Genomic DNA, 56625 nt, shown 5'->3' on the forward strand with positions numbered 1-56625 from the left:
GGACATAGCGCAGCTTCAGGGCCAGCCGGTCGGCGAGCCAGGCCGCGAAAGGGATCCCGGCCGTCTCGGCGCCGGCGATCGCGTCGAGACTGCCCGGCGGGAAGGCCGCGCCGGCATAGCGGGCGGCGAGATCGCTGACTGCCTGGCGCAATTGCGGATCGCCGAGCAGCAGGCGGACATCGACATAGACGGGGCTCGCCCAGCCGGCGGCCAGGATGAAAGGCTGCTGGCGGCTGACATGGATGGCGCCGGCCCTGAACAGGAGCTCTGCGACCTCGCGGCCGGTCTCGCTTGCCGTCGTCATCCCCTCACCTCTCCGAGCGCCCAGGGCAATTCCTCGCCGCCGCGGAAGACGACGACATCCTCCTCGCCGACCGCGACGACGGCTGCGACCCGGCACGGCCGCTTCTCCAGCGTGATCGTGCCCTCGTTCAGCGGCAGGCCGTAGAAGCGCGCCCCGTTCTCGGAGGCGAAGGCCTCGAAATGGGGAAGCGCGCCCTCCTCTTCGAAGACCTGGACATAGGTCTGCAAGGCGGTGGCGCCGCCGAAGACCCCGGCCGAGCAGCATTCGCCCTGCTTGGCGCTGCGCAGATGCGGGGCGGTGTCGGTGCCGATGAAGAAATTGCCGTCGCCGGAAGTGACCGCCTCGCGCAGAGCAATGCGATGGCGCTCGCGCTTGGCGACCGGCAGGCAATAGAGATGCGGCCGCAAACCGCCCTGGAAGATCGAGGTGCGGTTGATGATCAGGTGATGCGGCGTGATCGTTCCCGCCGCCCGGCCGGCATGGGCCCGCACCAGCTCGACCGTCTCGGCGGTGGTGACGTGCTCGACCACGACTTTCAGACCCTGATGCCGCTTCAGGAGCGGCAGCATCTCCTGCTCCATGAACACCGCCTCGCGGTCGAAGATGTCGACCGCCGGATCGGTCGCCTCGCCATGGACGAGGACCGGCATGCCGATCTTTTCCATCCGCTCCAGAACCGGCGCGAGCTTCAGGATATCGGTGACGCCGTGATGGGCATTGGTGGTGGCGCCCGCCGGGTAGAGCTTGGCGGCGGCCCAGACGCCCTCCTTGAAACCGTGCTCGATCTCGTCCGGCGCGGTCGTGTCGGTCAGATAGCAGGTCATCAGCGCGGTGAAATCGGAGCCGTCCGGCCGCGCCTGGAGGATGCGCTCACGGTAGGCCCTGGCGGCATCGACGCTGGTCACCGGCGGTACCAGGTTCGGCATGATGATACCGCGCCTGAACTGGGCGGCGGTGAAGGGGAACACCGCCTTTAGCATCGCGCCGTCGCGCAGATGCACGTGCCAGTCGTCCGGACGGCGGATCGTCAGCGTCGGCGCCACAGCGGCGGCCTCGCGCGGCACGGTGTCGAACAAGGCTGAAACGCTCATCGCACGGCCTCCCTGATGGCGTCCCGCATCACCGCGATACCGGCGAGGAAATCCTCGATCTCCATCGCCTCGTGCGGATTATGCGAACCGTTCTGGTTGCGCACGAAGATCATTGCGCTGGGGATGCCGGCATTGGCGAAGACCGCCGCATCATGGCCCGCGCCGCTTGGAATGTCCTCGTCGGGCAGGCCGAGATTGCGGGCGGCGGTCTTGAGCCGCGCGATCCAGCCCGCATCCATCACGGCGGGGGCGGATTCGAGCCGGCGGTCGACGTGGAATTCCACCCCCCTCTCCTCACCGACCAGGCCGCATTCCGAGAGGAACAGGTCGTAGAAGGCTTCGAGGGTCTCGCGGCTCTGGCTACGCACTTCGAAGGAGAAGCGCACTGTGCCGGGAATGCGCGCGATGGCGTGCTCCTGCGGATCGGTGCCGAGCACGCCGGCGGTGACGACCACGTCGCGGCCGCGCTCCAGCAGCGTGCGCCAGTGCCGGTCGAGATGAGTGATCAATTCGGCGGTGGCGAAGACCGCATCGCGCCGAAGCCAGCGCGGCACCGCGCCGGAATGGCCGGCCTCGCCGAGGCATTCGACCTCGCGATGACGGATATTGCCGCGAATGCCGGTGACGATGCCAATTGGCAGATCCCGGGCGACGAGGACCGGCCCCTGCTCGATATGCAGTTCGACCCAGGCCGCGACGGCCGCGGGATCGAGCAGCGACTCGCCCTTCTCGACGCGGGCCATGTCGATGCCCACAGCGCGCATGCATTCCGCCAGGGTCTGCCCACTCGCATGATCGCGCACCGCAAGGTCGGCGGCCGAGAGTTTCCCGAACAGGGCGCTGGAGCCCATATAGGCCTTGCCGAAACGGGCGCTCTCCTCGCCGCGCAGCCCGTAGACCTTGATCGTCCGGCGCGGGACGAAGCCCTCTTCCTTGAAGCGGGCGAGGATGGCGAGCCCGGCGATGACGCCGGCGGCGCCGTCGAAATTGCCGCCTTGCGGTACGGAATCAAGATGAGAGCCGCAGGCGAGGAAGGGCAATTCGGGCTCCCTTCCCTCCAGCGTGACGACGAGATTGGCGCCGGCGTCCCGCTCCGTCGTGAGGCCGAGTTCGCGCGCCTTCGCCTCGACCAGGTCGAGCGCCAGCGACTCGCGTTCGCTATAGGCTTCGCGGGTGATGCCGATGCCGTCGCCCGTCGCCTCGCGCAGGGTGTCGAACAGGGCCTCGGCGAGGGCGCGGTCGCCCTCGTCGCCGCTGAACACGTTGCGCATCTCGGCAGGTCGCGCGGTCACGGCACCGGGTCCAGCCAAGCGAGGTCGGGCTCGTCGGTCTCCTCGATCACGACACCGCGGATCAATTCGGCGACGCGCGGAATCTCGCGGCGCCGGCAGAAGGCCTCGAGCCCGTCGATGATCGTCGTCATCGCCGCCGGCTGCAGGAAGGTCGCGGTGCCGACCTGCACGGCGCTGGCGCCGGCGAGCATGTATTCGACCGCGTCCTCGGCGGTGGAGATGCCGCCGCAGCCGATCACCGGGATCTTCACCGCCTTGGCGCATTGGAAGACCTGGCGCAGGACGATCGGCTTGATCGCCGGGCCGGAGAGCCCGCCCATGATGTTGCCGAGGCAGGGCTTGAAGGTCTTCAGGTCGATCGCCATCGACAGGATGGTGTTGGCAACGACGACGGCGTCCGCCCCGGCCGCCTCGGCGGCGCGCGCGACCTCGGGCACGTCGCCGGTATTGGGCGTGAGCTTGACCCAGAGTGGCAGCGTCGTCGCCCTGCGCAGCTCGCGCGTCACCTTCTCGGTGGACTCGGCCCGCATCGCGAAGGCCTTGCCGTCCTCCTCGATGTTCGGACAGGAGATATTGGCCTCGATCGCGGCGATGCCGGGGACCGAGAGCTCCGCCGCGAGACTGGCGAAGCCTTCCGCCGTCGGCGCCGAGATCGAGACGACCAGCGGCGTGTCGTAGGCCGCATAGTGCGGCATGGTCTTCTCGATGAAATAGGGCACGCCCTTGGACGGAATGCCGATGGCGTTGATCAGCCCGCCCGGCCGCTCGACCACGCGCGGCAGCGGATTGCCGGCGCGCAATTCGCGCGTGATCGTCTTGGTGACGAAGGCGCCCAGCCGGTTGAAGTCCATCACCTTCTCCAGCCCTTCGGCGAAGGTGCCGGAGGCCGGCATGACCGGATTGCGCAGGGTGAGCCCGCCGATGCCGACGGAGAGGTCGACATCGGCCGCGGCACGCATGCCGGCATTGATCGCAGCATTCATGGCAGCGCCTCCATCAGGTCGAAGACCGGACCGTCCCAGCAGACGCGCCGGTTGACGATCTCGCCATTGACGTTGAAGTCGCGCACGCAGCAGTAGCAAAGGCCGATTCCGCAGGCCATCTGCTGCTCCATCGCGACCTGGCCGGGCAGTCCGAACTCGCGCGCCAGGCGCTGCTGCACCCGCATCAGCCGGCTCGAGCCGCAGGTGAAGAAGGCGTCGCAGCGGCCCTCGGCGATATGGCGACGCAGGATGCGCTCGACATTGGCGGGGCCGCTGGTCTGCTCGGAATCGGTGACGGCGATGACATCGGCACCGTGACGATGGAAGAGCTCGACCGAGACGAGCAGCCCGGGCCGCCTTGCGCTGAAGACCGCAGTGACCTGCGTGCCGTTGGCCTTCGCGGCCTTGGCGAGCGGGGCGAGCGTCGCCAGTCCCGCCCCGCGCCCGACGGCGACGATGTGGCGCCAATTCGGATCCAGCGTGAAGCCGACGCCAAGCGGCCCCATGATGTCGAGCCGGTCGCCGGGCCGCAGCGTGTCGAGCCCGCGCGTGCCGGCGCCGGTCACCTTGTAGAGGAACTCGACCTGGCGCCTGTCGGGATCGGCCCCGTAGAGGCTCATCGGCCGGCGCAGGAAGGGCTGCTCGCCAGCCGGCTGCGGGCAGAGCAGCTGGAAGAACTGCCCCGGCTGGGCCCTGGCGGCCTCCTCGCTGCAGTTCGCCACGAGGTGCCGGTACTCGGCATTGACCGCCTCGTTGCGGACGACCTCGGCGAGCTCCGCGACGACGCTCGCCTTCCACGGCGCGGGTGAGCAGGTGCCGCCGCCGATGGCCGCGACCGGCGGCTCGGCCATTAGAGACTGATCGCGTTGGATCGACATGACGATGCCCTCGCGCTCACGCGAGCTCGGCGCCGCGCCGCTCGGGGATCAGCAGCCACATGGCGAAGATGTCGAGGACATAGAGGGTTGCGAGCAGCGCGATGGCGGTCTGGAAGCCATAGGCTGCCGCGATCGTCCCGACCACGACCGGGCCGAAGCCGCCGACGCCGCGGCCGATGTTGAACAGGACGTTCTGAGCGGTGGCGCGGGCCGCCGTCGGGAAGAGCTCGCTGATCAGTGCACCATAGCCGCCGAGCATGCCGTTGACGAAGAAGCCCATCACCGCGCCGGCGACCAGGAGCTGCATCGGGTCGGTCAGCCGGGAATAGACGATGACCATCACGGCAGCCCCGAGCATGTAGCCGAAGAAGGCCGGGCGACGGCCGATGCGGTCGGCGATATGGCCGAAGGCGTAGATGCCGAGCGCCATGCCGGCGATGGTCACCGCCGTCCAGACCGCCGACTGCGTCAGGGCGAAGCCGAACCGCGCCGCGAGGTAGTTCGGCAGCCAGATCATCACGCCGTAATAGCCGAAGTTCTGGACCGAGCAGAGGACGACCATGCCGAGGCTGAGCTTGGTGGTCTCCCAGTCCTTGACCAGCAGGCGCAGCGCCGATTCCTTCGGCCGATCCTTGGAGCGGGCGACGAAGACCTCCGGCTCGTGCAGCGAATGGCGGATGAAATAGGCGGCAAGCGCCGGCAGGATGCCGATGGCGAACATGCCGCGCCAGCCGATCGCCGGCAGCAGGATCGGGGTGGCGATCGCCGCGGCGAGCACGCCGACCTGCCAGCCGAGGCCGACATAGGAGGAGGCACGCGCCCGCTTCGAGGCCGGCCAGGCCTCGGCGACCAGCGCCATGCCGATGCCGAATTCGCCGCCGAGGCCGAGGCCGGCGATGGTGCGGTAGAGCAGCAGATCCCAATAGCCCTGCGCCAGTGCGCACATCCCGGTGAACACGGCGAAGAGGACGATGGTCCAGGTCAGGACGCGGACGCGGCCGATGCGGTCCGACAGCATGCCGAAACCGATGCCGCCGAGCACGGCGCCGACCAGCGTCGCCGTGACCAGCGAGGCGGCCTGGGCCTGGCTCAATTGCAGGTCGGCCGAAATCGCCCTGAGCATGAAGCCGAGGATCAGCAGGTCGAAGCCATCCATCGCATAGCCGATGGCGGCGCCCCACAGCGCCTTGCGGGCCTTGCTGTCGACCGCTGTCGGAGAGGATATGGCGATGGAGCCGCTCATGGCGGCCTGATTGTCACTCACGGCGAATTCCCCTGTTCTGCTTTTCTTTGCGATGCGTGCCGAAACGCCAAAGCACCAGCGCGCGCTTGCGCGCGCGGCTCCCGGCCGGCCTGATATCGTCGGAGTTTGGGCGCTCGCCCGCGTTCTCAGGACGCTTGCCGCGCCGCTTGGCAGCCAAGGCGCAGGGCTCGGCCGCGAGAAATTCGCCAAAGCGCCGGAAGGCCCGACGCAATCGCGCGATCACTCTATGTCACGCAATAATCTCAATTGCAATACCAAATCTCAATTTTGCGACAAGCGAAGCTAACCCCTTCCTGCGGCAGCTTTCCGGAATGGCCGGACAACCGAGACACCGAGTCCGTCAGACCAGTTCCGAGGACGGCTTTCGCGTCGGCGGCTGCATGATTCCCGAACGGTCGAGAACAGCGCGCAGGACCGCTCCCGCCTCGCTGCCTTTGAGGGCGCGGTGCCAGAGATCATTGGCGATCTCTTCGTAGAGGCGCACCGGCTCCTCGTCCGCGGTCAGCATGGCGATACCGGAGCGGATATTCGGCAGTTCGCCGCCTAACCGGAATGGGCTGAGCCCCAGCAGCGTCTTCTCCGCGGTGCGGAACAACTGGAAGGTGATGTTCGGCAATGTCTCCTCGATCAGGCCGATCTGCACGCCCATCGGCTCGCTCTCGATCAGGCCGATCAGGTGTTCGACCTCCACGCGTGCCGCCAGACGGCGCCGGGCCAGCTCGGCTGCCGGCAGATTGAAGCGGCCGACGACGCCCAGCTTGAGCCAGCGTTCGATCTCGAGGACATTGACGAAGTTGACGACGCTCAATCGGCGGCGCTTGCGCGCTTTCTTGCGCTCATCGAGGATCGCGATGATCGCATCGATCTCTGCCGTGGCCTGCTCGCGTGCGATGTGGGACGGAAGCGCCTCTACCAGGGTCTGCCGCAGAGAGACGGAGTAGCTGTCCGAGGTCAGCAGGTACGACAGCGGCGGGAAATGCGCGACGACCTGGTCCGCCTGCTCCTCGATCTGGCGCATGCGTTCGAAATAGCTGACCGGGCTGGAATAATACTCCACCCCTGCCCCGAGCAGGGAGGCGACGGTCGTTTCAAGCAGCGTTGCCAGCCGCTCCAGGGTTTCGATCTTGACGACGCCTCCGCCTTCGATCCGGTAGACCGCGGCCCGGGAAATGCCGAGGCGTTCGGCCACGTCTTCAGCCTGAAGCCCCCGCCCCAAACGGTAGGCCTTCAGCCGCTCACCGATTTCATTGAACCGGATAGCCATCAAGCCAACCCCATGTGACGCATCATCTGAATCTCAGATTTTAGAAAATCTAGTCGATCTTGGACATGATGCGAAGCGTGATCGGCGGTCTTCACCTCCTGTACACAGCGCCTCCTCCATCCTGTTCCGACTTGGGAACAATTCTGGGTGTCGGGACCGTTGCCTTATCCGGAAATGGTCAGCGTCATGCCGTCAAACGCCACTGCGATATTGTCCGCCAAGCGACTGGCAAGGCTGGCATAATCCAGATCGACATGGAGATTGGTCAGGATCGCGCGCCGTGGTTTCAATTCGGCGATCGCGGCGAGCGATTGCGCCAGATGGAAATGGCTGGGATGCGGTGTCTCGCGCAGGCAGTCGAGAATGAGGACATCGAGGCCGGCCATGGCTTCCTTCGCCGCCGGCGGGATCAGGCTGACATCCGGCAGATAGGCCAGGGAGCCGAAACGGAAGCCGAGCGCCTCGTAGTTCGGCCCGTGCTCGACCCGGAACGGCAGCGCCTCGATCGGCCCGCCAGCGCCGTCGATGGTCTGGCTGCGACCCGCGGCGATCTGATCGAGATCGAGGATCGGCGGGTAATAGCTGCCGGCCGGCGTCTCGAAGAGATAGCCGAAGCGCGAGCGCAGCGAGGCTTGCGTCGTCGTATCGGCATAGACCCGGATGCGCTGGCGCATATGCAGGACGAGCGCGCGCAGATCGTCGATGCCGTGGGTGTGGTCGGCATGGTCATGCGTCATCAGCACGCCGTCGAGCGCCTCCACCTCGGCGGACAGAAGCTGCTCGCGCAGGTCCGGAGAGGTATCGACCAGAACCCGCGTCGTGCCGTTGGGGCCGGATCGCGTTACCAGAAGCGAGCAGCGCCGCCGGCGGTTCTTCGGATTGCTCGGGTCGCAGGCGCCCCAGCCCGAGCCCGGCCGTGGCACGCCACCCGAGGAACCGCAGCCGAGGATCGTGACCGTCAGCGTCATGGCGCGGGTCAGGCGACCTGCGCGACCGGCGCGGCGTGGTCCATCTTCCAGTAGCAGCGCCGGGCGTTCTCGGTGGTGATCCGCGCGGCCTCGTCGAAGGGCACGCCGATCGCATCCGCCAGAACCTTTGCCGTTTCAACGACATAGGCCGGTTCGTTGCGCTTTCCTCTGAACGGGATGGGGGCGAGATAGGGCGCATCCGTCTCGACCAGCAGGCGCTCGCGCGGCACCATCCGCGCGATGCGGCGCAGGTTCTCCGAGGTCTTGAAAGTCAGGATGCCGGAGAAGGAGACGTAGAAGCCGAGTTCGACACCCGCCATGGCGAGTGCCTCGCCAGCGGTGAAGCAGTGCAGGATGGCGGGGAAGGCGCCCTTCCCGGTTTCTTCCCGCAGGATCGCGATCATGTCGTCATCCGCCTCGCGCGCGTGGATGACGAGCGGCAGCTGCGTCATCCGGGCGGCGGCGATGTGGGTGCGCAGCCCCTGTGCCTGCGCGTAGCGCGGGCTGGAATCGTAATGATAGTCGAGTCCCGCCTCGCCGATCGCGACGCAGCGTGGATGGCGCGACAGCTCCGCCAGCCGCTCGGCCGTGACGTCGAGTTCCTCATGCGCCTGATGCGGATGCGTCCCGACCGAGAACCAGACCGAGGGGAAGCGCTCGGCGATCGCGGCATAATCCGCGAAACGCGCGACACGGGTCGAGATCGTGACCATCCGACCAACGCCGGCCGCTTCGGCCCGCGCGATATAGGCCGGCAGCTCGGCGGCGAAGTCCGGAAAGTCGAGATGGCAATGCGTGTCGATCAGCATCACGCCGCCTGACCATCCTCGGGTTCGACATAGCGCGGGAAAACCGCGCTTGGCGCCGGCAGCGGCGAACCGCTGATGAGACGGCCGGCCTCGCCGAGCGCCGCGAAGCTACGCGCCTCTGCGGACACGCCGAGCAGATCGAGCAGCTTGCCCGCCGCCACCGGCATCACCGGCTGCACCAGGATCGCGACCTGCCGGATCACCTCGATCGTGACGTAGAGCACGGTGTCGCGGCGCGCCGGATCGGTCTTGGTCAGGCGCCAGGGCTCGTTGCCGGCGAAGTAGCGGTTCGCCTCCGCGACGACCGCCCAGATATCGGCCAGCAGGTTATGCAAAGCATAGTCGAGCATCGCGGTACGCGCCTTGGCGAGCGCGACGTCGGCCATGGCGAGCATGGCTTCGTCGGCTTGCGTCAGCGTTCCGCGCGGCGGCACCCTGCCCTCGCAGTTCTTGGCGATCATCGACAGCGAACGCTGCGCCAGATTGCCGAGATCATTGGCGAGATCGGCATTGATGCGACCGATGATGGCCTCGTGACTGTAGTTGCCGTCCTGGCCGAACGAGACCTCGCGCAGGAAGAAATAGCGCAGCTGATCGACGCCATAGGTCGCGGCCAGGTCGAAGGGATCGACCACGTTGCCGAGCGACTTCGACATCTTGGTGCCCTTGTTCAGCAGGAAGCCATGGCCGAAGACACGCTTCGGCAGCGGCAGCCCCGCCGACATCAGGAAGGCCGGCCAATAGACTGTATGGAAGCGCACGATGTCCTTACCGATGATGTGGACATCGGCTGGCCAGTAATGCGCGCGCGGGCTTTCCGGATCGGGGAAGCCCGTGCCGGTCAGGTAGTTGTTGAGCGCGTCGACCCAGACATACATCACGTGCTTCGGATCGCCCGGCACGGTCAGGCCCCAGTCGAAGGTCGTGCGGCTGATCGAGAGGTCCTCGAGCCCGCCCTTCACGAAGGAGACGATCTCGTTCCTGCGGGTCTCCGGCGAGATGAAGTCAGGAACCTCGTCGTAGAGCTTCAGCAGCGCGTCCTGATACTTGGCAAGGCGGAAGAAATAGCTCTCCTCCTCGACCCACTCGACCGGCGTCCCCTGCCCTCCGACGCGCGTGCCGTCGGGATGGAGGGTGGTCTCCTCCTCGCCGTAGAAGGCCTCGTCGCGCACCGAATACCAGCCGGAATATTTGGCGAGATAGATGTCGCCATTGGCCTCCATCCGCCGCCAGAGCTCGTCGGTCGAGACCTTGTGGTCGGGGTCGGTCGTGCGGATGAAGCGATCGAAGGAGCAGCCGAGGCGCTGCTCCATCTCCTGGAAGCGCGCCGCGATCTTGTCGACGAACTCCTTCGCCGACAGGCCGTTCTGGGCCGCCGTGCGCTGAACCTTCTGGCCGTGCTCGTCCGTGCCGGTCATGGCGAAGACGTCGAAGCCGTCGAGCCGCTTGAAGCGCGCGATCGCGTCCGCCGCCACCATCTCATAGGCGTGGCCGATATGCGGCGGCCCGTTGGTGTAGTGAATCGCGGTCGTCAGGTAGAATTTCGGGGCGGTTGCCATCGTCTGTCCGAGAGCTTCGCTTCACGCTGCGCGCGAGCGGGAAACCGCAGCCGACAGATCATGAAACATCGTCATCACCAGCGGTCGACGGTCGAGATTGTAGGTCTCGACTTCTCGCGCCTGCTGTCCCAGCTTTTCCCATACCTCCGCAAGCGGTGCAAGGCGCGCCGGTTGCGCTGCAGCATGCGCGTGGAGATGGTCGGAGATCCAGCCCTGCACCGTCTCGATCATTACCGCGAAATCGCGCTCGCCGGCCTTGCCGGCGACATCCTCGGCCAGCGCCAGCAGTGCCGAGGTGTCGACATGCGGCAATGCGTCGAGCCGCGCCCTCACCGCTTCGACCAGAGCGAGCGTCTCGGGATCGACATAGGTCAGCGCCCGCCGCACCGAGCCTTCGGCGAGGCTCGCGGCGCGGCGCAAGGCCGAACCGTCGAACGGCGCGTCCATGCGCTCCAGCGCCAGACGGCCAGCCTCGACCACGCCGGGCTCATCGAGCGGGGCAAAGGTCAGAAGACGACAGCGCGAGCGGATCGTCGGCAGCATCCGGCCCGGAGCATGGGCGACGATCAGGAACAGGGCCTGCGGCGGCGGCTCCTCCAGCAGTTTCAGCAGCGCGTTGGCGGCGGAGCGCTCCATATCCTCGGCTGAATCGACGATGCAGACGCGCCAGCCACCCTCGGCGGCGCTCGCGCCGAAGCGGTCGATCACCCGCCTGACCGCGTCGACCGGGATATTGCTGGTGTAGCTCTTGCCGTCCGGCTTCGGCAGCCGCCGCAGCACGTGCAGATCAGGATGCGACTGCGCCATGATGCGCCGCGAGGCGGGGTCGCTTTCGGGCATGGCGAGATCGGTTTTCTGCGCCGCTCGCGTCCGCGGATTGCCGGCCGCGAGCATGAAGCGCGCCGCGCGATAGGCGAAGCTCGCCTTGCCGATGCCTTCCGGTCCACCGAGCAGCCAGGCGTGATGCATCCGGCCCGATGTGATGGCGTCGAGGAAAGCTCGTTCCTGCGCCTCGTGGCCGATCAGGCTCAGCGTCTCGCGCGGATGGGGCGCGATCGGTAGCCGGTCGGGTTCGTCGCTGGTCTCTCGCATCAGGCTTCCGGTCTGATCTGCAGGCGCTCGCTCACCGCCTTCCACGCCGCTTCGGCGAGTTCTCCGGGCGGCAGCGTCGCATCGAGCACGACGCAGCGCCGCGGCTCCCGGGCGGCAATGTCGCGATAGGCTTGGCGCAGATTACGGTGGAAGGCCAGCGTTTCGCCCTCGAAGCGATCGACCGCCTCCCCGGGTCGGCGACGTTTTGCGGCACGGGCGAGGCCGATTTCGGGATCGAGATCGAGAATCAGAGTGAGATCCGGCATCAGCCCGGCGATGGTGACGGCTTCGAGCTCTGCCACCAGAGCCGGATCGATCTTGCCCAGCACGCCCTGATAGACCCGCGTGGAATCGATGAAGCGATCGCAGATCACCCATTCGCCCCCATCGAGCGCGGGGCGGATCAGGCTGTCGATATGGTCGATCCGAGCGGCCGAGAACATCAGGGCCTCCGCGAAGGCGCCATAATCCTTGGCCTGCCCGGCCAGGATCATCTCGCGAATGGCCTCGGCCTTGGGCGAGCCGCCGGGCTCGCGCGTCGTGCGGGCCGTGAAGCCGGCCTCGCCGAGCCGCGCCACCAGCGCGCGCGCCAGCGTCGACTTGCCGGCGCCCTCCCCGCCTTCGAGGGTGATGAAACGTCCCTTGCCCATGTCGATCCGCTCAGCTCCGGCCCAGCGCCTTGCGGACCCAGCCGGTCGTCGCCTCGAACAGCGCATCGAGCGCGCGGCTGTGCAGCGGGCCGGCCTGCACGGTTTCGGCCGCGTAGAGGGGCACGTCCAGAGTCTTGATATCGCCGCGCGTCACGATGAGACGGGCAACTTCCGCCCCCTCCTGCACCGGAACCGCCAGCGGGCCCCGATAGACGATGCGCGCGGCCAGGCGCTCGGTGCTGCCCCGGGGCAGGAGCAGGCTGACGGCGCCCTTGCTGCGCAGCGCGACGCGCCCCTTCTCGCCGCCATAGACGCTCGCCTCGCCGACGGTCTCGCCATTGGCGAAGAGCTGGCGCCGCTCGAAAGCGCGAAAGCCCCATTCCAGCAGCTTGCGAGCCTCGCTCGCCCGGTCCCGGGCCGTCTTGAGGCCGTTGACGACGACGACCAGGCGCTGGCCGTTCTGGACCGCGGAGCCGACGAGGCCATAGCCGGATTCATCGATATTCCCGGTCTTCAGCCCGTCGGCGCCGATATCCATCGTCAGCAGCGGGTTGCGATTCTGCTGCCTGATCTTGTTCCAGGTGAATTCCCGCTGGCCGAAGATCTTGTAGAGTTCCGGATAGGTCTTGATGATGTGGTCGGCGAGCAAGGCAAGCTCGCGCGCCGTCACCCGCTGTTGCGGGTCAGCCATCCCGGTCGCATTCCGAAACACCGACTTTGTCAGGCCCAGCCCCCTGATCCGCTCGGTCATGATTCGGCCGAATGTCGCTTCATCCCCGGCGATCGCCTCGGCGAGGGCGATCGAAGCGTCATTGCCTGACTGAACGATGATGCCCTGCAAAATGTCGGAGAGCTTGATGCGGCTGTTGACGATGGCGAACATCGCCGAACCGCCCGAGGGCGCGCCACCCTTGCGCCAGGCGTTCTCGGAGATGCCGATCTCGCTGTCGAGCGACAAGCGGCCGGCGCTGATATCCTGAAAGGCGACCAGCACAGTCGCCAGCTTGGCCATGCTGGCCGGTACCATCAGCTCGTCGGCCGATTTCTCGTAAAGAACGGCGCCGGTATCCGAATCGAGCAAGACAGCAAAAGTCGCCTGCGACTGAAAGCTCTGCGCGTGGGCCGCAGCGGCAACCCCCAGCACGCTGAGGAGCACAAACAGGCCAACGACCAGCCGCCGGACCGGCGGCAAGGCCGCGGCATTCAGGCTCGGACGACAAAAGGCGCTCATGCCTCGATGTGAAGCAGAGCGCCCGGCATCAGGTCAAGGCAATTGGCGTCAGTTGCGTGTTGGCGGCAGCACGGCCTGGAAAGCAAGCCTGTTGACCGACTGGCTCTTGGCGAGCCCCTTCTCGGGCGCGTTCAGCAGGCTCGCGGAACTTCCGCGCGGCGGCGGCAAGGTCGAGCGCGGCGTCGCCGGAACCGCAATGGGCTTTCCGGCGTTGGCGATGGTATCGAGATCGAAAGGCCGGCTCGGCGGCAGCGGGGCGGCACGGACCGGCGTGGCTTCAGGAGCCGCGGGACCGGTCGAGGCAAGTGTCGCCATGATGGGCGACGAGGGCGAGATCGTGCGCGTCACCGGGGGAGCGTAGGCCTGGGCGACAGGCTGGCTGACCACGGGCTCCGGCTCGACCGCCGGGGCGGGAGCGTCGATATCGGCGCTGCGCGTGCGCGTTGTGGCGACCGACTCGGCGCTGGCGATCATCGTCCGTGCGCTGGTGCCCGGGATCGGGGCCTGGCTGCCGTCGGTGCGGAGCGTGGCGAGCAGGAGATTGTCGTCGGACCCGGCAAGCGAAGCCTGGCCGAGATACTCCATCTTGATGCGGGCCGTGCCGAGGTGGCGGAAAGCGAGCGCATCGGCGGTTTTCTGCGACACGTCCATCAGGCGGTTGCCGTGATAGGGGCCGCGGTCGTTGACGCGCACGATGATCGAGCGGTTGTTCAAAAGGTTGGTGACACGCGCATAGGCCGGCAGTGGCATGGTGGGGTGCGCGGCCGAGACGCTGTTGCGGTCATAGACCTCGCCATTGGCCGTCCGCCGGCCGTGGAAGGCCTCGCCATACCAGGACGCCATGCCGACGGCCGTGTAGCCCATCGGCTTTTCGTAGGGCACGTAGCGTTTGCCGGCTACCGAATAGGCCTTGCCGACGAGCTGGCGACCGCCTCCCTTCGGCACCTCCTCGCCTTCCGCGACGACGCGCGGGCTGGCGGGGCCGTATTTCGACTGCGGGAAGGCGCCGATTTCCTTGGAGCGGCGGCCGGCGGTCTGGTTGCCCGCGCAGTTGGCGACGAACAGACCGGCCAGAACGACGCAGCCGAGGCGCGCGATGGACGAGGCGGAAGAAGACGCTGGAGGCGATCCGGTCGCGCTGGAGGAGAGCTCCTGGGCCGAAAAGCTGGCGTCTCGCATCATTCTGCTCATTCCGCTTTCTGCGCCAAAAAACCACAGCTTCGCCCAAGCTGCATGCGCAGCTTGACCGAGTTTTCGGCCAATTCCTTTAAGGGATCGTTAAACAGCGAAATGCCTGCGTCGAGGCTCCGCCGAACAGGACGTCCCTGCCTTTGAGCGGGCACAAAAGTGTCGGAAAGGCGGCGCCTGTCAAGCCAACCGGCAGGGTTTCGCCATTTTTTCCACCGGGCGTGACCTTATCGCCACGGCCGCCCGCTGAGGCCGAGCGCCTCATTTTCAGTCGGGATTTATTAGTCGTTTCATTGCGCAACAGCGCTCCAAATCTCACAGACCCCTTGCAAATCGGCCGCCCCGATTGCATTGAACCACGGCCGGAAGGGTGGCCGAGTGGTTTAAGGCAGCGGTCTTGAAAACCGCCGTGGGTGCAAGCCCACCGTGGGTTCGAATCCCACCCCTTCCGCCAGAAATCCTGTGGTGAGATTGGTTCATTTCCCAACGCTCACCCCGAGGGGCGAGGCTGTTGGGATTGTGCGATCCGCCAACCGCCACTTTCGATTCGTGGCTCTCAACTGACCTCGCAAGTGCCATCCGGCCGTGGCTTGTCGGCTTCGCGTGCAAGGCAACCGGCCTGGGCGAAGTCATTTTAAGAGCGCGTGCGAGCCAAATCTCGCATGGGGCCGATGGAAGGCCGACCAGCTGCATCCTCGCTGGAATTCGCTGCCGGTCATGCTACGTGAACCACGGCAAGTTTTGCCGCGGCTCAGGCCCTGCTCTCGAATCAAGCGGGCGAGTTCGCGGCCTACGAGGATCTGATCGATGCTGGTGGATGACTTCCGTTCGGATACAGTCACGCGTCCTGACCAGGGCATGCGTGCTGCCATGGCAGCGGCTGAGGTTGGCGACGCAGTCTACGACGACTGCCCGACCACCAAGCGCCTGGAAGCCATGGCCGCCGAGCGGCTGGGAAAGGAAGCCGCCCTCTTCTTTCCCACCGGCACGCAAGCAAACCTGGCCGGGCTGATGGCCCATTGCGGCCGCGGCGACGAATACCTCGTCGGCCAGATGGCTCACACCTATCGGCTGGAGGGTGGCGGCGCGGCAGTCTTGGGCTCGATCCAGCCGCAGCCCTTGCCCAATGAGCCGGATGGGACGATCGCGCTGGAAGCCATTGCGAACGCGATCAAGCCGAGCGACTTCCACTTCGCGGTCACGCGGTTGCTCGCGCTGGAAAACACGTTCAACGGACTGGTTCTGCCTGACGCATATCTCCAGGCTGCCACTCAGCTCGCCCGCTCTCGCGGGCTTGCAACGCATCTGGACGGTGCCCGGTTGATGAACGCGGCATCGGCGAGCGGCCGGGATGCGGCCTGGATTGCGGCGCAGTTCGACACCGTTTCCATGTGCCTCTCCAAGGGGCTGGGAGCGCCGGTCGGGTCCGTCCTCGTCGGCCCGAAGGAGTTCATTGAGAAGGCTCGCCGCATCAGGAAAATGCTGGGCGGTGGCATGCGCCAGACCGGCGTGCTCGCCGCGGCTGCCATCTACGCATTGGAGCACAACGTCACGCGACTCAGCGAAGATCATCAGCGCGCCGCAGATCTCGCGAAGGTGCTGGCGCGTTTTCCCGAGCTCGGCGCGGGACCGCCCCGCACGAACATGGTGTTCATGACGCCCAAGGAGCTCGATACCAGCGCCTTCGCCACGTTTCTGCGCAGCCGCGGTATCGGTGTCAGCGGGCGATACGGGACGCTGCGCTGGGTTACCCATCTGGACGTAGGAGGCGAATCCGTAGAGCGCGTTGCTGAGGCCTGCGAGGCCTTCTTTGATAAGCAGAAGTCGCCCGCCGAATTGAAGGCGCATGCCTGAGACGCAGAAGCTGACATCCGCCTGGCGCCTGACACTGGACATCGCCAGACAGGCGCCCCAGCGAACAGACCTCTCCTTCTCAGGCTTGGCCGGCAGCGTCCGGCCAGTCCGGAGTGCGGGCGCCCCCTGCCCTCATGGCCCGGCCGGCAGGAAAAAGAAGGTCAGGCCAAGCACGACATAAACCGTGAGCAACTGAACCCCCTTCAGCCAATCGGATCGTCCATCGCCCGCGACCTGGCCGGTGATGAGCACGGCGAGAAACACGGTCAGGACGAGCCCCCCTTGAAACGCCAGATCCATTGGCCGGGGACCGACGACGAGGCTTAAGAGCACCAACACCGGCGCCACGAACAGCGCGACCTGCACGCTCGATCCGATGGCGATCGAGAGCGAAAGGTCCATGCGGTTCTTGAGCGCCACGGTAATTGCCGTTGCATGCTCGGCGGCATTGCCCAGCACTGCGACGACAAAGACGCCGATGAAAGCGTTGCTGAGGCCAAATGCATGGGCCGTCGGCTCGATCGCACCGACAAGGATCTCGCTGACCCAGGCGATCGCTGCAGTGGTTCCGACAAGCACCAAGACGGACCGCCCCATCGACACCGGTGCGGCGTGCGGCACTCCTTCCTCCGGCGCGTAGGAACCCGCAAAGAGTGCGGGATGGGTCACCAGCGTAAACAGGAGGAAGAGCAGGTAGACGAGCAGGAGCAGCACGGAAATCGCAACGCTCAGCGGGCCTATGCCGCCAACCGCGCCGGTCCCCGGCGCGATTTGGTAGGCGGCTGGGAGGGACAAGGCGATCGCGGCAAGGGTGAGCATCGTCGCCTGGGAGCGTGCGCCCGCATGGCTGTAATGCTGCTCAGGATAGCGCAGCCCGCCGGCCAGCATGGCGGCGCCGAGTACGAGCAGCATGTTTCCGACGATGGAGCCGACGATCGAGGCCTTCACCACATCATGGAGACCGGCGCGCAGAGCGGCGAACGCAATGATGAGTTCGGCAGCATTGCCGAAAGTCGCATTCAACAGCCCCCCAACTCCTTCGCCCAGGCGTTCGGCCAATTGCTCGGTGGCGCGTCCCATCCAGGCGGAGAGAGGCAAGATGGCCAGTGAGCAAGCAAGAAAGATAAGGAGATGGCGCTCCGGAGTGAGGTGCTCCAGGGCAATAGCGATTGGAGTAAAAATCAGCAGCCAATTCAACATGGCAGGCCACCGTGATATTATTATTTTTAATGACGTTTCAGTAATTGTAATTCACGTGTTTTTGATAAATTCACGCTCATTCGGGTATTTTCTTAAATACATGCTTACGGCTGATTCAATTGTTGGAAAGAATGAATTCTCTCCAATTTTTGAAAGTAGGCCAAATCTTCTCAATTTGTCCTTGACTGGATCTTTCATCTCGGCAAAGCACAGCTCGATTCCCATATCGTGCAGAGTATCATCCAGTTCCACGAGGGTGTCGGCTGCGGTGACATCCACGCTGGTCACCGGCTCGGCGGTAACGACAAGCCAACGTGTCGGGGACGGCGAAGCCGCTGCAGCCTCCAGAACCCGTTCTTTGAAGAATTCGGCATTGGCGAAGAACAGGGGAGCATCCCACCGGAACAGGACCAGGCCCGGCATCTGCTCGGCGTCGGGATAGCGCGTGATGTCGTGGTAGCCCTCTACGCCTTGGGCGCGCCCCAAGATCGCCGAATGCGGACGCCAGCCATCCCAGAGGAACTCGATGACGGCGATTACGATGGCCAGGCCGATGCCCGGAATGGCGCCGAGCACGGCGACACCGACTGAACAGACAATGGACAGCCAAAACTCCCATCGCTGGATGCGATAGATACGAAGCAGGTCGGTGATCTCGATCAATCCAATGGCGGCCGCGATGACCACCGCTGCCAAGGCGCTGGTCGGAAGGTTCTCCAGGAGGTTGGGCGCCACCAACAGGAGCAGGACAACGGCCAGTGCGCCGACGACCCCCGCCAGCTGCGTTCGCGCGCCGGCCGCCTCGGCCACGGGAGTGCGGGATGAACTGCTGCTGATCGGGAAACCCTGGAAGAAGCCGGCCGCGAGATTGGCGGCCCCGAGCCCTACCATCTCCTGGTTGGGATCGACGGGGGTTCCCAGGCGGGCGGCGTAGGTACGCGACAAGACGCTGGTGTCGGCGAAAGACACCAGGGCGACGGCCAGGCCTCCGATCACGACCGGTCCGATATCGGCACTGGTAATCCATGGAATGGCGAATGCGGGCAATCCGCGTGGTAGCGGGCCCAGGACCGACACGTTGGCGCGCAACGCAAGGTCGAGCACGCCTACGACCGCAGTCGCTCCGACTACGGCGATCAGTACGCTCGGCACGCGCTTTCGGCGCTTGAGCAGCAGGATGACGATCAACGTGCCTGCACCTACCGCAAATGTCGTCCAGTTCGTCTTTCCGCCCAGGACGGCGGCGCCGATGGCCCAAAGGTTCTTCAGCGGCCCGTCGCTCTCGATCGAAAAGCCAAAAAGCTTGGGCAGCTGGCTGATGAGAACCGTGAGCGCGATTCCGTTCATATAGCCGTAGCGGATCGGCTTGGAGAGGAGCTCGGTTACGAAGCCAAGGCGCGCTGCACCGGCCAGGATGCACACGAGCCCTGAGACGACCGCCATCATGGCCCCCAGGGTGACCGCACGTTGCGGGTCGCCCGCCGATAATGGAAGCACGACGGCGAGAATGACGGCAGCGAGTGAAGAATCGGGCCCGAGGACGAGAATGCGGCTGGGGCCGAACAGCGCATAAACCAGCAACGGAATGATCGTGGCGTAGAGGCCGTTGATTCCCGGCAAGCCCGAGGCCACCGCGTAGGCAATGCCGACAGGCACCAGCATTGTTGCCAGGACGAGTCCCGCCGCAATGTCATGACCCAACCACGCCGCCTCATACCGGCGCAGCGTGCTGAGCCCCGGCAATGCACCGATCCTCCCCGCCTGACCGGACATCGTGGCCATCCTAGATCGCCGCGCGTCCGACCGGACGCGATGATGGTGATCTATGCATTTGTTATCGCATCGGATCTTTCCGAAAAGTGGATTCCACTTTTCGGTCCGATGCTAGAGCATCTCGATCGACGATGCTCTCGCCGGGGAAGGTCGTCAATGACAGCGGCAGTCGCTGGAACGCGTGGGCGGGAACTTGCTCAACCTGCTGCGATTTTGGCTCTGGATCGTGGTAAGCTCGTCGGGATAATGAGACGTTGATCTCGGCGATGCCGTCGCACAAGGACGCTCTCCTGCGAACGCTCGCGTGCCAACCCCGCACGCTCTTTCTGTCTCATCAGTACAGGCAGCGTATGTCGAATGCGCTGCCTCCGCATTGCGCCAACTCAATGTCGACGGTCGACGGAGGGAGCTCGTTCGCAGATGGGCCAGACGTCAGGTTCCGACCCGATCCGCACGTTTCCTGATGCGTTCAAGGACCGAGCAGTGAACAGCGAGCAAAGCGTTCTCCGCCTTTCGATTGTGGTGACCTACATCCTGGCGGCCGCAGGCATCATCTTCGGCCTCCTTTCCGGCTCCTACGCCATCGTCTTCGACGGCGTCTATGCCCTTACCGACGCGATCATGACGATCGTCGCCTTGGTGGTGTCGAAGCTGATCACGTCGTCCACGGCGAATGGGGCGGCCGGCAGCAAGCTGGTCAAGCATTTCACGATGGGGTTCTGGCATCTGGAGCCGATGGTCCTCGGCCTCAATGGAATCCTGCTGACCGGAGCGGCGATCTACGCCCTGATCAACGCCATCGGCAGCATCATGGCGGGCGGCCGTCATCTCTCCTTCGATTACGCCATCGTCTACGCGGTGCTGACGATGATCATCGCCTTGCTCATGGCCGTCTTCGGCAAAAGGGCGAACCGGGAACTCCAGTCCAGTTTCATCGCACTGGACGCCAAGGCCTGGCTCATGTCCGGAAGCCTCAGCGGGGCTCTGCTCGTCGCCTTCGTCTTCGGCTATGCGATCCAGGGGACACGCCTCGACTGGATGTCGCCCTATGTCGATCCGGTCGCGCTGGCGCTCGTCTGCATCGTCGTCATTCCCCTTCCGGCCGGAACGATCAAGCAGGCGTTTGCCGACATCCTGCTGGTTACGCCATCGGACCTGAAGAGCCATGTCGACAGCGTCGCGGAGGAATTCGTGCGCCGTTACGGCTTTCTATCCTATCGCTCCTATGTCGCGCGCGTCGGACGGGGGCGACAGATCGAGCTCTATTTCATCGCGCCCAAGGATGGGCCGGCCAAGCAACTGGAGGAATGGGATCGCATCCGTGACGAGATCGGCGAGGCGGTGGGCAATGACAATCCCGACCGCTGGCTGACGATCGCCTTCACAACCGATCCCGAATGGGCCGAATGACCTTGACCGCCGTCCCCTGGAGCCTTTTTCGATCAGCTTGGATCGCAGAAGCCGTCATTGCGAGGAGCGAAGCGACGAAGCAATCCAGGGGCCGCCGGGCTCTACGTCCCCCTGGATTGCTTCGCTGCGCTCGCAATGACGGTTCAGACTGATCGGAAAACGCTCTAGGCCTAACCCTTCTCAATGGGGCGCCTGTCTGGCGCGGTGTCCGCTTACATCCGCCGCGCGGGACACGACGCCCTGGTGCAGGGGAGGTGGCGGCGCAGGTTCGCCGCCACCCTTGGCAAAGCGAGGTCACACGAGCGTGATGGCGTCGTAGCCCAGCGCGTCGTTGATGTCGGCGATCGATGTGAACGTGCCACCGCCGGAAACACCATCAATCTGGATGGTACCGAAGCCGAAATCCAGAACGACGCTGGGGCCGGAATCGTCCACCGTCACCACGACGGTCGCCGGGTCGACAACGTCGACTTCGATGACGTCCTCGTCCGCCGCATTGAGGTCGGCAACCTCGTCATCGCCGAACGGAGTGTCAGCGCCGTCACCGAAATGGAACGTGTCGGTGCCTGCACCGCCCGTCAACAGATCATCGCCAGCGTCCCCGTACAGGTTATCGGCTCCGTTTCCGCCGTCGATCTCGTCGTTGCCGTCGCCGCCATGGAGCTCGTCGCTGCCGGCGTCACCGCTGATCTCATCATCTCCGGCTTCGCCGAAGAGGATGTCGTTTCCGGCCCCACCGGTCAGGGCGTCGTCGCCGTCACCTCCATTGCCCGTGTCGTCGCCGTCCCCGCCGGCCAGCTCGTCGTTACCGGCGTCGCCATTCAGCGTATCCGCGTCGGCTCCGCCGCTCAGCGTGTCATCGCCGTCGCCGCCACTGAGCGCATCCAGCCCTGCCCCACCCTCCAGGGTGTCGTCGCCGTCGCCGCCGTTCATGGTGTCGTCGCCATCGCCGCCATCCATCACGTCGTCACCGGCATTGCCCGCCATGGTATCGTTGCCGGCATCGCCGCTCATCGTATCGTTGCCGGCATTGCCATTCATGGTGTCGTCGCCGTCGCCGCCGTTCAGCGTATCGTTTCCTATTCCGCCGTTCATGACGTCGTCACCGGCATCGCCATTCAAGGTGTCGTTGCCGGCGCCACCGTCCATCGTGTCGACCCCGGCCCCTCCGTTCAGCGTGTCGGCCCCTGCCGCGCCGCTCAGGACGTCGTCGCCATCGCCGCCATCGACCGTGTCGTCGCCGGCGCCGCCATTCATGGTGTCGTTGCCGGCATCGCCGGATAGGGTGTCGTTGCCGGCATTGCCGTTGATGACGTCGTCGCCATCCCCGCCGCCGATCGTGTCGTTTCCGGCATCGCCGGACAGGGTGTCGTCGCCGACGCCGCCGAGAATATTGTCGTCCCCGGCGCCACCGTTGACGACATCGTTACCGGCATCGCCGGACAGGGTGTCGTTGCCAGCATTGCCGTTGACGACGTCGTCGTCGTCGCCGCCGCTGATCGTGTCGTTGCCGGCATTGCCATCCAGCGTATCGGTGCCGACGCCGCCGAGAATATTGTCGTCGCCAGCTCCCCCACTGACGAAATCATTGCCGCCGTCGGCGTCGATCGAGTCGTTGCCAGCGAAGCCATTGATGATGTCGTCACCGCTGGTATCGGGAGGAGGGATGATATCGTCGCCGGGTGTACCATTGATAATTGCCATGGCAGTTCTCCCTGCTGCAGATGGCCCTCGCATAGGCACGCGACCGCCCATGCGCAGTCATGCGCCGGGTATCGATCGTTGCGGATCGAGCAATTTGCGAAGGTGGCGCAAGCTAGGGAGATGGAGCGGGGCAACGCAATCCCCATTTGGAGACAAAACCTGTCGACGCTGACACTATTCAGCTGTCATTTCGTAAGTCTAATTGTTTTTATCTTTAAGGATTCGAGCGCTGCACGCTGCAATTTGCACGGCGATCAATTCAAATAGCCGTCGAATGGATTCTGCACGGCCATCGATATAAGCGTGCCGATGCCGCCGGATATCCAGGAGCCTCAGATCGCGAAGGGCTTGCAGGCGCTCATCGCGCCAAACCGTTTCTGTCACCAAATGGGGATTATGCCGAAGGATAAGCTTCCCTAGCGTCGCTTGTCCGCTTTCGGGCCTCCTTCCGTGGCAGCAAGGCGGCGCCCGGCCAAGTCCGGTGCTTGCGGCAATCCACGAAGGGGCGTGCTGGATCAAGGGAGGCGAGATCATGGCTGCGATGGCGTGGGCGCTGAAGAATTTCTTGATAGCAACACGGCTGGGCAACAGGGGCTCGCCGCCCCAAAACAGAGGCGGGCAGCTTCAGATGAAACCGCGATACGGCGCGATCTGAAGCCTGCCCCCATCTCGCTCCAATGCGCCGGAGCATGATCTCGCCCGTGAATCGGCCTGTCCGAGTCGGCATCATCCTCCCGCAACATCGCGCAAACGCTTCTTTCGGTCCGAGGACACATGTCCGACGCGTCTGCAAGCCGCACGACTTCAGGGTTCCGCACCAGGGTCACCGCTGACACCGCCATGTTGAGAGGCAGCAGGCTCCTCATGGCGATCCCGGGATGGCGTGCGTTGCTGTGGGTCGTCGTCTTCAGTGTCGCGATCAATCTGCTCCTGCTGATCCTGCCATTCTATTCGATCCAGGTCTTCGACCGGGTGATCACGAGCGGCAGCATCGAGACGCTCCTCGGGCTGACGGGCCTTGCCGTTGTGGCGCTCGGCTTCAGCGCCTGCTTCGATATCCTGCGCAACCGCGTGCTCGGCCGCTTTGCGGTCAGCTTCGAGCGCCTGCTCGCGCCCCTCGTGCTCAAGGCGTCGATTGCGGACGCGGCGAAGCGCAACGAGGCCGGCACTCACGATATGGTCCGGGTGCGCGAACTCAGAAACATCCTGTCGAGCGGGACCGCCTCGACCCTGATCGATGCTCCCTTCCTGCCGGCCTTCGTCGCCGTGCTTTACCTGATTCATCCGTGGTACGGCGCGATTGCGCTGATCGGCTCCCTGCTCCTGCTCCTCCTGGCGTTTATGAGCGGGCGCGTGGCGCGCGCCGAACTGGCGCAGGCGTCGGGGACCGCCCAGCGCACGCAGCGCGCCCTGGACGGCATTGTCGGCCATGCCAATCTCGTCCGGGCGATGGGATGGACGCATGGTGCGATCCGCGAATTCCTCCGGCTCAACGACGCGGCGCTGGTGCCTGTGGTCAAGGCGAATGAGCGGGTCGCCCTGATCGCCTCGGTCGCGCGCATGATCAGGATCGTGCTTCAGGTCGCGGCTATCGGAACCGGCGCCTGGCTCGTGCTGCAGAACGAAGTTCTGAGCGGCAGCATGATGGCCAGTTCCATCCTTATCAGCCGCACGCTGGCGCCGATGGAGCAACTCGTCGCCGGGTTGCGCACGCTGACATCGGCGCGCGATGCCTGGGTTCATGTCCGCGGCGCGGCCGCTTCCGCCCTGATCAGCCAGGGCCGAACGCTCCTCCCCCCTCCCTTGGGCGCGCTCGATATCAATGCCGTCACCTTTCGCAACCCGAGTGCGAGGCGATTGACGCTGGCCGGCATCAGCTTTCGCTGCGCCCCGGCGAGCGTCATCGTCGTCATCGGCCCGACAGGCGCGGGCAAGTCGACGCTGCTGCGGATGATCGCGGCTCTCGAAAAGCCGACGACGGGCACGATCCGTCTGGACGGCGCCTCGCTCGAGCACTGGGACCCGGACCAACTCGGACGATACGTCGGCTACCTGCCCCAGGACGTCGAACTGTTGGGCGGCACGGTCGCGGAGGCGATCGCCGGCTTCGATGAAACGGCAACCGATGCGGATGTGATCAGTGCCGCCAGGCAAGCCAACGCTCATCAGATGATCCTGGCTCTCCCGAACGGCTATGAGACCGACATCGGCCGGGATGGCAACAAGCTCTCAGGCGGCCAGCGCCAGCGCATCGGACTGGCCCGCGCGCTCTTCGGCAAGCGCAAGCTGATCCTGCTCGACGAGCCCAATTCCAATCTCGACCCGGATGGCGAGGAGGCCTTGTGCGCCGCCATCAGGGACGCAAAGGCGCGGGGAGCGACACTCGTCATCGTCACGCATCGACCGCGACTCTTCACTGTGGCGGATCTGATCCTGTTCCTGCGGGATGGCGTCCAGGTTGCCTTTGGTCCTCCCTGCGAAGTGCTGCCGCAGACCATGGCCGGCGCCACGCCGATGCGGCATTCGCGTCCTGTCCCGAAGGCCAGGGCCGACATCATTGATGGGAGGCGTTGATGCCTGTCGTCGGCCTTCCCTCTCTGTCGCGCGGGCTGAGCGTCGTGCAGGACGGCCGGCTCATGCCGCTGATGCGGGCCGTCAGCGCCGGCCCGGAGGAGGTCCCGGAGTATCCTCGCTCAGACACCGCCTCCCTTGTCCGGTGGGGGGCCGTGCTGGCGATCCTTCTCTTCGGCATCTTCGGCATCTGGGCTGCAACCGTGCCGCTCGCGAGCGCGGTCATCGCGCCTGGCGTGGTCAAGGTATTGTCACAGCATCGCGCGGTGCAGCACCTCGAAGGAGGGATCGTCAAGACCATCCTTGTCCGCGAAGGCGAGCAGGCGGAGCGCGGTCAGCTCCTCGCCCGGCTCGACACGACGCAGATCGAAGCCAATCTCGGCGTCCTCGAAACGAAGCTTTTCGCGGATCTTGCTATGGTGGCTCGCCTGGAGGCGGAACAGGCTGGTGCTGCCGAGGTTTCCTTCCCCGACGAACTTCAGACCAACACAACAAGCAGGGAGGCGCGGTCGGCCATGGCGACCCAGCTTTCCGAATTCGCGGCAAGGGCCACTTCGCTCCAAGGGGAACGCAAGCTCATCGATCAGCAGATATTGCAGCTCGAGGAGGCGATCCGAGGGCTCCAGAGCAGTTCTGGCGGCCTGGGACGGCAACTCGCCTACCTCCGGGAGGAAATCAAGGATTCAGACTATCTCCTGGCGAAGGGGCTGGCTCGAAGACCGAAAGTCCTTGCTCTCAAGCGAGCCGAAGCCGACGTTGAAGCCCAGATCGCGACGAATGCATCGTCGGTGGCCCAATCGAGAGGCAAGATCGCCGAGCTGGAGGATAGGCGTCGACAAACCGTCTACGCCTGGCTCGAGGATATCGCCAAGCAGAGTCACGCCGCTCGTGAACGGATCGCCGACGCGCGGCACCGAATAGCGGCGGCGCGCGACATGCTCCTCCGGAGCGAGATTCGGGCCCCTGAAGCGGGGATCGTCGTTGGCCTCAACACGCGGAGCTTGAACGCGGTACTCAACCCGCGCGAAACCCTGCTCGACATCGTTCCGATGCAGGACCGTTTGATCGTCGAGGGTGAGGTCAAGCCGAGCGATCGGAACGAGGTCAGGGTCGGGCAACCGGCTCGCGTGCGGATTCTCGCGTTCAATTCCAGACGCTCGCCCATGCTCACCGGGGCCGTCACCATGGTCACGGCTGACGCGCTTATCGACCCGAGATCCGGCAAGTCGTTCTACAAGGCCGAGGTTGACCTCGTGCAGACGCCGGAGCTCACTCCCTATTTCGCTTCGCTTCAGCCGGGAATGCCGGTCGAGATCTTCATAGAGACTGGTCGGAGGACTTTCGCGGAATACCTGCTGCAGCCATTGATGCTGCGCATGCAGCGCGCCTTCAAGGAGAGTTGAACAAAACGGCGGGGGATCAATGCGACAGAGGAGGCCTCGATGTTGCGGGACGATTCCATCATGCCGGCGCAGCCGGGGAGAGCCGCGACGCTACTCGCTCTCGAAGCCTTCGGACGGGCGATGCTCGGGCTGCTCGAATGCAAGCGATGCTTTGTCCTGACGCTTTCCCGGCCGAGCGGATTCGCCGTGGCCGCTGTTCGTGTCGGCTTCGACAGCGATGTGCAGCCAGCGGCGGATGTGATCACGCGTCTGGTGCACAGGCCGGATTGGCAGAGCAGCGGCCTGTTCGCGGTCGATTCGACCGATACGCTCGTCATGGAATTGCTCGGCAGGGAGCGGGACGAGGCCGGGCACGCGCTGGCAGGACGCCTGCCCGCCAGCGACGGGAGCGATCTGGTTTTCGTAGCGGGCTGGCGGCCGCGTGCTCTCTCGGCCACGGAGATGGTCTGCGTCTCGCGCGCCGCAAGCGTGATCTGGGCGACGACCCAGGGCTTCACGCAACGTCGACACGAAAACCTGAGTTTGGATACCCTCCTGCAGGAACTGGCCTTTCCGGCATTCGCCGTGGACCATCAGCTACGCGTCCTCGAAACCAACGATGCCGGCCGGCAGATGCTTCTGGCGAAGAACCCGGTTCGCCTCGATCATGGCGCCCTCGCCGGCCCGAACTCGCTCGTCAACAACCTCTTGCGCCACGCGCTGCGCGACACGATGGCATCCCGCTCCGGACGAGGCTGGACCAACACGATCATTCCCCTGTCGACCGACCACCGCGCCTTTGCGTTCGCATGGATCGGCGCAGCACCCGTTGAGCGACATATGGACCGGCTGCTCGTCGTCATCCCGCAGATCGACCCGGCGGCGGGGGCCAAGCGGATCGCGACGGCCTTTGGCCTGCCCTGGGCCGAGGAAAGGATCGTGATGCGCATCCTGGGTGGCGAGCCGCCATGGAAGATCGGCCAGACCCTGGACCTGACGGAGGCGACAGTCAGAACCTACATCAAGCGCATCATGCTCAAGCTGGGCATCAATCGGCAGATCGAGTTTTTCCTGCTCTATATTTTGACATTGTCGCCCTTCGTCGAGGGAGTTCGTGACCAGATTTTCCCGGACGAAATACATCCTCCGAGTTCATGCATGAAGCCGGACCGATTTCGGCATGAGGAGGCTTGATTTCATGATCGGTGGTTGTTGCCTTCGCGTAGCCAGGGCCGCCATCGTTCTTGCTTTCCCGACAGTAGCGCTTGCCGAAGAGGCGCCGGTTTTCGCCTTGCCCGTCGCCTGTGAGCTCGGGCGCAGCTGCTTCATTCAAAACTATGTCGATGCGGACCCCACATCCTCGGCCCGTGACTATCAATGCGGCACCCTGTCCTATGATGGCCATAACGGGACAGATTTCCGCCTGCCGACCATGGCCGCGCAGCAGGCTGGGGTCGAGGTTCTGGCCGCCGCGGCCGGCCGGGTTGTCCGACGGCGCGACGGCGTTGCCGATGTGTCCGTTCGCGGCAACGGCGCTGCGACGGTGAAGGGTGTCGAATGCGGCAATGCCGTCGTGATCGAGCATTCCGACGGCTGGCAGACGCAGTATTGCCACATGGCTCGCGGCAGCCTGCGCGTCGAGGTCGGCGAGCGGGTTGAAGCGCGTCAGGCGATCGGGCGGATCGGCCTGTCCGGCTTGACCGAATATCCGCATCTTCATTTCATCGTCCGGCATCGCGGCGAGATCGCAGATCCCTTCGCTCACGAGGCCGCGCCGAGCTCATGCGGAGGCGGCCGCATGCTTTGGGAGCCCGCACTGGTTCCCCTGCTCGCCTACAGGCCGCGCTGGGTCTTGAATGCGGGCTTTGCCGCCGCCTCCGTGACATTGGCGACGCTGGAGGCTGGAGATGCCGAACAGCAGCCAGGCATCGACGCTCCCGCGCTCGTGGCCTATGCCCGCGGAATCGGCCTCAAGATTGGCGACGTCCAATCCGTGGTCGTGAGCAGCCCGTCTGGTCAGGTGATCACCAGGCATGAAGCCCAGCCGCTTGAGCGAAATCAGGCGCAAACCTTGATCTTCACTGGTCTCCGGAAGCCTGCAACCGGGTGGGATAGAGGCACTTATCGGGCCAAGTATACGGTGTCCCATGATGGGGGTGTGGTTCTCGAACGAAGCTTCGACATCGAGCTTCAATAGAACCGATCGTAGCGATAAGCCGGCAGTCTTCCGGTATCGACTCAACTGGCGTCGCGGCGCCGGTAGGCGAAGTAGCGCTCCTCGGGCACATCGGCCGGAAGCGGCACGGCCTCGAAAGCTGGATCGTCGAGCGGCCAGCCACTGACGATCAGCCCGCCGGGCCGCGCCAGCGCCGCGACGTGTTCTGGCAGCCATGCGAAGGCAAACCGGTCGCGCGCGGGCACGCCTGTCGTGACATCGACATGGATCAGAATCGCCTCGGCGCCATGGCGCGCGGCGAAGGCCGGCAATGTCTGTTCCATCTCCCCGATGATGAGGAGGTGCTGCGGCGGCATCGATTGCGGGTTCGGGCTGGGCGAGCGCTCGAAGACATGGATCGCACGACCCGGCAATCTCTCGCGCAAATGGTCGTATGTCCGGCCATTGCCGAGGCCCAGCTCCAGGACCAAGCCCTCCTTGTCCGCGGCGAAATCTGCTGCCCAGTTCAGCACACTGCGCTGAGCCTCCAGGCGGCGAATAAAACTATCGAGCCGGCTCATAATTCCTCGCTTGCCAATGTCTGCTTTGTGCCAACAGTCGAGATCGTGGAACCGAGAGCCGCTCTGGCCCGCGCTTGCCAAACGGATTGGCCCGGTGGCCTAATCCCAAGGACGGTCCGCATCGTCGGATACGCAGCGAAGGCCAGCAAGAGCCTTGTTCTGGGAGAGAGCTGATGATCACGAAGCGATATTTCATCGCGGCGACTGCTGCCGCATCCGTCCTGGCCTTGCAGGCTCCTGCCTGGGCGGAAGCCTGGCCCACGCGGCCGATCAGCTTCATCGTGCCCTTCCCCGCCGGCGGTGGTACGGACGCTTTTGCGCGGCCGCTTGCTGCACAGCTCGACCAGCAGCTCGGCCAGCGCATCATCATCGAAAATCGCGGCGGCGCCGGCGGGACAGTCGGGGCCTCCGCGGCGTCAAAGGCGAAGCCTGACGGATACACCTTCTTCGTCGGGGCAGCGCACCACGCCATCGCGCCAGCGCTCTATCCCAAGCTCGACTACAACATCGAGACCGATTTCATTCCGATCGCCGTCGTCGCCCAACCGCCACAGGTCATTGTCGTCCATCCCGGCAAGGTTCAGGCGAAGACCGTGGCCGAGCTGATCGACTTTGCGAAGAAGAACCCGGAAAAGCTGAACTACGCCTCGGCCGGCAACGGCACCACGCATCATCTTGCCGGCGAGCTGTTCCAGCTGTCGACGGGGACAAAGCTGACCCATGTGCCCTATCGTGGCGCCGGCCCGGCCCTGCAGGACACCGTCGCCGGGCAGGTCGATATCCTCTTCGACGGACTAGGTTCCTCGGCTGCCCAGATCCAGAGCGGCGCCTTGCGGGCGCTGGCCGTCGCCGCGCCCACGCGCTCCGAGGCCGTGCCCGATGTTCCGACAGCCAGAGAGGCCGGCCTCGACGGCTATGAGGTCTCGACCTGGTATGCGCTCTGGGCTCCCAAGGGAACGCCGCCTGAGATCGTCGCGCGGATGCGGGCGGAGGTCGAGAAAGCGCTGAAGTCGCCGGCCATCGATTCGGTCTGGAAGAAGAACGGCTCCCCGATCCCGAGCCTGAGCGGCGAGGCCTTCGGTCGCTTCGTAACAGTGGAGGTCGAGCGCTGGGGCAAGGTGGTCAAGGAAGCGCAGGTCAAGCTGGAGTGACGCGGCGTCGGAAGCGTCCCAGTCAAGCCTGCAGCTCAAGGAGCGCTCTCTGCGTCACCGTCGATGACTGTGCGTGCCGTGGCGTAGCCGAAGCCGAGCCGCGCCAAGGCGGCGAGGTCCTTCTGCCGACAGGCGGCCCGCTCGTCCGGCCTGCGCCAGGGGCCGAGCCGGCGGCGCTTCGCGGCAACGCGCGCGGCGGCAACCTCGTCGTCAGCATGGGTGTTGGCGAATTCGCCGGCGAGATCGCGCGCGATCCCCTTGGCGGTCAGCTTGACCATAACGCTGCGGCTCGACTGCCCCTTGCGCCGTAGCGTCGCCGCCCTCGCCTCGGCGAAGCGGCGATCGTCGATCAATCCGCTGGACAGGCAGCGGGCGATCACCTCATCCAGCGCGACGGCATGGAGCGCGGGATCGTCGCCATGATACCGGCAGCTCATGGTGATCTTGCGCGCCAGCACCCGGCGCAGCTGAGCGGCCGGGGCAGAGTAGCGTTCGAGGTAGTGCAGCGCCGCACGCTGGAGGTAATCGGCGGTGATGCGCCGCGGGGCGCGGGCAGGGCGAGCCCCCTGCCCTGACTGGCGTTCGCTGTCGGACATGCTAGTCGGCGGGAGGCTTCTGCCGGCTAGCCTTGACGCCGGAGCGGCGCTCCTTCGAGGCGAGCCTGCGCTCCTTCGAGGCCTTGGTGGGCTTCGTCGCGCGCCGAACGGTCGGACGGACGGCAGCGGCGCGGATCAGCTCCAGCAGGCGCTCGACGGCCTCCTCGCGATTGCGCTTCTGGCTGCGCTGCGCCTGGGCGACGATGACGATGACGCCGTCCTGGGTCAGCCGGCTGCCGGCAAGCTTCATCAGGCGAATGGCGACATCGTTCGGCAGCGAGGGCGAGCGGCGCACATCGAAGCGGATCTGCACCGCGCTCGAGACCTTGTTGACGTGCTGCCCGCCCGGTCCCGAGGCGCGCACGAAGCTCTCCTCGATCTCGCTCTCGTCGATCGCGATGGACGGGGTGACTTGAATCATGGGAGGAGAATTCTCAAAGTTGGGAGCATTGCTTCAGCGAAAAACCGGTTCCCACTTTTTCGCGCAATGCTTTACCGCAATTCTCGGAGACATGCAGCGTTGAAGCCCTCTCGCGACATCGAACGGCTCATCGAGATCATGGCGGCGCTGCGCACGCCCAAAACCGGCTGCCCCTGGGATCTGGAGCAGGATTTCGCGTCGGTCGCGCCCTATACTGTGGAGGAGGCCTATGAGGTCGCCGATGCGATCGCGCGCGGCGACAAGCTCGATCTCAAGGACGAGCTCGGCGACCTGCTGCTGCAGGTCGTCTTCCATGCGCGCATGGCCGAGGAGGAAGGCTCCTTCGCCTTCCCGGATGTCGTGGAAGCCATCACCAGTAAGCTGATCCGCCGGCATCCGCATGTCTTCGGCGAGGCGCGCGATCTCTCGCCGGCGGAGGTGAAGGTGCTCTGGCACCGGATCAAGGCCGAGGAGAAGTCCGCCAAGGCAGCGGCGCGCGAAGCGGCCGGCCTGCCGCCGCTGCAGGAGGACAGAAGCGTCCTCGCCGGCGTTCCGCACAGCCTGCCCGCCCTCACCCGCGCCTGGAAGCTGCAGGCCCGCGCCTCGACCGTCGGATTCGACTGGAACGATGCGCGGCTCGTGCTCGACAAGATCCGCGAGGAGACTGAGGAGATCGACGAAGCGCTCGCTGATGGCGACAAGGCCGCAATCCAGGAGGAGATCGGCGACCTGCTCTTCGTCATCGCCAATCTCGCCCGCCATGTCGGCGCCGATCCGGAAGGCTGCCTCAACGCTGCAAACGCGAAATTCGAGCGGCGCTTCAAGGGGATCGAAGAGCAGCTCGAAACCCAGGGGCGTAGAGCCAAGGATGCGACACTCGATGAACTCGAGGCACTCTGGCAGGCGGTGAAGAAGGCCGAGAAGGCGGTCGGCTGAACCGTCATTGCGAGCGCAGCGAAGCAATCCAGGGGGACTGGGTTGAACGTTTCACCCGGTCCCCCTGGATTGCTTCGTCGCTTCACCTCGCAATGACGGCTTTGGCCTACCTCTGCCGCTCGGCCTCGGGAAACCGTGCCGTGAACGCCCCTTCCCGCTCTGGCGGCAAGCGGACGATGAGCTTCAGCCCGCCATCCTCGGCGTCCTCGCGCTCCAGGATCTCGCCATTCGCGTGCAGCCAGGCCAGTGACTTGCCATCACCCGGAGCAAGATCCAGCCGATAGACCGGCCGGCTCAGCGCGATCCTGGCCTCGATCGCCCTCGTCAGTCGGTCGATTCCCTCGCCGGTCAGCGCCGAGACGAGGACCGGCCGGGTTTCGGCCGGCCGCAGCGAGGCGATACCGAGCTGGCGCTCGCGCTCGGCGGAAACGAGCAGATCGGCCTTGTTCCAGACCTCGATCACGCGCTGGCCGTCATCAGGGTTGATGCCGAGATCGCGCAGGATCGCCTGCACGTCGGCAGCCTGTGCCTGCGTGTCCTCATGCGAGACGTCGCGGACATGCAGCAGGACGTCAGCTTCGATCGCATCCTCCAGCGTGGCACGGAAGGCGGCGACGAGCTGCGTCGGCAGGTCGGAGATGAATCCGACCGTGTCGGAGAGCATGATCCGGGCGCCATGCGGCAGCTTGATCGCGCGCGCCGTCGGATCGAGCGTGGCGAAGAGCATGTCCTGCGCCAGCACCTCGGCCGAGGTCAGCCGGTTAAAGAGTGTCGACTTTCCGGCGTTGGTGTAGCCGACGAGGGCAACGATCGGATAAGGCACGCGTTTCCGGCTCGCACGGTGCAGCGAGCGGGTGCGCTTCACGCTCTCCAGATCGCGCTCGATCTTGGTCATGCGCTCCTGGATGATGCGCCGATCGGCCTCGATCTGCGTCTCACCGGGACCACCGAGGAAGCCGAAGCCGCCGCGCTGGCGTTCGAGGTGGGTCCAGGACCGCACCAGCCGGCTCTTCTGGTAGTTCAGATGCGCGAGCTCGACCTGGAGCGCGCCTTCCTTGGTGCGCGCCCGCCGGCCGAAGATTTCGAGGATCAGGCCGGTGCGGTCGATGACCTTGCAGCCGAAAGCCTTCTCGAGGTTGCGCTGCTGGACCGGCGACAGGGCACAATCCATCACAACAAGGCCGATCTCCTCGGCGTTGATGCGCCCAGCCAGCTCGTCGACCTTGCCCTTGCCGAGATAGGTCGCGGGGCGCAGCGCCGTGAGCAGCACCTGAACCGGCTCCACCACGGTCAGGTCGATCGCGGCCGCGAGACCTACGGCCTCGTCGAGTCGCGCCGCGAAGGAGCGCTGGTTGGCGTCGACAGCGACGCCACGCCTCTGCAGATAGGGGCCCACGACGAAGGCGCGCGTATTCGCCGCGATGTCGCGTTCGATCTCGTCGAGCGGCTTGACCGCCGCCCGTTCCTTGTCGCTATCGCGGCTTGCCGCCAAGTCAGTTCTTGTCCGTGTCCTCGGGCTCGAACAGCTGCACCGGGTGGCCGGGCATGATGGTCGAGATCGCATGCTTGTAGACGAGCTGCGAGTGGCCGTCACGGCGCAGCAGCACGCAGAAATTGTCGAACCAGGTGACGACGCCCTGCAACTTCACGCCGTTGACCAGGAAAATCGTCAGCGGAATTTTCTGCTTGCGAACGTGATTGAGGAAGGTGTCCTGGAGGTTCTGAGCCCGCTCTGCGGCCATGGGTAGTCCCTGTTGTTGGGATCGTCGATCGGTTTACGCCCGCGATCCAGTTCGTTCCGTTCGGGCCGGCGGCGCATTCCGCCAGCCTCGGAACACCGACGTTCCATTAGATCGTCGAGTTTGCTTTCAACGCAAGTGCAGCAATGCCGCGTTTTTTCGCAGGTGCGTCTGCGTGGCGTGCAGATGCGTCCGACGAAAGGCTAGAGCATTTCCGCGTTTCTCTGGATCGCGGAAATACCCCATCTCATTGTTTGATCGCATTTTCTTCACGCGAACCGGTATCCACTTCGCTCGAAAATGCTCTAGCCGACGCCGAGCGATTTGAGCTTCCGGTGCAGCGCCGAGCGCTCCATGCCGATGAACTCCGCCGTGCGCGAGATGTTGCCCGAGAAGCGCGCGATCTGGGCGATGAGGTACTCGCGCTCGAAGATCTCGCGGGCGTCGCGCAGCGGCAGGCTCATCAGCCGCTCGCCGCCGGAGCCTGACGGCGTCGTCGGCACCATCGCGCCGACCTCGGCCGGCAGCATCTCCACCGTCACCTCCGAGGTCGGATCGCCCTTGGTCAGGATCATCAGCCGCTCGACATTGTTGCGCAGTTCGCGAACGTTGCCCGGCCATTCATGCGACTGCAGCACGGCCATCGCGTCCGAGCCGATCCGGCGCCTGGGCAGGCCGCTCGCGATCGAGATCTGCTCCATGAAGAACTCGATCAGCTCCGGCACGTCCTCGCGCCGCTCGGAGAGCGCCGGCACGCGGATCGGCACGACGCTGAGGCGGTGATAGAGGTCCTCGCGGAAATGCCCGTCGGCGATCAGCTGCGCGAGGTCGCGGCTTGACGAGGAGATGATGCGGACGTCGACATGGACCCGCGTCGCGCCGCCGACACGCTGGAAGTTCTGGTCGACCAGCACGCGCAGGATGCGGTTCTGCGTCTCGCGCGGCATGTCGCCGATCTCGTCGATATAGAGCGAGCCGCCATGCGCCTCCTCGAGCGCGCCGATGCGGCGCGAGCGACCGTCGCCGCCCTCGACGCCGAAGAGTTCCTCCTCCATCGTCTCGGGCGTGATCGTCGCCGCATTGATGACCACGAAGGGGCCGTGCGAGCGCGTGGACGCCTCATGCAGCGTGCGCGCCGCCAGCTCCTTGCCGCAGCCCGGTTCGCCGGTGATGAGGACACGGGCATTGGTTGGCGCGACGCGCTCGATGGTCTGACGCAGCTGGTTGACGACCGTCGTGCGGCCGACGATGCGGTTGGCCTGGACCGAGCGGGTCTTGAGCTCGCGGACCTCGCGGCGCAGCCGCGACGCTTCCAGCGCCCGCTCGGCGACGAGGACGAGCCGGTCTGCCTTGAACGGCTTCTCGATGAAGTCATAGGCGCCGCTCTTGATGGCGGAGACAGCCGTCTCGATGTTGCCGTGGCCGGAGATCATCACCACGGCAAGATCCGGGTGGCCTTCCTTGATCAGCTCAAGGACCTGAAGGCCGTCGAGGCGGCTGCCCTGCAGCCAGATGTCGAGGAAGACCAGGTTCGGCCGCCGCGCCGCGATCGCGGCCAGCGCCTCGTCGGCGGAGCCCGCCTTGCGGGTCCGATAGCCTTCGTCCTCGAGAAGGCCGGCGACCAGATCGCGGATATCGACTTCGTCGTCCACCACCAGGATGTCAGCGCTCATCAACCTATCCCATTCTGCGAATCGTGAGTGACCGGGCCGGAACCCGGCTGGGCGGCGTCATCGCCGCCATTGGCCTCGGACGGGCCGGTTTCGGGGAACCAGAGGCGGATACGGGCGCCCCTCGCTCCGCTGGAGGCGTCCGGGCGGTCGAGCAATTCGATGCCGCCGCCATGGTCCTCCAGGATCTTGCCGACGATGGCGAGGCCGAGACCGGTCCCGCCCTCGCGCGTGGTCATATAGGGCTCCAGCAGCTTCTGGCGCTGGTCGGCCGGCAGCCCCTTGCCGTTGTCGATGACCTCGATGACCACCCGCCCATCGTCGCGCCGTTCCAGGCGGACATCGATGCGGCCCGGACCGCGCTCGTCGGCCGGAACCGCCTCGATCGCTTCCGTCGCGTTCTTGATGACATTGGTCAGGGCCTGGGAAATCAGGCGACGGTCGAAACGGGCCGGGACGGCCTCCGCCGGGAGGCTCTCCTCGATCGTCGTCTCCGGATTGCCGACCCGCCAGAGGAAGACGATCTGGCGCACCGTCTCGACGATATCCTCGCGCGCCAGCGAAGGCTTCGGCATGCGGGCGAAGGAGGAGAACTCGTCGACCATGCGCCGGATATCCTCGACCTGGCGCACGATCGTGTCGGTGCACTGGTCGAAGACCTCCTTGCCTTCGGTGATGACGCGGCCGAAACGGCGCTTGATGCGCTCGGCCGAGAGCTGGATCGGCGTCAGCGGGTTCTTGATCTCGTGTGCGATGCGCCGGGCGACGTCGGCCCAGGCGGCGGTGCGCTGGGCGGAGACCAGGTCGGTGATGTCGTCGAGCGTCACGACGAGGCCGGCGCTGAGCCCCTCGCCCTCGCGTGCGGCGCGGATATTGACCATGCGGTCCTGTCCGGCGCGCGTCAGCGTCGCCTGCCCCGAAACCTGCCGTTGCCGGCCCTGCAGCGCCTCGGCGACCAAGCCCGCGACCTCGGGAGCGATCTCGGCGATCGGCTTGCCGAGCAGGCGGCCGCCCGTGCCGAGGAGCGCTTCGGCCGAGCGATTGATCGTCGTGATGTGGCCGTCGCCGTCGAGGCTCAGCACGCCAGAAGAGACGCCCGAAAGGACGGCCTCGGTGAAGCGGCGGCGCCGGTCGATGACCTCGCTCGCCGTCACCAGGCTGTCGCGCTGACGGCGCAGCTCCGCCGTCATCTTGTTGAAGGTCTCGCCGAGATGGGCAAGATCGCCTTCCGCTCGTCGGATCGGCACCTGGACGTAGAAGTTGCCGCTGGAGACCTGATCGGTCGCATGAATCATCCGCCTGATCGGAGCGACCAGACCGTTGGCGAAGCTGAGGCCAAGCCAGATCGCAGAGAGCAGCAGGATCAGCGCGATCAGGCCGTACATCGAGGCGAAGGCGATCTGGACCCCTTTGCGACGGGCGTCGATCGACAGGTATTCGACAGCCGCACCGCGAGCCACCGCCGGGAATTCCACGGCCAGCGGGTCGACCTCCCGCGCGATGTGCAGGAAGCTGTTGTCATAGGCCGGCAACTTCATCACCGCACCGAAGATCCTGCCCGCGCGCGGGATGACGCAGATCGGCTCAGGCGCCGATTGGGCGTCGTCGAATGCGGCCTGATCCGGCTTGGGGGCGTCCTTCAGCACGTCGATGTTGGCGCGCACCAGGACCTTGTCCGGCGGTTGCATGATCGCAGCTATCGGGACGCCGAGCGCCGTTGCGCGCGTCGTCAGAAAGTTCTCGAACCATTTGCGGTCGGCGTCATAGGCGGGCTTGGCGCGCGTCAAATCATCGGCGAGCACACGGATCTCGCGGCCCAGCGAGCGGCATTGGCTGGCGGCATAGGCATCCGCGACCTCCACCGACTTGAAGATCGCATCCCGCATCCGGTCCGAGAACCAGGGCTCGAGGCCACGTTCGATGGTGATGGTTGCGATGACCGCGACGAGAACGGCCGGCAGGGCTGCGACGATACTGAAGAGACCGACGATCCGCACATGCAGCCCTGCGGCTGCGGCCCCCGCCTTGCGGGCGCGAATCACCACGGCTGCCTCGATCGCGACGACGACGAGGAGAGCCAGAATCAGGAGCGCGTTGAGAACGAAGACACCGACCACGACCTCATGCACCGGGGCGATCGGCGTCGCGCCCGACAGGACGAGGAAGGTGAGCAGCGCCGAGACCAGCGCCAGAAAGACGATGATCCCGCCGATCCAGCCGGAAACGCGGCGGGATTTCTCCTCGCCGCGCGGCATCATTCTGGCTTCAGTTGCGGAAGCGGACACGTGTTCTGAAAACTCCGATGCGGCGTCGCCGAAGCACTGGCGATACCTACGGGCGCAACTGATGCGCCGCCGCAACGGTGTTGTCAAAATATGACATGGACAAGGCGGGCTCGGCGCTCACCGCGGCGAGCGAACAACCTGCATGTCGAGCTCGCGGATCTTCTTGCGCAGCGTGTTGCGGTTGAGGCCGAGCAGTTCGGCAGCACGGATCTGGTTACCGCGCGTGGCGGCGAGTGCGGCGGCGATCAGCGGCGGTTCGATCTCGCGCAGGATGCGGTGATAGAGGCCAGGCGGCGGGATGTTGTCGCCGAATCCGCCGAAATACTGGCTGAGATGGCGCTCGACCGAGCCGGACAGGGTCTCGGCACGCTCGGGAGTGGCCGGGCTGCTGGAATACCCCGGCCCGGCTGCTGCCGGCTGCAATTCGGCCTCGACGATCGGGGCGGTGATCGTCTCCTGTGGATAAAGCGCGGCCAGGCGGCGGACCAGATTCTCCAGCTCGCGGACATTGCCGGGCCAGCGATAGCGCCGCATCACGTCCATCGCTTCCGAATCGACCTGCTTGCGCGGCAGGCCTTCCTTCTCGACCAGCGAGAAGAAGTGGCGGACGAGATCCGGGATGTCCTCAACGCGCTCGCGCAGCGGCGGCAGGCGGATCGGCACGACGTTGAGCCGGAAGAACAGATCCTCGCGGAAGAGGCCCTGCGCGATCGAGATCCGCAGATCCTTGTTGGTCGCCGCGATGATGCGGACATTGGTCTTGATCGGCGTGCGCCCGCCGACGGTCGTGTACTCGCCTTGCTGAAGCACGCGCAGGAGGCGGGTCTGCGCCTCCATCGGCATGTCGCCGATCTCGTCGAGGAAGAGCGTGCCGCCTTCCGCCTGCTCGAAGCGGCCGGAGGAGCGGGTCAGCGCCCCGGTGAAAGCGCCCTTCTCATGACCGAACAGCTCGGATTCGATCAGGTCCTTCGGGATCGCCGCCATATTGATCGCGACGAAAGGGCCGTTCTTGCGCTTGCCGTAATCATGCAGCGCCCGCGCCACCAGCTCCTTGCCGGTGCCCGACTCGCCGTTGATCATCACGGTCAGATCGATCGGCATCAGGCGGGCGAGCGCGCGGTAGACGTCCTGCATCGCCGGCGAGCGGCCGATCAGCGGGATGTCCTCGGGTTCGGCCGCGTGGCTGCGCGCGGTTTCGCCACGGGGACGCGACATGGCGCGGCCGACGATGGCGACGAGCTCCTTCAGGTCGAAGGGCTTCGGCAGATATTCATAGGCGCCGCGCTCGGACGCCTTGATCGCCGTCATGAAGGTGTTCTGCGCGCTCATCACGATGATCGGCAGCTCGGGGCGCACCCGCTTGATGCGCGGCAGCAGGTCGAAGGCGTTGCCGTCCGGCATCACGACGTCGGTGATGATCAGATCGCCCAGGCCCTGGGCAGCCCAGGTCCACAACGTCGCGGCCTGGCCGGTGGTGCGGACTTCGTAGCCGGCTCTGGCGAGCGCCTGATTGAGGACGGTGCGGATCGCGGCGTCGTCGTCGGCGACGAGGATGTGACCGGTCGGCATGTGTTCGATTAGGCCTTGCGTTGACTGCCCTGACCGAGCTGGTGCAGCGGCAGAAGGATCCTGAATTGCGTCCGGCGGGGAACGGACTCGCATTCGACGATTCCGCCGTGATCGCCGATCACCTTGGCGACGAGTGCAAGTCCAAGGCCACTTCCCTGCGCCTTGGTGGTGACGAAGGGATCGAAGAGGTGCTGGACGAGGTCGGGCGGCACGCCCGGGCCATTGTCGCGGATGACGATTTCGAGCGGCAGCGCGATCCGTTCGGAAGACCCCGGAACCTGCATGCGGATACCGGGGCGATAGGCCGTCGTCAGCGTGATCTCGCCGTCCATCGCATCTTCGCCAATGGCTTCGGCGGCATTCTTGACCAGATTCAGCAAGACCTGGACGAGCTGGTCGCGATTGCCGGCCACGGGCGGCAGCGACGGATCGTAGGCTTCGGAGAAGCGGATGTGGCGGGCGAAGCCCGACTGCGCCAGGCGCTTCACATGGTCGAGGACGTCATGGACATTGACGGCGTCGCGCTCGCTCGGCCGCTCGTCACCGAAGAGCTCGACACGCTCGACGAGCTTCACGATGCGATCGGTCTCGTCGCAGATGAGCTGGGTCAGCATTCGATCCGAATCCGAGATCGAGCCTTCGAGCAACTGGGCCGCCCCACGGATGCCCGAAAGCGGGTTCTTGATCTCATGGGCGAGCATGGCGCCGAGTGCGGTGATCGAACGAGCTGCCCCTCGATGCGTCAATTGCCTGTCCATTTTTTCAGCAATTGTCCGTTCTTGCAGCATCAGGACGACGGCATCGCCTTGGCTGGGCAAGGGAGAGGCAAAAACATCGACGGTGCGATCACTGCCGAGGCGCGGCGAGCCGAAGTCGAGACGGTATTCGCTGACGCTCGCGCCACGGCGCTGCACATCCTCGATCAGCCCAAGAACCGGCGAGCCAAAGGCGACGAGATCGTCGATGCGCTGGCGCTTGAGCACGGCGGCGCTCGACTGGAAGAAATCCTCCGCCGCCGTATTCGCGTAGATGACCATGTGGCCCTCGCCGATGACCAGGACCGGCATTGGCAGGACGTTCAAGGTCTGAACCTCGATAGCGTCGAGCAAATAGGTCCGCCCGCTCGCGAGCCCCTTGTCGGCAAATATCGCCGTCATCGGCCCTTCCTTTCCATCTCAAGCCGTTTCGCGGCTTTGTTCCGTCGAAAACAGCCCCGCAAGCGCCGCCAGGACCTGGCGAGGATCTTCCGAAGTGAGCAGGGCGCGTCGCAGCTCGGGATTCGGCTCACAGCCCTCCGCCACGGCCTCGTCAGCATAGGCGGCAAGGTGCTTGCGGGCGTGGCGCACGCCATGCGCCGTTCCCATCAAGCTCAGCAGGCCTTCATAGTGCTCCCGCGCGACGTTGAGCTTTTCGACCAGGGTCAGGGGAGCGAGCTTGCGACCGTCGAGCGCGGCGCCGATCTCGCCGACCAGCCAGGGGCGCCCAAGGGCAGCGCGGCCTACCATCACGAAGTCAGCTCCCGACTGGGTGAGGCACGCTTCGGCATCGGCCACATCGTGAATGTCGCCGTTTGCCACCAGTGGAAAATCGCCGGCAGCCCGCACGGTGGCGATGGCACGCCAATCCGCCTTGCCCTTGTAGAATTGCTGGCGGGTGCGACCGTGGACGGTGATCATCCGCGCGCCTGCGGCGACAGCGCGGCGCGCGAGCTCGGGGGCGTTGCGGGAGGCATCGTCCCAACCCAATCGCATCTTGACCGTCACGGGCACTCTGACGGCGGCGACGGCCGCCTCGACCAGCGCCACGGCGTGATCGAGGTCGCGCATCAGCGCAGAGCCGGCCCAGCCACCGGTCACCTTCTTCGCGGGGCAGCCCATATTGATGTCGACGATCGCCGCACCGTTGGACTCGGCCAGCCGGGCGGCTTCGCCCATCCAGTAAGGGTCGCAGCCGGCGAGCTGGACGACATGGGGCGAGACACCCTCGCCTTCAGCGCGGATGCGCGCTTCCTCGCTACCTCGGACAAACTCGTCCGAGGCCACCATTTCCGAGACGACGATCCCGGCATGGCGGCGCGCGGCCAGCCGCCGCATGACGATATCGGTCACGCCGGACATCGGCGCCAGAAAGGCGCGGGATTCGATCTGTATTCCTGCGATGTTCAAACGGTTCAGCCTGCTTTTGAGGCAACTTCCAATATGCATATTTATTGGACAATGCTGCAGGAGCGCAAGCGCTTAGAGGTTGATGCTGCATTGCAGCAGAGATGGACCCCCTGCCCCCCGCCGCCGGAATTGGCTATGGCTGCCGCATGAACAGCCATTCTGCAGAACCCTTCTCCGCTTCTGGCCGTGCCGATAGCCGCGCTCCGGTGGCGGCCCTGCTCGTCGCTGCCGGGCGTGGGCTGCGTGCGGGTGCAGGCGAACCGAAGCAGTATCGGCTCGTCGACGGTGTCCCGGTCCTCGCTCGCGCGCTCACGCCTTTTCTGGCCGAACCCGCGATCGGCCGCGTGGTGGTCGTCATCGGCGAGGGCGACGAAACCCGCTACGCCAACGCTGTCGCCGGGATCGACGATGACCGGCTTGCGGCGCCGATCCAGGGCGGCGCGACCCGCCAGGATTCGGTGCGACGCGGATTGCTCGCGCTGGCGCGTGAAAGCTTTGACGGTATCGTTTTGGTCCACGATGCCGCCCGCCCCTTCGTCTCGCAGGCGCTGATCGGCGCGGCGATCGACGCGCTCGGCGAAACCGGTTTGGCGGCCATCCCCGCCCTGCCGGTCACGGACACGGTCAAGCGCATCGACGCCGGTGGCCATGTCGCGGAGACCCCGCCGCGCGACCAGCTCGTCACCGTGCAGACTCCGCAGGCTTTCCGCTTCAAACCGCTCCTGGCGGCGCATGAGACCGCCGAAGTGGCCTCGCTGCACGGCTTCACCGATGATGCGGCCTTGATGGAATGGGCCGGCCACCCCGTCGCGACCTTCAGGGGTGAACTCGCCAACATCAAGCTGACCCATGCCGAGGATTTCCGCCGCACGGATGCGCGCGCCGGCCATACGCTCGTGACACGGGTCGGCACCGGCTATGACGTCCATGCCTTCGGTCCGGGTGACCATGTCTGGCTCGGTGGCGTCAGGATCGCCCATGACCGCGGCGTCGTCGCCCATTCGGATGGCGACGTGGCGCTCCATGCCCTGACGGATGCTCTGCTCGGCGCGCTGGCCGACGGCGATATCGGTACGCATTTTCCGCCGAGCGACCCGCAATGGCGCGGCGCGGCTTCGACGCAATTCCTGGCCTTCGCCGCCGAACGGGTGCGCCTGCGCGGCGGACGCATCGACCATCTCGATCTGACGATCGTCTGTGAGGCGCCGAAGGTCGGGCCGCATCGCGAGGCCATCCGCACCGCGATCGCCGCCGCCGCCGGCATCCCCGTCGAGAAGGTCGCGATCAAGGCGACGACCTCCGAGCGCATGGGCTTCACGGGCCGGCGCGAGGGGCTTGCGGCGCTGGGAACGGCGACGATTCGGTTGCCCGAGGAGGATTAGCCATGTTCGACCTCGACATTCGCTCGCTTGCCGCCGAACTGCTCAACATGAGTTTGGAGCGCGGCTTCACGGTCGCGACGGTCGAATCCTGCACGGGTGGCCTGGTCTGCGGTGCGCTCACGGCTATCGCCGGCTCCTCCACCATGGTGCAAGGCGGACTTGTCACCTACGCGAACGAAGCCAAGGTCGCGCTCGCCGGTGTTCCCGTCGCTCTGCTCGAAAAGCATGGCGCGGTGAGCGAGCCGGTCGCGCGCGCGATGGCGGAAGGCGGGCGCAAGCGCCTGGACGCCAGCTTCGCCGTCGCGATCACCGGCGTCGCCGGTCCGGGCGGCGGAAGCATCGAGAAGCCCGTTGGATTGGTGCATTTCGCGTGCGCAGGCCCGTCGGGCACGCGGCATCGCGAGCGGCGCTTCGGTGAATTGTCACGCGACGAAATCCGCCGCCTCAGCGTGCTCGAAGCGCTCGACCTGTTGCGCGAATCGGTCCTGGCCGGGCCGTGATCCCGTTCCAGTCGCATCGAACGTCATTGCGAGCGAAGCGAAGCAATCCAGGGGGACTGGGTCGAACCGTCCAGCCCCGCGGCCCCTGGATTGCTTCGTCGCTTCGCTCCTCGCAATGACGGTTCAGGCGCCCAGTGCCGGCGCTGTGCCGCGCCCGTAAACCAGATCGGCCCGGCGCGCGAAGGCTTCCGAGAACTTGTGGAAGGCCTTGTCGAACATTGCGCCCATCAGCAAGCCGAGCATGCGGCTGGCGAATTCGTAGGTGATGAAGAAACCGATCTCGCAGCCCGTCTCGAGCGGCTTGAAGGCCCAGCGGTTCTCCAGATGGCGAAACGGCCCGTCGACATACTCGACGAGAATCTTGAGGTTCGCCGGATCGAGCGTGACGCGGCTGGTGAAGGTCTCGTGGATCGCCTTGTAGCCGACGGTCATGTCGGCCAGCAGCACCTCGCCGCCGCCTTCCCGCGGGGTGCGCCGGCGCACCGTCAGCCCCTCGCAGAGCGGCAGGAACTGCGGATATTTCTCGACATCGGCGACGAGCGCGAACATCTGCTCGGGCGAGTGCTTCACCCGGCGGGTGCTGTGGAACTTTGGCATGGGTAGCGCTGCCGTTACTGGCCCAGCCGCGCCGCCCGGTTCGCGCGCAGCCGTGCGAAATCCTCGCCGGCATGGTGCGAGGAGCGGGTCAGCGGCGTCGAGGACACCATCAGGAAGCCTTTGGCATAGGCGATGGTCTCGAAGCTCTTGAACTCGTCGGGCGTGACGAAGCGGATCACGGCATGGTGCTTGCGCGACGGCGCGAGGTACTGGCCGATGGTCATGAAGTCGACCTCGGCGGAGCGCAGGTCATCCATCAGCTGCAGAACCTCGTTCCGCTCCTCGCCGAGGCCGACCATGATGCCGGATTTGGTGAAGATGGTCGGATCGAGCTCCTTCACCCGCTGCAGCAGGCGCAGCGAGTGGAAATAGCGCGCACCGGGACGCACCTTCAGGTACTTGCCCGGCACCGTCTCCATATTGTGGTTGAACACGTCGGGCTTGGCCGCGACGACCACCTCGAGCGCGCCCGGCTTGCGCAGGAAGTCCGGCGTCAGGATCTCGATGGTGGTGCTTGGCGACATCTTGCGGATCGCGGCGATGACCTCGGCGAAATGCTGCGCGCCGCCGTCCTTCAAATCGTCGCGGTCGACCGAGGTGATGACGACATGTTCCAGCCCAAGCTTGGTGACGGCCTCGGCGATCTTGCGGGGCTCCTCGGCGTCGAGAGCCTGCGGCACGCCGGTCTTCACGTTGCAGAAGGCGCAGGCCCGCGTGCAGGTGTCGCCCATGATCATGAAGGTGGCGTGCTTCTTCTCCCAGCACTCGCCGATATTGGGGCAGCCGGCCTCCTCGCAGACCGTGACCAGCTTCTCGGCTTTCACGATCGCCTTGGTCTCGGCCCATTTGGGCGAGCCCGGCGCCTTGACGCGAATCCAGTCCGGCTTGCGCAGGACGGGGTTCTCCGGGCGCTTCTGCTTCTCCGGATGGCGCACCTCGCCTGCAGGCTGGGCCGGTTGCGCCTTCGGATTGCCGGCGTTGGGCCGCGGATCGCGGTTCAGCAGGTCGAGAACAAGCGCCATATCGAGGTCCGGGCTTTCAAAAGCAGGAGCCGGCATTGCCGGCTCCTCCCTAGCTAATCCCCAAAGCGCGCTCCCGCAACCGGCCATCCCGCACACCTCGCGATGGCTCCGCGCCAGCCCTTGTTGACGAATGCTTGTTTTGACAGTTCCCTTTCCGGATTCTATCCGCTGGCAGCAGCGGGGAAAGGCATGCCGGACGATGCTCTCCCCCCGATACCGCCTGTGGCCGGAGATTCCGGTCTTCCCGCCGCGAACGCTGTTCCAGCCGTGGCTTCTCGCAGCCGCTCTCCTATGCGATCCCGCCGCTGCTCAGGAGAGCGAGCGCCGCTGGCATGCGAGCGGCTACGTCAGCCGTTGGATGAACACCGATCTCCTGGACGTGCCGACGCGCGCCTTCACCGGCAATCTCGACTTCTCGGACACTAACTTCGCCGGCGTCGGCCTGTCGCGGGTGATCGTCCCGTCCTTTACCATTCCCCTGCCCTTCACGGACATTGCCTTCCACGGAAACCGGCTGGAGCTGGAAGGGCAGATCCTGCGGCATTTCGGCGGTCAGAGCCATTGGGAGGGAACGCTGGCGTTCCTGCTCCGAACGCCGCAGATTCCGCTGGCGGGAGGCGTGAGCGTCAATTTCGCGGTGGGCGAGGGCTTGTCCTACGCGTCGGAGCGGCCGCGCTTCGAGGGAGCCATCGACGTGCGCCCCACGCGCCTCCTGAACTACCTCGCCTTCGAGGCCGAGTTCGCCCATGAATCGCTGAAAGGTGTCTCCTTCGTCGCCCGGCTGCATCACCGCTCGGGTGTTTTTGGCCTCATCGCCCCGCAGAAGTCGGGCTCCAATTTCATCGGAGCCGGGATCAGAGTCGACCTTCGCTGAACGGTCCCGACTCACTCAGGCGATGAAACGGGCCAGTAGAATGACGAGGATCGCGCCCAGCACTGCCATGCCGGCATCGTCGAGAAAGCCGTAGCCGGTATTCAGCCGCCAGCCGGTCAGCCGCACGATGCCCTGCCCGACCAGCATGCCGAGCACGCCGACGACGGCGTGCCGGATCAGCCCGCCACCGCCGACGATGAGGCTGGCGACGAAGCCGGTGACGATGCCGAAGGCGACGGTCGGCATCACGACACCCCAGTCGAGCGCCAGCGATCGACGCGGCGGCAGGATCTCGACCTCCTCGTCACGGACGACGCGGTCAGGCTTGGGCGGTTTGCGGGTGCGCGGCGGCATGGTCGCAATATGGAATGCGAGAGGTCGGCCGCCAAGTCGGCGCGGATCATCCGACGAGCGGTCCGGCGGGACGCCCGCAGCGGATCAGCGGGCCATCGCCCCGAGCGCAGACATTGATGTCCCCGCCAGGGCGCCGCCGAAACCGTGACCGCCCCCGACGATCTGGACCTTGGCGGGCAAGCCCCGCGCCTGTGCCTTCGCGATGTAGTCGGCCGCGAGCTCCGGGCGGGTATTGTCGTCGGATTGGCCGGTCACGGCGACGATCGGCGTTCCTCCGGGAATGCCGGAAAGGTAGTCGCCCGGGGACTGCGCCGCTCCGGGGCGGCGGCCCCGGCTGGCGCTCCAGGCCGCAACGTCGCAAGGGCAGGACACCAGCACGAGGCCGTTGATCAGGCCGGGAGAGTTGCCGGCCACCACGCCGAGCGTCCCGGCACCGCCCGAATGCCCGAGAGCGACGACGCTGCGAGCACCGTAGCGCTGCTTCAGCTCCCTGATCGCTCCGGCGACGGCGCTGTTGTTGCCAGAGTGGAACGTGTCCCGGCGACCATTGTCGGAGCCCGCGCTGCGATGGCCCGTGCGGTCGTAGTAGCCGGGGCGCAGCAACGCGACGGCGACTACGTCCTTGCGGCCAGCGGCAAATTGTCGGGCGTAGTTGTACATGTAGTCGGCGGGGCCACCGGCCGAGACATCGCCGTGAACGAAGACCGCGAGGACGGGACGCGCACCACTACCAGGCGCTGCGCCGAATGCCTCGTAAGCCAGCCCGTTGGCGCATTTGTCGCCCTCGCAGGCCAGAGCCCCCGCGCCGCCGGACAGGACGCCCGCAAGCGCGGCCAGCAGCGTTATCCCCACACGCTTCATGGTGATCCCCCGCCGCCGTCTCGATCCCGGAGCGTCCCCGTCGAACGCGCCCCGAAGATATCCGGGGCAGCGCCCGATCAAGCCCGAGCGCCTCAGGCGTTCAGGACCTTGCCATAGGCGTCGAGCACGCTCTCCTTCATCACCTCCGACAGGGTCGGATGCGGGAAGATGGTGTGCATCAGCTCTTCCTCGGTCGTCTCGAGGTTCATCGCGACGACGAAGCCCTGGATCAGCTCCGTGACCTCCGGCCCGACCAGATGGGCGCCGAGCAGCTTGCCGGTCTTGGCGTCGAAGATCGTCTTGGCGAGGCCCGAATCCTCGCCGAGCGCCACCGCTTTGCCGTTGGCGACGAAGTTGAAGCGACCGACCTTGATCTCGTAGCCGGCGTCCTTGGCCTTGGCCTCGGTCAGGCCGACGCTGGCGATCTGCGGGTGGCAATAGGTGCAGCCCGGGATCATCTGCTTGTCCATCGGATGCGGGTGCAGCCCCTTGATCGCCTCGACGCAGATCACCGCCTCGTGCTCGGCCTTGTGGGCCAGCATTGGCGGGCCGGCGACGTCGCCGATGGCGTAGATGCCCTTGACGTTCGTCCGGCAGAAATCATCGATGACGATGCAGCCGCGATCGGTCTTCACGCCGAGCGCTTCGAGCCCGATATTCTCGATATTGCCGACGACGCCGACGGCCGAGATCAGGCGGTCGGCCGTGATGGTCTGCTTGCCGCCCTTCTCGTCCTCGATATGGGCGGTGACGGAGTCGGCCCCCTTCTCGACCTTGGTGACCTTGGCGCCGGTCAGAATCTTCATGCCCTGCTTCTCGAAGGCTTTTCGCGCGAAGGCGCCGATCTCGGCATCCTCGACCGGGACGACCTGCGGCAGCACCTCGACCACGGTCACCTCGACGCCCATGGTTCGATAGAAGGAGGCGAACTCGATGCCGATGGCGCCGGAGCCCATCACCAGCAGCGATTTCGGCATCTTCGCCGGGACCATCGACTCGAAATAGGTCCAGATCAGCTTGCCGTCCGGCTCGATGCCGGGCAGCGCGCGCGGCCGGGCGCCGGTCGCGATGATGATGTGATCGGCGGTATAGGTGCCCTCGCCCTTGGCGCCTTTCGGCACCGGGCCTTGCGGCTGCATCGCCGGCTTCTTGGTCGGTGCGACGGTGATCGTGCCGGGCTTGGTCAGCTTGGCCTCGCCCCAGATCACGTCGACCTTGTTCTTCTTCATCAGGAACTGGACGCCGTTGTTCATCCGCACGGCAATGCCGCGCGAACGCTTCACGACGGCCTCCAGATCGGCCTTGAACGAGCCTTCCAGCACCAGCCCGTAATCCTTGGCGTGCTGGCCGTAATGCATGATCTCTGCCGAGCGCAGCAGCGCCTTGGTCGGGATGCAGCCCCAGTTCGAGCAGATGCCGGCGAGATGCTCGCGCTCGACGATCGCCGTCCTGAAGCCGAGCTGGGCGGCCCGGATCGCGGCGACATAGCCGCCGGGGCCGGAACCGATGACGATGATGTCGTAGTCACTCATGGAGGCTGCCTCGGCTTTCCCCTCCCCCTTGTGGGGAGGGGCCAGGGGTGGGGGGCGTCGGACAGGACTCTGCCTGCCCGGAAAGAGCGGCGAAGATCGTGTCGAGCACCATCTCCGCCTCGGTCATGATCTGTCTGTTGGTGAAGCGCAGGACATTGAAGCCCTGCGTTTCGAGCCAAGTCGAGCGCCGCGCGTCGTAGCGCAGCGCTGTCTTAAAGCCGTGCTGATCGCCGTCGACTTCAATGATCAGCTTGGCACCGAAGCAAACGAAATCAGCGATATAGGGGCCAAGCGGGACTTGCCGGCGGAAATGCGTGCCGGCCTGAGGCAGCCGCTTTCTGAGCAGCATCCAGAGCCGCTTTTCGGGCTCGGTCAGGGAACGGCGCAACTCCGGGGCATTGTGCCTGGCGGCAACGCTCGCGACCCTTTCTTTGGGCTGCATCCACGGCATTGTCTATTCCGGCCTCGGAGAGCGCTGCACGACGACCCCCACCCCTTCCCCTTCCCACAAGGGGGAGGGGTTAGGTCGCGGCATCCTCGCGTAAACAACCGCCCGAGCGCCAATCGTCCAAGCTCTTCCCCTCCCCCTTGTGGGGAGGGGATAGGGGTGGGGGTGGTGCCGCCTGGTGACCGGCATTACGCAAGCCTCACACCAGCATCGCCATGGGCTTCTCGATATAGCCCTTGAAGGCCTGCAGCAGCTCGGCGCCGAGCGCTCCGTCGACGGCGCGGTGGTCGGTCGAGAGTGTCACCGACATCACCGTCGCGACGGCCGGCTGGCCGTTCTTGACGATGACGCGCGGCTCGCCGGCGCCGACCGCAAGGATCGTCGCATGCGGCGGGTTCACCACCGCGGCGAAGTCCTTGACCCCGAACATGCCGAGATTGGAGACCGCCGTGGTGCCGCCCTGATACTCCTCGGGCTTCAGCTTGCGGGCCTTGGCGCGGGCCGCATAGTCCTTCATCTCGTTGGAGATCTGCGACAGCGTCTTCTGTTCGGCGTCGCGGATGATCGGGGTGATCAGGCCGCCGGGGATCGAGACCGCGACGCCGACATCGGCGTGCTTGTGCTTGAGCATGGCGCCGTCGGTCCAGGAGACATTCGCGTCCGGTACGGCCCTGAGCGCCAGAGCCAGCGCCTTGATGACCATGTCGTTGACCGAGAGCTTGTAGGCCGGCTTGCCGTCCTTCTCGGGCGCTGCGGTGTTCAGCTCGGCGCGCAGCTTCAGCAGCGCGTCGAGCTCGCAATCCAGCGTGACATAGAAATGCGGGATCGTCTGCTTGGCCTCGGTGAGGCGGCGCGCGATCGTCTTGCGCATGTTGTCGTGCGGGATCTCCTCATAGGAGCCCGGAGCGAACAGCTTCTTGACCTGCTCGTCGGAGGGCCCGGCCGCGAGCGGTGCGGCGGCAGGCTTGGCAGCCGGCGCACCGGCGGGAGCCGCAGCCGGTGCGGCCTTGGCGCCGCCGCCCTTCTTGGCAGCCTCGACGTCCTTCTCGACGATGCGGCCATGCGGACCGGAGCCGTTGATGGCGGCAAGATCGAGCCCGGCGTCCTTGGCGATGCGCCGCGCCAGGGGCGAGGCGAAGGGCCGGCTGCCGTTGAGCTTTGCAGCGGCGGGAGCGGAAGCAGCCGAAGCGGCCGGAGCTGCCGCGGGAGCCGGAGCCTCCGCCTTCGGCGCTTCAGCCTTCGGAGCCTCGGCCTTGGCGGGCGCAGCGCCGCCAGCCGCGGGGGCGGAGATGCTCTTGGCATCCTCGCCTTCGCCTGCGATCACGCCGATCACCTCGTTGACGGCGACATCCGCCGTGCCTTCCGGCACCACGATCTTGGCGAGGACACCCTCGTCGACCGCCTCGACCTCCATGGTCGCCTTGTCGGTCTCGATCTCGGCGATGATGTCGCCGGACTTGATGGTATCGCCTTCCTTCTTCAGCCACTTGGCGAGATTGCCCTTCTCCATGGTCGGAGAGAGCGCGGGCATCAGGATGTTGGTCGGCATCGGTCAGCCCCTTCTCAGCGATAGCAGACGGCCTTGGCCGCCGCGACGACCTCGCCGATGTTCGGAAGCGCGAGCTTCTCGAGATTCGCCGCATAGGGCATCGGCACGTCCTTGCCGGTGACGCGGGCGACGGGGGCATCGAGATAGTCGAAGGCCGCTTCCATGATCTTCATGCCGATCTCGGCGGTGACGCCGGACTGCGGGAAGCCCTCCTCCACCGCGACACAGCGATTGGTCTTCTGCACGGAGGCGACGACCGTCTCGATATCCATCGGGCGGATGGTTCTGAGGTCGATGACCTCGGCCTCGATGCCTTCCTTGGCCAGCGCCTCGGCGGCGCCGAGCGCATAGGCCATGCCGATGCCGAAGGAGACGATGGTCACGTCCGTGCCCGGACGCACCACCTTGGCCTTGCCGATCGGTACGAGGAAATCATCGCTCTTCGGCACATCGAAGCTGCGCCCGTAGAGGATCTCGTTCTCGAGGAAGATCACCGGGTTCGGATCGCGGATCGCGCTCTTGAGCAGGCCCTTCGCGTCGGAGGCGCTGTAGGGCATCACGACCTTGAGGCCGGGCACGTTCGAGTACCACGCCGCATAGTCATGGCTGTGCTGGGCGCCGACGCGGGCCGCGGCGCCGTTCGGGCCGCGGAAGACGATCGGCGCGCCCATCTGGCCGCCGGACATGTAGAGCGTCTTGGCGGCGGAGTTGATGATGTGGTCGATCGCCTGCATGGCGAAGTTGAAGGTCATGAACTCGACGATCGGACGGAGACCCGAGAGCGCCGCGCCGACGCCGATGCCGGCGAAGCCGTGCTCGGTGATCGGCGTGTCGATGACGCGCTTCGGCCCGAATTCCTGCAGCAGGCCCTGCGTGACCTTGTAGGCGCCCTGGTATTCCGCGACCTCCTCGCCCATCACGAAGACATCGCCGTCGCGCCGCATCTCCTCGGCCATGGCGTCGCGCAGCGCCTCGCGCACAGTCATCGAGACGATCTCGGCGCCCGCGGGGAATTCGGACGAGGCGTCATAGGCCTTCGCCTGAGCCGGAACGCTTTGCGGCGCGCTGGCAGCCGGCGCTTCCTCGGCCTTTGCCGCCGGCGCGGGCTCAGCCTTGGGCTCGGGCGCCGCCGCCTTGGCGGCACCGTTCGCTGCGGTGCTGACGTCCTCGCCGTCGGCCGCGATCACGCCGATCCGCGTGTTGACCGCAACATTGTCGGTGCCGTCGGCGACGAGGATCTTGGCGAGGATGCCCTCGTCGACCGCCTCGACCTCCATGGTCGCCTTGTCGGTCTCGATCTCGGCGATGATGTCGCCGGCCTTGACCTGATCGCCCTCTTTTTTCAGCCACTTGGCCAGTTTTCCTTCCTCCATCGTGGGAGAAAGGGCAGGCATGAGAATGTCGATCGGCATGAACGCACCCGGATTCTAAGACGCGGGGAAAGACGGTGAGGAGGCGCGGGCGCGGGCCGTCAGCCCTGCGCCGGCTCCAGCAGGATGTCGGTGTAGAGCTCGGACGGATCGGGCTCGGGATCATGCGTCGCGAACTCGGCCGCGTCGTTGACGATCTCGCGCACCTTGGCGTCGATCGCCTTGAGCTCGTCTTCGCCGATCTTGAAATCGCGGATCAGGCGGGCGCGGACCTGCTCGATCGGATCGTGCTCCTCGCGCATGCGCTGGACCTCGTCCTTGGAGCGATACTTGGCCGGGTCCGACATCGAATGGCCGCGATAGCGGTAGGTCTGCATCTCGAGGATGTAGGGCCCCTTGCCGGAGCGGGCGTGCTCGACCGCACGCAGGCCGGCCTCGCGCACGGCGCGGACATCCATGCCGTCGACCTGCTCGCCGGGAATGTTGAAGGAGATGCCGCGGCGCGAGAAATCGGTCTGGGCCGAGGCGCGGGTGACCGCGGTGCCCATGGCGTAGCGGTTGTTCTCGATCACGAACACGACCGGCAGCTTCCAGAGCTCGGCCATGTTGAAGCTCTCGTAGACCTGACCCTGGTTCGCCGCACCGTCGCCGAAATAGGTCATGGAGACAGTATTGTCGCCGCGATACCAGTCGGCGAAGGCCAGGCCGGTGCCGAGCGAGACCTGTGCGCCGACGATGCCGTGGCCGCCGTAGAAGTTCTTCTCGCGGCTGAACATGTGCATGGAGCCGCCCTTGCCGCGCGAATAGCCGCCGCGCCGGCCGGTCAGCTCCGCCATCACACCGCGCGATTCCATGCCGCAGGCCAGCATGTGGCCGTGGTCGCGATAGCCGGTGATGACCTGATCGCCATCCTTCGAGGCCATCTGCATGCCGATGACCACGGCTTCCTGGCCGATATAGAGATGGCAGAAGCCGCCGATCAGGCCCATGCCGTACATCTGGCCGGCCTTCTCCTCGAAGCGCCGGATCAGCAGCATCTCACGATAGGCGTGAAGGTCTTCTTCCTTGGTGAAGCTCGGCGCGTTGCTGAGGGCTGTCGAGGTCTTTGCCGCCCCCTCCTTCGAACCCCGTGGCTTTGCCGGCTTTGCAGCGGCTTTCGATTGAGCGGGAGCTTTCGACTTACGCGCAGCAACAGCCATCAGGCGGCCCTCCAAGGTCATTTGACCTTTGTTGTAGAGGATCGCAAAAACCTTGGCGAGCACGCTATCTCGCAGTGCAACATGATCTAAGTTATTGAAAAGACGAAGATCTGTGATCGTAACTGATTTTCAGTTAATCGATACGTCTGGGACTAAGTGCCGTATCGTCAGAACTCAGCGCCCCATGATGACGACGTCGTTCTTGTGCGTGCGGCCAAGGGTGGCTCGCGCGTTCTCTTCCAGGAGATCGCGATCGACCGCCTCGTCGCGGACCAGGGACAGGCGATGTTCCCAGGATTTGCGCTCGGCGACAAGCCCGGCGAGCTCCAGCTCCATATCGCGCAGCGATTCACGGACGGCGCCGCGCGCCTCGAGGCCGCGCGCGCCATGCTGGGCATGGAACATGAAATAGGACACGGCTGCTCCCGAGACGAGATAGAGCGCCAATGTCACGAAGATCGAGCGAAGGCCGCGGCGGATAACCATGGCGCTACGCTAGGAAAACTTGGTTTCCGGCCGGTTAACGAAAGTCGCGGGCTGGGAATTTCGCTGTTCTGGTGAGCGGGGTGGGGATCGAACCCACGACCACATGATTAAAAGTCATCAGACCATGCTGGATGATGGTGAGAAATGTGAGGAAATAGCCCGATAAATCAAGAGAAATCTGTCAGAACCACGTGATTATGTGCTACCTATTGGGAAGCACGCAGAGATAATTTGCTTCCCAATGTTTCCCACCGGATGCGCTATGCTCCTCACAGACCAATCAGTCGCCAAGCTCACGATACCAGAGGGCAAGGCCGAACTCATCGTATTCGACGATCGCGAACCTGGCTTCGGCGTGCGTCTCCGCGCTGGCGGCAAGCGTGTCTGGATCTGCCAGTATCGCGCGGGTGGGCAGCAACGCCGTGTCACGATCAAGTCTGTCGCGGAGTTGACGGCAGCCAAAGCACGAGACCGCGCGAAAGCGCTAAAGGCTGGCGTGACGCTTGGCACCGATCCGCAGGGGGAACGGCTTGCGGAGAAAGAGCGAGCGAAGACCACCCTCCTCCATATCGTCGACAGTTACCTGGAGCACCTGGAGCGGCGAGTGAAGGTCGCCGCGATGAAGCGGGCGTCTTACGATGCGACTGAGCGGTATTTGCGGAACCACTGGGCCAAGCTCCACCCTCAGCCGGCGCATTCCCTCAGCCGCCGCGAGATTGCTGAAAGGCTGACGGCTATTGCCTCTGAGAACGGACCGATTTCGGCGAACCGAGCCAGGGCAGCCCTATCGTCGCTCTACACCTGGGCGATGAAGGAGGGTCTGCTGGAAACACTGCAGGCCAACCCCGTCGCTTTCACGAACAAGCCAGCGGAAGAGCGCCATCGCGACCGCGTGCTGAGCCATACCGAACTTCGCGAGATCTGGCAGCACTCGGGCGATAGCGATTTCGGCAGAATCGTGCGCCTGCTGATGTTGACCGCCCAGCGGCGGGACGAGGTCGCCAATATGGTTCGCTCTGAGCTTTCGATCGACCGGGCGCTGTGGAGCATCCCCGCGCCGCGGACGAAGAACGGCATCATGCACGACGTCCCACTGGCGCCTTCAGCACTTGAGATCATTCAGAGCATCCCGGTGGCGGAAGTGAAGGAAGGCGAGCCGCGTCGCGATCTGATCTTCGGTGCCGGCAAAGGCGGGTTCTCGGGCTGGAGTCGATCGAAGACCGATCTCGACACCCGGATAGCGGCTGCGCGAGCGAAGGCCGCCGAGGCTGAGGGTGTTGAGCCGGTCGAGATGCCACACTGGACGCTGCACGACCTGCGCCGGACAGCCGATACGCTTATGAACGAGGAACTGGGCGTCCAACCGCACGTCACCGAGGCCATCCTGAACCATGTTAGCAGCCAGGAATCGGGCAAGAAGGGCGTGGCGAAGGTCTACAATCGCTCGAAGTATGCGGCAGAGAAGCGAGCGGCGCTTAGCGCGTGGGCGGACCATCTCCTAGAGATCTCACGATGACGCGGAAGATTGTCCGCGTCGAGATATCACCGGAAGATGCCCTGCGCGACATGCTGGCGGGGCTGCGACAAGCGCGAGTTGAAGCCGATCTGTCTTGGGACGATGTCGACCGAGCCGCTCGTTTGCCGGCGGGCACGTGCGCTCGCCTGGAGATCGAGATTGACCACCCGATGGCCGGCAGGGCCTTGCCGAAAAATGCAATCGAGAGAATTGCTGCTCTGCTCGGTGTTGGCTTTACGATAAAGTGGTGATTACCTGCCTGCCGCCCGTAAAAAGTAAAAGATTTCAGTCAGTTACAATGGTCATCTTGCGCATTCGAAGTCGCGCTGTGGACAACTAAGAAATATCAAACAATCACTGATGCTTAGCGAAGATTTCTGTGCGGTGCGGCTTCTGATCAATTCTCCATACTTCCTTCCATCAACCGGATGGAGTTGGAAATGTCGGTTCTTGATCGCCTGCCCGCCGAGATCGCCCGCAAGCGGGTTCTTCCCTCTGAGACCGCGGCAGAGTTCTGCGGTCAGACTATCGAAAATTGGCGGAAGCTGCGCCAGCAAGGAAAATTGCCGGCGCCAATCACGCTCGGCGGTAAGAAGCTTGGTTGGCGCATCGGCGACCTGATCGACTTCATCGACGCCAAGGCCGGCGCCTGACGATGGCCGGGTACCGCCACAACTCCGAGACTGGCGAGCGGGAATACGTCGGTGATGACGTGCCTGCGGAGAAGCCCATCGGCCCGCCCATGCAGGAACCGGGCTGGGTCGAGCTGTTCCTTGGTCAGAGCGAGTCCCTGCCGTTCCGGGTGACGCCCCGCCCCGTCGGACCGCGTGGCCGCGTGTACCGACGCCCGTCGCGCCGCCGCGGGTGACGCCATGTCGAGCGATCGTACGAGCCCGGCAGTCCGGCAGATTCTCGACGAGGCGTCTCTGTGGGGCGAATGGGCCGCGGACGTGAAGAGAAGACTCGATGCGGTGGAGCCAGGCACGCCGGTGCCAGCTGATCCGCAAGCATTTTTCACAAGACGCCTCGCCGTCGAGCAGATCATTCGCGACGCCGAACAGGCCGGATACCTCGACGAGCTGAAGCGCCAGCTCGCCGCCATCGACGGCCGGCCGGCGCCAGATCCCGAAACCTCCCTCTCTCCCCAAACGCGGCCACCTCGCCGCAAGCCGAAAGGACCACGACCATGAATGCCCCGAC

General features: G+C 65.5%; 53 protein-coding genes and 1 tRNA gene (1 of these 54 cut by a window edge). 16 read left to right on the plus strand and 38 right to left on the minus strand.

The annotated features are described in order from the left end of the window. The 15 genes from FQV39_RS02940 to FQV39_RS03010 all read right to left on the minus strand — a co-directional run. Positions 1–304: the 5' portion of an orotate phosphoribosyltransferase gene (locus tag FQV39_RS02940; protein WP_149128953.1), read on the minus strand. The gene continues 380 nt to the left of window position 1, outside the view; the window shows 304 of its 684 coding nt (coding positions 1–304); the start codon lies at positions 302–304; the stop codon falls past the left edge of the window. Next, on the minus strand, positions 301–1395 hold the full coding sequence (gene pyrC / locus FQV39_RS02945; RefSeq protein ID WP_149128954.1) for a dihydroorotase: 1095 nt from the start codon (positions 1393–1395) through the stop codon (positions 301–303). Before pyrC ends, FQV39_RS02940 begins: the two co-directional genes overlap by 4 nt. After that, positions 1392–2687, minus strand: coding sequence for a Zn-dependent hydrolase (locus FQV39_RS02950; RefSeq protein WP_248313218.1), 1296 nt, complete (start codon positions 2685–2687; stop codon positions 1392–1394). Before FQV39_RS02950 ends, pyrC begins: the two co-directional genes overlap by 4 nt. Then, a complete protein-coding gene (locus FQV39_RS02955; RefSeq protein WP_248313219.1) occupies positions 2684–3670 on the minus strand; it encodes a dihydroorotate dehydrogenase in 987 nt (328 codons plus the stop codon). The genes FQV39_RS02950 and FQV39_RS02955 overlap by 4 nt, the downstream gene beginning before the upstream one ends. Continuing rightward, positions 3667–4548, minus strand: coding sequence for a dihydroorotate dehydrogenase electron transfer subunit (locus tag FQV39_RS02960; protein WP_248313220.1), 882 nt, complete (start codon positions 4546–4548; stop codon positions 3667–3669). The genes FQV39_RS02955 and FQV39_RS02960 overlap by 4 nt, the downstream gene beginning before the upstream one ends. A 16-nt stretch (positions 4549–4564) precedes the next feature. Further along, positions 4565–5812 carry an MFS transporter gene (locus FQV39_RS02965; RefSeq protein WP_248313221.1) on the minus strand — a complete coding sequence of 416 codons (1248 nt, stop codon included), beginning with the start codon at positions 5810–5812 and terminating at the stop codon, positions 4565–4567. Continuing rightward, complete coding sequence (locus tag FQV39_RS02970; RefSeq protein WP_149128955.1) at positions 5805–6035, minus strand: hypothetical protein; 231 nt, start codon at positions 6033–6035, stop codon at positions 5805–5807. The genes FQV39_RS02965 and FQV39_RS02970 overlap by 8 nt, the downstream gene beginning before the upstream one ends. Before the next feature lie 117 nt (positions 6036–6152). After that, complete coding sequence (locus FQV39_RS02975) at positions 6153–7076, minus strand: helix-turn-helix domain-containing protein (protein WP_149128956.1); 924 nt, start codon at positions 7074–7076, stop codon at positions 6153–6155. A gap of 164 nt (positions 7077–7240) precedes the next feature. Then, on the minus strand, positions 7241–8044 hold the full coding sequence (locus tag FQV39_RS02980) for an MBL fold metallo-hydrolase (RefSeq protein WP_149128957.1): 804 nt from the start codon (positions 8042–8044) through the stop codon (positions 7241–7243). A gap of 8 nt (positions 8045–8052) precedes the next feature. After that, on the minus strand, positions 8053–8853 hold the full coding sequence (locus FQV39_RS02985; protein WP_149133618.1) for a TatD family hydrolase: 801 nt from the start codon (positions 8851–8853) through the stop codon (positions 8053–8055). Next, positions 8853–10412, minus strand: coding sequence for a methionine--tRNA ligase (gene metG / locus FQV39_RS02990; protein WP_149128958.1), 1560 nt, complete (start codon positions 10410–10412; stop codon positions 8853–8855). Before metG ends, FQV39_RS02985 begins: the two co-directional genes overlap by 1 nt. 21 nt (positions 10413–10433) lie before the next feature. Beyond that, positions 10434–11504, minus strand: coding sequence for a DNA polymerase III subunit delta' (locus FQV39_RS02995; protein WP_149128959.1), 1071 nt, complete (start codon positions 11502–11504; stop codon positions 10434–10436). Then, positions 11504–12154, minus strand: coding sequence for a dTMP kinase (tmk, locus tag FQV39_RS03000; RefSeq protein WP_149128960.1), 651 nt, complete (start codon positions 12152–12154; stop codon positions 11504–11506). The genes FQV39_RS02995 and tmk overlap by 1 nt, the downstream gene beginning before the upstream one ends. A 10-nt stretch (positions 12155–12164) precedes the next feature. After that, positions 12165–13385, minus strand: a complete 1221-nt coding sequence (locus tag FQV39_RS03005; RefSeq protein WP_149128961.1) for a D-alanyl-D-alanine carboxypeptidase family protein — start codon at positions 13383–13385, stop codon at positions 12165–12167. Between the two features lie 48 nt (positions 13386–13433). Beyond that, entirely contained in the window at positions 13434–14567 is a 1134-nt protein-coding gene (locus FQV39_RS03010) for a septal ring lytic transglycosylase RlpA family protein (RefSeq protein ID WP_248313222.1), read from the minus strand. Positions 14568–14937: 370 nt separating this feature from the next. Here FQV39_RS03010 and FQV39_RS03015 point away from each other — a divergent pair. Together FQV39_RS03015 and ltaE are read left to right on the plus strand one after the other, a co-directional pair. After that, positions 14938–15027: transfer RNA gene (locus FQV39_RS03015), tRNA-Ser, on the plus strand. Positions 15028–15380: 353 nt separating this feature from the next. Then, the gene (ltaE, locus tag FQV39_RS03020; protein ID WP_149128962.1) at positions 15381–16427 is read left to right on the plus strand and encodes a low-specificity L-threonine aldolase; all 1047 of its coding nucleotides are present in this window, start codon (positions 15381–15383) and stop codon (positions 16425–16427) included. Positions 16428–16559: 132 nt separating this feature from the next. Here ltaE and cax read toward each other — a convergent pair whose 3' ends face one another. Then, positions 16560–17627, minus strand: a complete 1068-nt coding sequence (gene cax, locus FQV39_RS03025; protein WP_149128963.1) for a calcium/proton exchanger — start codon at positions 17625–17627, stop codon at positions 16560–16562. A 51-nt stretch (positions 17628–17678) separates the two neighbouring features. Further along, positions 17679–19409 carry a SulP family inorganic anion transporter gene (locus FQV39_RS03030; protein WP_187640143.1) on the minus strand — a complete coding sequence of 577 codons (1731 nt, stop codon included), beginning with the start codon at positions 19407–19409 and terminating at the stop codon, positions 17679–17681. 474 nt (positions 19410–19883) lie between these two features. Between FQV39_RS03030 and FQV39_RS03035 the strand changes: the two genes are divergently transcribed. Continuing rightward, on the plus strand, positions 19884–20810 hold the full coding sequence (locus tag FQV39_RS03035) for a cation diffusion facilitator family transporter (protein WP_149128964.1): 927 nt from the start codon (positions 19884–19886) through the stop codon (positions 20808–20810). Between the two features lie 294 nt (positions 20811–21104). Here the strand turns inward: FQV39_RS03035 and FQV39_RS03040 are convergent, their stop codons facing one another. Next, positions 21105–22514 (minus strand): calcium-binding protein, encoded by a 1410-nt coding sequence (locus FQV39_RS03040; RefSeq protein ID WP_149128965.1) that lies wholly within the window; start codon positions 22512–22514, stop codon positions 21105–21107. 864 nt (positions 22515–23378) lie between these two features. Here FQV39_RS03040 and FQV39_RS03045 point away from each other — a divergent pair. The 4 genes from FQV39_RS03045 to FQV39_RS03060 are packed head-to-tail and all read left to right on the plus strand — an operon-like array spanning position 23379 to position 28664. Beyond that, on the plus strand, positions 23379–25088 hold the full coding sequence (locus tag FQV39_RS03045; protein ID WP_248313223.1) for a type I secretion system permease/ATPase: 1710 nt from the start codon (positions 23379–23381) through the stop codon (positions 25086–25088). Beyond that, positions 25088–26488: an HlyD family type I secretion periplasmic adaptor subunit gene (locus tag FQV39_RS03050; RefSeq protein WP_248313224.1), complete on the plus strand. Its 1401-nt coding sequence runs from the start codon at positions 25088–25090 to the stop codon at positions 26486–26488. The genes FQV39_RS03045 and FQV39_RS03050 overlap by 1 nt, the downstream gene beginning before the upstream one ends. 60 nt (positions 26489–26548) lie before the next feature. Next, on the plus strand, positions 26549–27661 hold the full coding sequence (locus FQV39_RS03055) for a helix-turn-helix transcriptional regulator (RefSeq protein ID WP_187640144.1): 1113 nt from the start codon (positions 26549–26551) through the stop codon (positions 27659–27661). A 4-nt stretch (positions 27662–27665) separates the two neighbouring features. Next, a complete protein-coding gene (locus tag FQV39_RS03060; protein WP_149128967.1) occupies positions 27666–28664 on the plus strand; it encodes a M23 family metallopeptidase in 999 nt (332 codons plus the stop codon). 41 nt (positions 28665–28705) lie between these two features. On the opposite strand, the gene FQV39_RS03065 is transcribed toward FQV39_RS03060, so the two are convergent. After that, positions 28706–29284, minus strand: coding sequence for a class I SAM-dependent methyltransferase (locus FQV39_RS03065; RefSeq protein ID WP_248313226.1), 579 nt, complete (start codon positions 29282–29284; stop codon positions 28706–28708). Between the two features lie 92 nt (positions 29285–29376). On the opposite strand from FQV39_RS03065, the gene FQV39_RS03070 reads away from it, so the two are divergent. After that, positions 29377–30354 (plus strand): Bug family tripartite tricarboxylate transporter substrate binding protein, encoded by a 978-nt coding sequence (locus FQV39_RS03070; protein ID WP_149128968.1) that lies wholly within the window; start codon positions 29377–29379, stop codon positions 30352–30354. 35 nt (positions 30355–30389) lie between these two features. Here the strand turns inward: FQV39_RS03070 and FQV39_RS03075 are convergent, their stop codons facing one another. Then, the gene (locus FQV39_RS03075; RefSeq protein ID WP_149128969.1) at positions 30390–30950 is read right to left on the minus strand and encodes a regulatory protein RecX; all 561 of its coding nucleotides are present in this window, start codon (positions 30948–30950) and stop codon (positions 30390–30392) included. A gap of 1 nt (position 30951) precedes the next feature. Next, positions 30952–31371: an alternative ribosome rescue aminoacyl-tRNA hydrolase ArfB gene (arfB, locus tag FQV39_RS03080; RefSeq protein WP_149128970.1), complete on the minus strand. Its 420-nt coding sequence runs from the start codon at positions 31369–31371 to the stop codon at positions 30952–30954. Positions 31372–31470: 99 nt separating this feature from the next. Here arfB and mazG point away from each other — a divergent pair, with 99 nt between their 5' ends. Continuing rightward, on the plus strand, positions 31471–32307 hold the full coding sequence (mazG, locus tag FQV39_RS03085) for a nucleoside triphosphate pyrophosphohydrolase (RefSeq protein WP_149128971.1): 837 nt from the start codon (positions 31471–31473) through the stop codon (positions 32305–32307). Between the two features lie 106 nt (positions 32308–32413). On the opposite strand, the gene hflX is transcribed toward mazG, so the two are convergent. The 7 genes from hflX to dusB form a co-directional block, all read right to left on the minus strand. Continuing rightward, a complete protein-coding gene (gene hflX / locus FQV39_RS03090) occupies positions 32414–33799 on the minus strand; it encodes a GTPase HflX (RefSeq protein WP_248313227.1) in 1386 nt (461 codons plus the stop codon). A gap of 1 nt (position 33800) precedes the next feature. Next, complete coding sequence (gene hfq / locus FQV39_RS03095; RefSeq protein WP_055726983.1) at positions 33801–34049, minus strand: RNA chaperone Hfq; 249 nt, start codon at positions 34047–34049, stop codon at positions 33801–33803. A gap of 302 nt (positions 34050–34351) precedes the next feature. Continuing rightward, a complete protein-coding gene (gene ntrX, locus FQV39_RS03100; protein ID WP_149128973.1) occupies positions 34352–35719 on the minus strand; it encodes a nitrogen assimilation response regulator NtrX in 1368 nt (455 codons plus the stop codon). Then, positions 35719–38076 (minus strand): sensor histidine kinase NtrY-like, encoded by a 2358-nt coding sequence (locus FQV39_RS03105; RefSeq protein WP_248313228.1) that lies wholly within the window; start codon positions 38074–38076, stop codon positions 35719–35721. Before FQV39_RS03105 ends, ntrX begins: the two co-directional genes overlap by 1 nt. A 42-nt stretch (positions 38077–38118) precedes the next feature. After that, a complete protein-coding gene (gene ntrC, locus FQV39_RS03110; RefSeq protein WP_149128974.1) occupies positions 38119–39570 on the minus strand; it encodes a nitrogen regulation protein NR(I) in 1452 nt (483 codons plus the stop codon). Between the two features lie 8 nt (positions 39571–39578). Then, the gene (locus FQV39_RS03115) at positions 39579–40727 is read right to left on the minus strand and encodes a two-component system sensor histidine kinase NtrB (protein WP_149128975.1); all 1149 of its coding nucleotides are present in this window, start codon (positions 40725–40727) and stop codon (positions 39579–39581) included. 18 nt (positions 40728–40745) lie between these two features. Then, positions 40746–41774 carry a tRNA dihydrouridine synthase DusB gene (gene dusB / locus FQV39_RS03120; protein WP_149128976.1) on the minus strand — a complete coding sequence of 343 codons (1029 nt, stop codon included), beginning with the start codon at positions 41772–41774 and terminating at the stop codon, positions 40746–40748. Positions 41775–41881: 107 nt separating this feature from the next. On the opposite strand from dusB, the gene FQV39_RS03125 reads away from it, so the two are divergent. Together FQV39_RS03125 and FQV39_RS03130 are read left to right on the plus strand one after the other, a co-directional pair. Beyond that, positions 41882–43117, plus strand: coding sequence for a bifunctional 2-C-methyl-D-erythritol 4-phosphate cytidylyltransferase/2-C-methyl-D-erythritol 2,4-cyclodiphosphate synthase (locus tag FQV39_RS03125; protein ID WP_149128977.1), 1236 nt, complete (start codon positions 41882–41884; stop codon positions 43115–43117). Between the two features lie 2 nt (positions 43118–43119). Continuing rightward, the gene (locus FQV39_RS03130) at positions 43120–43617 is read left to right on the plus strand and encodes a CinA family protein (protein WP_149128978.1); all 498 of its coding nucleotides are present in this window, start codon (positions 43120–43122) and stop codon (positions 43615–43617) included. Between the two features lie 123 nt (positions 43618–43740). Here FQV39_RS03130 and FQV39_RS03135 read toward each other — a convergent pair whose 3' ends face one another. Next, positions 43741–44214 (minus strand): type II toxin-antitoxin system RatA family toxin, encoded by a 474-nt coding sequence (locus FQV39_RS03135; protein ID WP_149128979.1) that lies wholly within the window; start codon positions 44212–44214, stop codon positions 43741–43743. A gap of 14 nt (positions 44215–44228) precedes the next feature. Then, on the minus strand, positions 44229–45236 hold the full coding sequence (gene lipA, locus FQV39_RS03140) for a lipoyl synthase (RefSeq protein WP_149133625.1): 1008 nt from the start codon (positions 45234–45236) through the stop codon (positions 44229–44231). A 199-nt stretch (positions 45237–45435) separates the two neighbouring features. Here lipA and FQV39_RS03145 point away from each other — a divergent pair, with 199 nt between their 5' ends. After that, the gene (locus FQV39_RS03145; protein ID WP_149128980.1) at positions 45436–46110 is read left to right on the plus strand and encodes a hypothetical protein; all 675 of its coding nucleotides are present in this window, start codon (positions 45436–45438) and stop codon (positions 46108–46110) included. Between the two features lie 15 nt (positions 46111–46125). On the opposite strand, the gene FQV39_RS03150 is transcribed toward FQV39_RS03145, so the two are convergent. The 8 genes from FQV39_RS03150 to FQV39_RS03185 form a co-directional block, all read right to left on the minus strand. Further along, the gene (locus FQV39_RS03150; protein WP_149128981.1) at positions 46126–46464 is read right to left on the minus strand and encodes a GlsB/YeaQ/YmgE family stress response membrane protein; all 339 of its coding nucleotides are present in this window, start codon (positions 46462–46464) and stop codon (positions 46126–46128) included. 84 nt (positions 46465–46548) lie between these two features. Further along, positions 46549–47325 (minus strand): alpha/beta fold hydrolase, encoded by a 777-nt coding sequence (locus FQV39_RS03155; protein WP_149128982.1) that lies wholly within the window; start codon positions 47323–47325, stop codon positions 46549–46551. A gap of 92 nt (positions 47326–47417) precedes the next feature. Beyond that, positions 47418–48857: a dihydrolipoyl dehydrogenase gene (lpdA, locus tag FQV39_RS03160; protein ID WP_149128983.1), complete on the minus strand. Its 1440-nt coding sequence runs from the start codon at positions 48855–48857 to the stop codon at positions 47418–47420. Beyond that, positions 48850–49308 carry an endonuclease domain-containing protein gene (locus tag FQV39_RS03165; RefSeq protein ID WP_149128984.1) on the minus strand — a complete coding sequence of 153 codons (459 nt, stop codon included), beginning with the start codon at positions 49306–49308 and terminating at the stop codon, positions 48850–48852. The genes lpdA and FQV39_RS03165 overlap by 8 nt, the downstream gene beginning before the upstream one ends. Positions 49309–49504: 196 nt before the next feature. Continuing rightward, positions 49505–50854 (minus strand): pyruvate dehydrogenase complex dihydrolipoamide acetyltransferase, encoded by a 1350-nt coding sequence (locus tag FQV39_RS03170; RefSeq protein WP_149128985.1) that lies wholly within the window; start codon positions 50852–50854, stop codon positions 49505–49507. 14 nt (positions 50855–50868) lie between these two features. Then, positions 50869–52266: a pyruvate dehydrogenase complex E1 component subunit beta gene (locus tag FQV39_RS03175; protein ID WP_149128986.1), complete on the minus strand. Its 1398-nt coding sequence runs from the start codon at positions 52264–52266 to the stop codon at positions 50869–50871. Positions 52267–52325: 59 nt separating this feature from the next. Next, the gene (pdhA, locus tag FQV39_RS03180; protein ID WP_149128987.1) at positions 52326–53423 is read right to left on the minus strand and encodes a pyruvate dehydrogenase (acetyl-transferring) E1 component subunit alpha; all 1098 of its coding nucleotides are present in this window, start codon (positions 53421–53423) and stop codon (positions 52326–52328) included. A gap of 174 nt (positions 53424–53597) precedes the next feature. Beyond that, positions 53598–53909: an FtsB family cell division protein gene (locus FQV39_RS03185; RefSeq protein ID WP_149128988.1), complete on the minus strand. Its 312-nt coding sequence runs from the start codon at positions 53907–53909 to the stop codon at positions 53598–53600. Between the two features lie 262 nt (positions 53910–54171). Here FQV39_RS03185 and FQV39_RS03190 point away from each other — a divergent pair, with 262 nt between their 5' ends. The 4 genes from FQV39_RS03190 to FQV39_RS03205 all read left to right on the plus strand — a co-directional run bounded on the left by FQV39_RS03190 (position 54172) and on the right by FQV39_RS03205 (position 56615). Beyond that, entirely contained in the window at positions 54172–55425 is a 1254-nt protein-coding gene (locus FQV39_RS03190; RefSeq protein WP_187640145.1) for a tyrosine-type recombinase/integrase, read from the plus strand. Next, positions 55422–55676 carry a hypothetical protein gene (locus tag FQV39_RS03195; RefSeq protein ID WP_149128990.1) on the plus strand — a complete coding sequence of 85 codons (255 nt, stop codon included), beginning with the start codon at positions 55422–55424 and terminating at the stop codon, positions 55674–55676. The genes FQV39_RS03190 and FQV39_RS03195 overlap by 4 nt, the downstream gene beginning before the upstream one ends. A 183-nt stretch (positions 55677–55859) precedes the next feature. Continuing rightward, positions 55860–56078 carry a helix-turn-helix transcriptional regulator gene (locus FQV39_RS03200; RefSeq protein WP_149128991.1) on the plus strand — a complete coding sequence of 73 codons (219 nt, stop codon included), beginning with the start codon at positions 55860–55862 and terminating at the stop codon, positions 56076–56078. Positions 56079–56297: 219 nt separating this feature from the next. After that, positions 56298–56615: a hypothetical protein gene (locus tag FQV39_RS03205; protein WP_149128992.1), complete on the plus strand. Its 318-nt coding sequence runs from the start codon at positions 56298–56300 to the stop codon at positions 56613–56615. Positions 56616–56625 lie beyond the last annotated feature (10 nt).

The sequence above is a fragment of the Bosea sp. F3-2 genome (assembly GCF_008253865.1).
Classification (GTDB): Bacteria; Pseudomonadota; Alphaproteobacteria; order Rhizobiales; family Beijerinckiaceae; genus Allobosea.

Bases quoted from the DNA above. Each gene is read 5' to 3' on its own strand.
- pdhA (WP_149128987.1), bottom strand. From the start codon at position 53,423: ATGGCTGTTGCTGCGCGTAAGTCGAAAGCTCCCGCTCAATCGAAAGCC.
- FQV39_RS03055 (WP_187640144.1), top strand. From the start codon at position 26,549: ATGCCGGCGCAGCCGGGGAGAGCCGCGACGCTACTCGCTCTCGAAGCC.
- FQV39_RS03075 (WP_149128969.1), bottom strand. From the start codon at position 30,950: ATGTCCGACAGCGAACGCCAGTCAGGGCAGGGGGCTCGCCCTGCCCGC.
- FQV39_RS03005 (WP_149128961.1), bottom strand. From the start codon at position 13,385: ATGAGCGCCTTTTGTCGTCCGAGCCTGAATGCCGCGGCCTTGCCGCCG.
- ltaE (WP_149128962.1), top strand. From the start codon at position 15,381: ATGCTGGTGGATGACTTCCGTTCGGATACAGTCACGCGTCCTGACCAG.
- FQV39_RS03185 (WP_149128988.1), bottom strand. From the start codon at position 53,909: ATGGTTATCCGCCGCGGCCTTCGCTCGATCTTCGTGACATTGGCGCTC.
- FQV39_RS03150 (WP_149128981.1), bottom strand. From the start codon at position 46,464: ATGCCGCCGCGCACCCGCAAACCGCCCAAGCCTGACCGCGTCGTCCGT.
- FQV39_RS03190 (WP_187640145.1), top strand. From the start codon at position 54,172: ATGCTCCTCACAGACCAATCAGTCGCCAAGCTCACGATACCAGAGGGC.
- FQV39_RS03155 (WP_149128982.1), bottom strand. From the start codon at position 47,325: ATGAAGCGTGTGGGGATAACGCTGCTGGCCGCGCTTGCGGGCGTCCTG.
- arfB (WP_149128970.1), bottom strand. From the start codon at position 31,371: ATGATTCAAGTCACCCCGTCCATCGCGATCGACGAGAGCGAGATCGAG.
- FQV39_RS03195 (WP_149128990.1), top strand. From the start codon at position 55,422: ATGACGCGGAAGATTGTCCGCGTCGAGATATCACCGGAAGATGCCCTG.
- lpdA (WP_149128983.1), bottom strand. From the start codon at position 48,857: ATGAGTGACTACGACATCATCGTCATCGGTTCCGGCCCCGGCGGCTAT.
- tmk (WP_149128960.1), bottom strand. From the start codon at position 12,154: ATGGGCAAGGGACGTTTCATCACCCTCGAAGGCGGGGAGGGCGCCGGC.
- ntrX (WP_149128973.1), bottom strand. From the start codon at position 35,719: ATGAGCGCTGACATCCTGGTGGTGGACGACGAAGTCGATATCCGCGAT.
- FQV39_RS02975 (WP_149128956.1), bottom strand. From the start codon at position 7,076: ATGGCTATCCGGTTCAATGAAATCGGTGAGCGGCTGAAGGCCTACCGT.
- cax (WP_149128963.1), bottom strand. From the start codon at position 17,627: ATGTTGAATTGGCTGCTGATTTTTACTCCAATCGCTATTGCCCTGGAG.
- FQV39_RS03045 (WP_248313223.1), top strand. From the start codon at position 23,379: ATGGCGATCCCGGGATGGCGTGCGTTGCTGTGGGTCGTCGTCTTCAGT.
- FQV39_RS03175 (WP_149128986.1), bottom strand. From the start codon at position 52,266: ATGCCGATCGACATTCTCATGCCTGCCCTTTCTCCCACGATGGAGGAA.
- FQV39_RS02955 (WP_248313219.1), bottom strand. From the start codon at position 3,670: ATGAATGCTGCGATCAATGCCGGCATGCGTGCCGCGGCCGATGTCGAC.
- FQV39_RS03040 (WP_149128965.1), bottom strand. From the start codon at position 22,514: ATGGCAATTATCAATGGTACACCCGGCGACGATATCATCCCTCCTCCC.
- ntrC (WP_149128974.1), bottom strand. From the start codon at position 39,570: ATGCCGACCGGTCACATCCTCGTCGCCGACGACGACGCCGCGATCCGC.
- FQV39_RS02980 (WP_149128957.1), bottom strand. From the start codon at position 8,044: ATGACGCTGACGGTCACGATCCTCGGCTGCGGTTCCTCGGGTGGCGTG.
- FQV39_RS03145 (WP_149128980.1), top strand. From the start codon at position 45,436: ATGCTCTCCCCCCGATACCGCCTGTGGCCGGAGATTCCGGTCTTCCCG.
- FQV39_RS02995 (WP_149128959.1), bottom strand. From the start codon at position 11,504: ATGCGAGAGACCAGCGACGAACCCGACCGGCTACCGATCGCGCCCCAT.
- dusB (WP_149128976.1), bottom strand. From the start codon at position 41,774: ATGCATATTGGAAGTTGCCTCAAAAGCAGGCTGAACCGTTTGAACATC.
- FQV39_RS03165 (WP_149128984.1), bottom strand. From the start codon at position 49,308: ATGCCGTGGATGCAGCCCAAAGAAAGGGTCGCGAGCGTTGCCGCCAGG.
- FQV39_RS03135 (WP_149128979.1), bottom strand. From the start codon at position 44,214: ATGCCAAAGTTCCACAGCACCCGCCGGGTGAAGCACTCGCCCGAGCAG.
- metG (WP_149128958.1), bottom strand. From the start codon at position 10,412: ATGGCAACCGCCCCGAAATTCTACCTGACGACCGCGATTCACTACACC.
- pyrC (WP_149128954.1), bottom strand. From the start codon at position 1,395: ATGAGCGTTTCAGCCTTGTTCGACACCGTGCCGCGCGAGGCCGCCGCT.
- FQV39_RS03070 (WP_149128968.1), top strand. From the start codon at position 29,377: ATGATCACGAAGCGATATTTCATCGCGGCGACTGCTGCCGCATCCGTC.
- FQV39_RS03115 (WP_149128975.1), bottom strand. From the start codon at position 40,727: ATGACGGCGATATTTGCCGACAAGGGGCTCGCGAGCGGGCGGACCTAT.
- FQV39_RS02985 (WP_149133618.1), bottom strand. From the start codon at position 8,853: ATGCTGATCGACACGCATTGCCATCTCGACTTTCCGGACTTCGCCGCC.
- FQV39_RS03170 (WP_149128985.1), bottom strand. From the start codon at position 50,854: ATGCCGACCAACATCCTGATGCCCGCGCTCTCTCCGACCATGGAGAAG.
- FQV39_RS03130 (WP_149128978.1), top strand. From the start codon at position 43,120: ATGTTCGACCTCGACATTCGCTCGCTTGCCGCCGAACTGCTCAACATG.
- FQV39_RS03060 (WP_149128967.1), top strand. From the start codon at position 27,666: ATGATCGGTGGTTGTTGCCTTCGCGTAGCCAGGGCCGCCATCGTTCTT.
- FQV39_RS03125 (WP_149128977.1), top strand. From the start codon at position 41,882: ATGAACAGCCATTCTGCAGAACCCTTCTCCGCTTCTGGCCGTGCCGAT.
- FQV39_RS02960 (WP_248313220.1), bottom strand. From the start codon at position 4,548: ATGTCGATCCAACGCGATCAGTCTCTAATGGCCGAGCCGCCGGTCGCG.
- FQV39_RS03205 (WP_149128992.1), top strand. From the start codon at position 56,298: ATGTCGAGCGATCGTACGAGCCCGGCAGTCCGGCAGATTCTCGACGAG.
- FQV39_RS03050 (WP_248313224.1), top strand. From the start codon at position 25,088: ATGCCTGTCGTCGGCCTTCCCTCTCTGTCGCGCGGGCTGAGCGTCGTG.
- hfq (WP_055726983.1), bottom strand. From the start codon at position 34,049: ATGGCCGCAGAGCGGGCTCAGAACCTCCAGGACACCTTCCTCAATCAC.
- lipA (WP_149133625.1), bottom strand. From the start codon at position 45,236: ATGGCGCTTGTTCTCGACCTGCTGAACCGCGATCCGCGGCCCAACGCC.
- FQV39_RS03010 (WP_248313222.1), bottom strand. From the start codon at position 14,567: ATGATGCGAGACGCCAGCTTTTCGGCCCAGGAGCTCTCCTCCAGCGCG.
- FQV39_RS03030 (WP_187640143.1), bottom strand. From the start codon at position 19,409: ATGGCCACGATGTCCGGTCAGGCGGGGAGGATCGGTGCATTGCCGGGG.